Annotated in this window: 47 protein-coding genes and 1 tRNA gene; 27 read left to right on the top strand and 21 right to left on the bottom strand. The window is 38.3% G+C overall.

Features of this window, described 5'->3' with window-relative positions:
* From HMPREF0766_RS21370 to HMPREF0766_RS21340, 6 genes are all read left to right on the top strand, one after another.
* Positions 1–242, top strand: a 242-nt coding sequence (locus tag HMPREF0766_RS21370) for a GreA/GreB family elongation factor (RefSeq protein WP_003002184.1), incomplete at its 5' end; no start/stop codon positions are given.
* A gap of 457 nt (positions 243–699) precedes the next feature.
* Positions 700–1113: an HIT family protein gene (locus HMPREF0766_RS21360; protein ID WP_003002180.1), complete on the top strand. Its 414-nt coding sequence runs from the start codon at positions 700–702 to the stop codon at positions 1111–1113.
* Between the two features lie 135 nt (positions 1114–1248).
* The gene (locus HMPREF0766_RS21355; protein ID WP_003002178.1) at positions 1249–1902 is read left to right on the top strand and encodes a DedA family protein; all 654 of its coding nucleotides are present in this window, start codon (positions 1249–1251) and stop codon (positions 1900–1902) included.
* 7 nt (positions 1903–1909) lie between these two features.
* On the top strand, positions 1910–2452 hold the full coding sequence (locus HMPREF0766_RS21350; protein ID WP_003002176.1) for an inorganic diphosphatase: 543 nt from the start codon (positions 1910–1912) through the stop codon (positions 2450–2452).
* 8 nt (positions 2453–2460) lie between these two features.
* Entirely contained in the window at positions 2461–3774 is a 1314-nt protein-coding gene (locus HMPREF0766_RS21345; protein ID WP_003002173.1) for a hemolysin family protein, read from the top strand.
* Between the two features lie 20 nt (positions 3775–3794).
* A complete protein-coding gene (locus tag HMPREF0766_RS21340) occupies positions 3795–4508 on the top strand; it encodes a 16S rRNA (uracil(1498)-N(3))-methyltransferase (protein ID WP_003002171.1) in 714 nt (237 codons plus the stop codon).
* Positions 4509–4513: 5 nt separating this feature from the next.
* Here HMPREF0766_RS21340 and HMPREF0766_RS21335 read toward each other — a convergent pair whose 3' ends face one another.
* The 3 genes from HMPREF0766_RS21335 to HMPREF0766_RS21325 are packed head-to-tail and all read right to left on the bottom strand — an operon-like array spanning position 4514 to position 7004.
* A complete protein-coding gene (locus HMPREF0766_RS21335) occupies positions 4514–4993 on the bottom strand; it encodes a hypothetical protein (protein ID WP_003002170.1) in 480 nt (159 codons plus the stop codon).
* Between the two features lies 1 nt (position 4994).
* The gene (locus HMPREF0766_RS21330) at positions 4995–6317 is read right to left on the bottom strand and encodes an ABC transporter permease (RefSeq protein WP_003002168.1); all 1323 of its coding nucleotides are present in this window, start codon (positions 6315–6317) and stop codon (positions 4995–4997) included.
* A gap of 48 nt (positions 6318–6365) precedes the next feature.
* On the bottom strand, positions 6366–7004 hold the full coding sequence (locus tag HMPREF0766_RS21325; RefSeq protein ID WP_236590417.1) for an ABC transporter ATP-binding protein: 639 nt from the start codon (positions 7002–7004) through the stop codon (positions 6366–6368).
* A 291-nt stretch (positions 7005–7295) separates the two neighbouring features.
* Here HMPREF0766_RS21325 and HMPREF0766_RS21320 point away from each other — a divergent pair, with 291 nt between their 5' ends.
* Positions 7296–10070, top strand: coding sequence for a TonB-dependent receptor (locus tag HMPREF0766_RS21320; protein WP_236590418.1), 2775 nt, complete (start codon positions 7296–7298; stop codon positions 10068–10070).
* A gap of 84 nt (positions 10071–10154) precedes the next feature.
* Positions 10155–11609: a hypothetical protein gene (locus HMPREF0766_RS21315; RefSeq protein WP_003002160.1), complete on the top strand. Its 1455-nt coding sequence runs from the start codon at positions 10155–10157 to the stop codon at positions 11607–11609.
* Between the two features lie 70 nt (positions 11610–11679).
* Here HMPREF0766_RS21315 and HMPREF0766_RS21310 read toward each other — a convergent pair whose 3' ends face one another.
* From HMPREF0766_RS21310 to HMPREF0766_RS21300, 3 genes are all read right to left on the bottom strand, one after another.
* On the bottom strand, positions 11680–12846 hold the full coding sequence (locus HMPREF0766_RS21310) for a hypothetical protein (RefSeq protein WP_052646472.1): 1167 nt from the start codon (positions 12844–12846) through the stop codon (positions 11680–11682).
* 196 nt (positions 12847–13042) lie between these two features.
* Positions 13043–13546 (bottom strand): DinB family protein, encoded by a 504-nt coding sequence (locus HMPREF0766_RS21305; protein ID WP_003002155.1) that lies wholly within the window; start codon positions 13544–13546, stop codon positions 13043–13045.
* Positions 13547–13702: 156 nt separating this feature from the next.
* Positions 13703–14131, bottom strand: coding sequence for a nuclear transport factor 2 family protein (locus HMPREF0766_RS21300; protein WP_037461133.1), 429 nt, complete (start codon positions 14129–14131; stop codon positions 13703–13705).
* Between the two features lie 272 nt (positions 14132–14403).
* Here HMPREF0766_RS21300 and HMPREF0766_RS21295 point away from each other — a divergent pair, with 272 nt between their 5' ends.
* The 5 genes from HMPREF0766_RS21295 (at position 14404) to HMPREF0766_RS21275 (ending at position 20704) form a co-directional block, all read left to right on the top strand.
* The gene (locus HMPREF0766_RS21295) at positions 14404–15123 is read left to right on the top strand and encodes an MIP family channel protein (RefSeq protein ID WP_003002152.1); all 720 of its coding nucleotides are present in this window, start codon (positions 14404–14406) and stop codon (positions 15121–15123) included.
* Between the two features lie 112 nt (positions 15124–15235).
* A complete protein-coding gene (locus tag HMPREF0766_RS21290) occupies positions 15236–15682 on the top strand; it encodes a hypothetical protein (protein WP_003002150.1) in 447 nt (148 codons plus the stop codon).
* A 67-nt stretch (positions 15683–15749) separates the two neighbouring features.
* Complete coding sequence (locus HMPREF0766_RS21285) at positions 15750–17540, top strand: DNA polymerase III subunit gamma/tau (RefSeq protein WP_003002148.1); 1791 nt, start codon at positions 15750–15752, stop codon at positions 17538–17540.
* A 49-nt stretch (positions 17541–17589) separates the two neighbouring features.
* Complete coding sequence (gene rlmB, locus HMPREF0766_RS21280; RefSeq protein WP_003002146.1) at positions 17590–18369, top strand: 23S rRNA (guanosine(2251)-2'-O)-methyltransferase RlmB; 780 nt, start codon at positions 17590–17592, stop codon at positions 18367–18369.
* A 379-nt stretch (positions 18370–18748) separates the two neighbouring features.
* On the top strand, positions 18749–20704 hold the full coding sequence (locus tag HMPREF0766_RS21275; protein WP_037461124.1) for a beta-N-acetylhexosaminidase: 1956 nt from the start codon (positions 18749–18751) through the stop codon (positions 20702–20704).
* 145 nt (positions 20705–20849) lie between these two features.
* Here HMPREF0766_RS21275 and HMPREF0766_RS21270 read toward each other — a convergent pair whose 3' ends face one another.
* From HMPREF0766_RS21270 to HMPREF0766_RS21245, 6 genes are all read right to left on the bottom strand, one after another.
* Positions 20850–21551: a class I SAM-dependent methyltransferase gene (locus HMPREF0766_RS21270; RefSeq protein WP_003002142.1), complete on the bottom strand. Its 702-nt coding sequence runs from the start codon at positions 21549–21551 to the stop codon at positions 20850–20852.
* A 165-nt stretch (positions 21552–21716) separates the two neighbouring features.
* Positions 21717–23528 (bottom strand): DEAD/DEAH box helicase, encoded by a 1812-nt coding sequence (locus HMPREF0766_RS21265; protein WP_003002140.1) that lies wholly within the window; start codon positions 23526–23528, stop codon positions 21717–21719.
* Between the two features lie 179 nt (positions 23529–23707).
* Positions 23708–25024, bottom strand: coding sequence for an OmpA family protein (locus tag HMPREF0766_RS21260; RefSeq protein WP_003002138.1), 1317 nt, complete (start codon positions 25022–25024; stop codon positions 23708–23710).
* 150 nt (positions 25025–25174) lie between these two features.
* Positions 25175–26497 (bottom strand): OmpA family protein, encoded by a 1323-nt coding sequence (locus tag HMPREF0766_RS21255; protein WP_003002136.1) that lies wholly within the window; start codon positions 26495–26497, stop codon positions 25175–25177.
* A gap of 252 nt (positions 26498–26749) precedes the next feature.
* A complete protein-coding gene (locus HMPREF0766_RS21250; RefSeq protein WP_003002134.1) occupies positions 26750–27601 on the bottom strand; it encodes a universal stress protein in 852 nt (283 codons plus the stop codon).
* A complete protein-coding gene (locus HMPREF0766_RS21245; protein WP_003002132.1) occupies positions 27598–28455 on the bottom strand; it encodes a universal stress protein in 858 nt (285 codons plus the stop codon). The genes HMPREF0766_RS21250 and HMPREF0766_RS21245 overlap by 4 nt, the downstream gene beginning before the upstream one ends.
* A gap of 360 nt (positions 28456–28815) precedes the next feature.
* Here HMPREF0766_RS21245 and alaS point away from each other — a divergent pair, with 360 nt between their 5' ends.
* The 3 genes from alaS (at position 28816) to HMPREF0766_RS21230 (ending at position 33337) form a co-directional block, all read left to right on the top strand.
* Entirely contained in the window at positions 28816–31431 is a 2616-nt protein-coding gene (gene alaS / locus HMPREF0766_RS21240) for an alanine--tRNA ligase (RefSeq protein ID WP_037461122.1), read from the top strand.
* Positions 31432–31448: 17 nt separating this feature from the next.
* Positions 31449–32543 (top strand): TlpA family protein disulfide reductase, encoded by a 1095-nt coding sequence (locus HMPREF0766_RS21235; RefSeq protein ID WP_003002125.1) that lies wholly within the window; start codon positions 31449–31451, stop codon positions 32541–32543.
* A gap of 101 nt (positions 32544–32644) precedes the next feature.
* The gene (locus HMPREF0766_RS21230; RefSeq protein WP_003002123.1) at positions 32645–33337 is read left to right on the top strand and encodes a response regulator transcription factor; all 693 of its coding nucleotides are present in this window, start codon (positions 32645–32647) and stop codon (positions 33335–33337) included.
* Between the two features lie 47 nt (positions 33338–33384).
* Here the strand turns inward: HMPREF0766_RS21230 and HMPREF0766_RS21225 are convergent, their stop codons facing one another.
* Positions 33385–35298 (bottom strand): DUF3857 domain-containing protein, encoded by a 1914-nt coding sequence (locus tag HMPREF0766_RS21225; protein ID WP_003002122.1) that lies wholly within the window; start codon positions 35296–35298, stop codon positions 33385–33387.
* On the bottom strand, positions 35298–37271 hold the full coding sequence (locus HMPREF0766_RS21220) for a hypothetical protein (protein WP_003002119.1): 1974 nt from the start codon (positions 37269–37271) through the stop codon (positions 35298–35300). The genes HMPREF0766_RS21225 and HMPREF0766_RS21220 overlap by 1 nt, the downstream gene beginning before the upstream one ends.
* 162 nt (positions 37272–37433) lie before the next feature.
* Between HMPREF0766_RS21220 and HMPREF0766_RS21215 the strand changes: the two genes are divergently transcribed.
* On the top strand, positions 37434–38006 hold the full coding sequence (locus tag HMPREF0766_RS21215) for a helix-turn-helix domain-containing protein (RefSeq protein ID WP_003002117.1): 573 nt from the start codon (positions 37434–37436) through the stop codon (positions 38004–38006).
* Between the two features lie 6 nt (positions 38007–38012).
* Here the strand turns inward: HMPREF0766_RS21215 and HMPREF0766_RS21210 are convergent, their stop codons facing one another.
* A complete protein-coding gene (locus tag HMPREF0766_RS21210) occupies positions 38013–38471 on the bottom strand; it encodes a DUF1801 domain-containing protein (RefSeq protein ID WP_003002115.1) in 459 nt (152 codons plus the stop codon).
* 17 nt (positions 38472–38488) lie between these two features.
* Entirely contained in the window at positions 38489–38959 is a 471-nt protein-coding gene (locus HMPREF0766_RS21205) for a hypothetical protein (RefSeq protein ID WP_003002113.1), read from the bottom strand.
* Positions 38960–39134: 175 nt separating this feature from the next.
* Between HMPREF0766_RS21205 and HMPREF0766_RS21200 the strand changes: the two genes are divergently transcribed.
* From HMPREF0766_RS21200 to HMPREF0766_RS21180, 5 genes are all read left to right on the top strand, one after another.
* A tRNA-Pro gene (locus tag HMPREF0766_RS21200) sits at positions 39135–39208 on the top strand.
* A gap of 296 nt (positions 39209–39504) precedes the next feature.
* Positions 39505–39978, top strand: a complete 474-nt coding sequence (locus HMPREF0766_RS21195) for a DinB family protein (RefSeq protein ID WP_003002111.1) — start codon at positions 39505–39507, stop codon at positions 39976–39978.
* 218 nt (positions 39979–40196) lie between these two features.
* Entirely contained in the window at positions 40197–41477 is a 1281-nt protein-coding gene (locus HMPREF0766_RS21190) for a sensor histidine kinase (protein ID WP_003002107.1), read from the top strand.
* Positions 41478–41552: 75 nt separating this feature from the next.
* Positions 41553–42395, top strand: a complete 843-nt coding sequence (locus HMPREF0766_RS21185; RefSeq protein ID WP_037461129.1) for a GNAT family N-acetyltransferase — start codon at positions 41553–41555, stop codon at positions 42393–42395.
* A 224-nt stretch (positions 42396–42619) separates the two neighbouring features.
* Positions 42620–43282 (top strand): hypothetical protein, encoded by a 663-nt coding sequence (locus tag HMPREF0766_RS21180; protein WP_003002103.1) that lies wholly within the window; start codon positions 42620–42622, stop codon positions 43280–43282.
* A gap of 255 nt (positions 43283–43537) precedes the next feature.
* Here HMPREF0766_RS21180 and HMPREF0766_RS21175 read toward each other — a convergent pair whose 3' ends face one another.
* From HMPREF0766_RS21175 to HMPREF0766_RS21165, 3 genes are all read right to left on the bottom strand, one after another.
* On the bottom strand, positions 43538–43867 hold the full coding sequence (locus HMPREF0766_RS21175) for a DUF4870 domain-containing protein (protein ID WP_236590419.1): 330 nt from the start codon (positions 43865–43867) through the stop codon (positions 43538–43540).
* A gap of 124 nt (positions 43868–43991) precedes the next feature.
* Positions 43992–44729 (bottom strand): LytR/AlgR family response regulator transcription factor, encoded by a 738-nt coding sequence (locus HMPREF0766_RS21170; protein WP_236590420.1) that lies wholly within the window; start codon positions 44727–44729, stop codon positions 43992–43994.
* 5 nt (positions 44730–44734) lie between these two features.
* Entirely contained in the window at positions 44735–46765 is a 2031-nt protein-coding gene (locus tag HMPREF0766_RS21165) for a sensor histidine kinase (RefSeq protein WP_201680362.1), read from the bottom strand.
* A 246-nt stretch (positions 46766–47011) separates the two neighbouring features.
* Here HMPREF0766_RS21165 and HMPREF0766_RS21160 point away from each other — a divergent pair, with 246 nt between their 5' ends.
* Genes HMPREF0766_RS21160 through HMPREF0766_RS21150 form a run of 3 tightly spaced genes read left to right on the top strand, consistent with a single transcriptional unit; the run spans position 47012 to position 49676 of the window.
* Positions 47012–47497, top strand: a complete 486-nt coding sequence (locus HMPREF0766_RS21160) for a hypothetical protein (RefSeq protein ID WP_003002094.1) — start codon at positions 47012–47014, stop codon at positions 47495–47497.
* 2 nt (positions 47498–47499) lie between these two features.
* Positions 47500–48033, top strand: a complete 534-nt coding sequence (locus HMPREF0766_RS21155; RefSeq protein WP_248676799.1) for a DMP19 family protein — start codon at positions 47500–47502, stop codon at positions 48031–48033.
* A 44-nt stretch (positions 48034–48077) separates the two neighbouring features.
* Positions 48078–49676 (top strand): hypothetical protein, encoded by a 1599-nt coding sequence (locus tag HMPREF0766_RS21150; protein WP_236590421.1) that lies wholly within the window; start codon positions 48078–48080, stop codon positions 49674–49676.
* A gap of 65 nt (positions 49677–49741) precedes the next feature.
* Here HMPREF0766_RS21150 and HMPREF0766_RS21145 read toward each other — a convergent pair whose 3' ends face one another.
* Complete coding sequence (locus tag HMPREF0766_RS21145) at positions 49742–50869, bottom strand: fatty acid desaturase (RefSeq protein ID WP_003002087.1); 1128 nt, start codon at positions 50867–50869, stop codon at positions 49742–49744.
* 364 nt (positions 50870–51233) lie between these two features.
* Positions 51234–51602: a winged helix-turn-helix transcriptional regulator gene (locus HMPREF0766_RS21140; RefSeq protein ID WP_003002085.1), complete on the bottom strand. Its 369-nt coding sequence runs from the start codon at positions 51600–51602 to the stop codon at positions 51234–51236.
* A 77-nt stretch (positions 51603–51679) separates the two neighbouring features.
* On the opposite strand from HMPREF0766_RS21140, the gene HMPREF0766_RS21135 reads away from it, so the two are divergent.
* Together HMPREF0766_RS21135 and HMPREF0766_RS21130 are read left to right on the top strand one after the other, a co-directional pair.
* Complete coding sequence (locus tag HMPREF0766_RS21135; RefSeq protein WP_003002083.1) at positions 51680–52558, top strand: NmrA family NAD(P)-binding protein; 879 nt, start codon at positions 51680–51682, stop codon at positions 52556–52558.
* Positions 52559–52783: 225 nt separating this feature from the next.
* On the top strand, positions 52784–53268 hold a 485-nt coding region (locus HMPREF0766_RS21130; RefSeq protein WP_003002081.1), incomplete at its 3' end, for a hypothetical protein.

Raw genomic sequence — 53268 nt, 5'->3', positions numbered from 1 at the left:
AGTCCAAATTGGATACGTCAAAAGTACTTGCTTTATCCATTGTTCGTATCAAAAATAAAAAAAACGGTTCAGAAATGACATATCAGCTTGTTTCTGAAACAGAAGCTGATCTTAAATCAGGTAAAATATCGGTTAAATCTCCAATTGCCCAGGGTTTGCTTGGTAAATCAAAGGGAGATACAGCAACAATTGAAGTGCCGGCTGGTAAAATCGAATTTGAGATCATGGAGATTTCTAGATAAATAGTATTGTAGGTTATAGGCGGTTTTGCCATAACCGCAAATAATTTCAAATAAACATATAAAAAAAGCGGTCACAAATATTTGCGACCGCTTTTTTTATATGTTAACTTCCAGCGATTTATCATATTTCTTCAGATTGCTGATAAAAGCAGGAATGTCTGTTATCACCTGAGTTATGAAAGAGTTTGATAAATATACCCTCTTCTCTTTTTGAAAGGTAAGAAGTATTTAAGAAAATTAATTGACCGGATTATCACGTGGAATGCAGAGCAAGTATAGCCAAGCATACCACATGTGAAATGATACCTGTAGCTAAAGAAGAGAATTCAGATATGTGGAAAAAAGCAGCCTGGGATTATGCTCTTTTCAGTCTTTTCAATCACATATTTTTGAGGGGTCTCCATACATTTGCGGTCGTTTTTCATATATTTGCTGTTGCACTTTAATAAATTAGAACATGTCAACTCTATTTTCGAAGATTGTTGCAGGTGAAATCCCCGCACACAAGGTTGCGGAGAGTATTGATTACCTGGCTTTTTTGGATATTCAACCTTTGACCCGAGGTCATGTATTGGTAATTCCAAAACGCGAAACCGATTACATCTTTGATATTTCTGATGATGAATATATGGGTCTGTGGATCTTTGCCAAGATTGTTGCACAGGGTATAAAAAAAGTTTTTCCTTGCCGTAAAGTTGGAATTGCTGTTGTAGGTCTGGAAGTAAACCATGCACACATTCACCTGATCCCGCTAAATGCTGTTCACGATATGAATTTTGAAAAACCAAAATTGAGTCTGCCTGATGAGGAACTGGCCAAAATAGCAGAGGACATTAGAGAAGCAATTGCGAGTGTTACAAACAGTAAGTAACGGTAATTTTTATTTCATCAAACATGTATACTTTATAACCATGGCATCATTTTCGTTTTTCGGAAATATTGAGTATGTCCGTATTTACCTGGATTGTTTTCAAGGTAACGGTTAACGGTATACTAAATTAGATATATGCAAGAGTTTTTGTTGTCATTTCAACAATTAATGGACGCTGAACATTTATTGAGTTCAGGAGGTTTCTATTTAGTTGTATTGATTGTTTTTGCCGAGACAGGATTGTTCTTTGGTTTCTTCCTTCCTGGAGATTATTTATTGTTTTTAGCCGGCCTTTTCTGTGCTTTGAATAAAGTTGATGTTAGTATTGAAACCATGTATTTTGGAATTTTGCTGGCTGGTATAGCCGGTAATTTTGCCGGATATTGGTTTGGCTATCGAACGGGGCCTATGCTCTTTAAACGCAAGGATTCGTGGATTTTCAAGCGCAAGTACATTATAATGGCGGAAGAGTTTTATCAAAAATATGGCGGAACCGCTCTAATTATTGGAAGGTTTGTTCCGATTATTCGTACATTTGCACCCATATTTGCGGGTGTAGTTAAGCTCGATTTTAAGAAATTTGTTATTTACAATGTGTTTGGAGCCTTTTTGTGGGTTACCTTATTGACATTATCCGGATATTTTCTGGGTGTCAAATTTCCGGGAATCATTAATTACGTCGAATATATTATCATAGGAATGATTGCTATTGCTTTCCTTCCTATTGTAATTGCAGTTCTGAAAAGAACGATAAAAAACAGAAAAATTAAAACAACAGATAAACAGTAATAATTAAATGAGTACACAAAACCCTTGGCATCAGGTCTCCCCTGGAAGTAATATGCCGGAATCAGTCAATGCAATTATTGAGATCTCTAACGGATCAAAAGGAAAATATGAGCTTGATAAAGAAAGTGGTCTGCTAATCCTGGATCGTGTAATGAGTTCAGCGGTTACTTATCCTGCTAATTATGGCTTTATTCCTCAGACCTATTGTGATGATAAAGATCCTTTGGATATCCTGGTCATTTGTTCAGTGGATATTATGCCAATGAGTCTTGTTGAAGCTAAGATCATTGGTGTGATGAATATGGTCGATGGAGGTGAACAGGATGACAAAATCATCGCTGTAGCCAAAAATGATCCTGTCATGAATTACATTAATAATATTGAAGAACTGCCTCCTCACACGATGAAGGAAATTGTACAGTTCTTTGAAACATACAAGGCTCTGGAAAATAAGCAAGTAGTGGTAGAGGGTGTACAGGGGCGTGAGAAAGCACAGGAAATCTTGTTGGAAAGTCTTGAATTGTACAAGCAAACATTTGTTAACAAATAACTTAAATAATGGCTCTCGATGTTTTTTGGACACTCTTGTTAGTACTTGCTAATGGTTTTTTTGTGGCTGCCGAATTTGCCATTGTAAAAGTTCGGGCTTCTCAAATAGAACTACAAGCCAAATCAGGAAGTAAAGTAGCAAAAGTTGCTAAAAATATTACAGAGCATTTAGATGGATACCTGGCTGCAACCCAGCTGGGTATTACACTTGCCTCTCTTGCATTAGGTTGGATCGGAGAACGTGTCATGACTGACATCGTGGGCAACTTCTTCCAGTTTGTAGGTGTAGATATCTCGGCCGGTTGGGCTAAAACGGGTGGGCACGTACTGGCATTTGCTATTATTACTATTCTCCATGTAGTACTTGGGGAATTGGCACCTAAGTCTATTGCCATTCAAAAACCGGTGGCTACAACGATGAGATTAGCCATTCCTCTTCGTGTTTTTTATTATCTGTTCATTCCTTTTATATGGGTGTTGAACGGTTTTGCTAATTTCTTGTTAAAGCTGATTGGTATACAGCCTCATTCAAGCGAATCTCACCACTCTTCTGAAGAACTTCAGTATTTGCTGGATAAGGGGAAGGAAAGTGGTGCATTGGATTTTTCTGAACATGAGCTTATCAAAAACGTGTTCGATTTTAATGAACGGATTGTCAAGAATATTATGGTACCCCGTACCAAGATCGTAGCGATAGATAAGGATGCAACAGCAGACGAATTTATTAATACAGTCACAGAAGAGGGATACTCCCGTATTCCGATTTATGATGATAATATTGATCAGATCGTAGGCATTGTGCATACAAAAGATATTCTTCCAATCATTGTGAAAGGAAAAGAAGTGGTATTGAAAAATATCATGCGTAAACCTTACTTCATTCCTGAAACGAAAAAAATCAACGACCTGATGGCTGAATTTCAGCTGAAGCGTATTCAGATTGCGATCGTACTTGACGAATTCGGTGGTACTGCTGGTATGGTTACACTTGAGGATATTGTAGAAGAGCTGGTCGGAGAGATTCAGGATGAGTATGATGAAGAAACTCCAGTTGTAGAACGCATTTCGGAAACGGAGTATATGATCGATGCCGGTGCAAGTGTGCATGATGTGAATGAGTATTTACCTCTGGAACTGCCGGAAAGCTCCGATTATGATACTATGGCTGGTCTGGTAAGTGATCTGTTCGATAAAATCCCTGAAGTAGGGGAGTACAAAGAATTGTACGGGTACACCTTTACCATTATGAAAAAGACACAGCAGAATATTGAATTCGTAAAACTGGAACTGATCGAGACGCCTCATGATGAGGATGAAGAGTAAACACCCCTTTTTTAGTTAATATGCATCTGTTTTATACACCGGAAATAGAATCCCATTTCGCTAATTTTATACTGACCGAAGAGGAAAGTAAGCATGCTATACGGGTCCTCAGACTGGCAAACAGAGATCAGATTCATCTTATAGATGGCAGAGGAGGATTCTATCGTGCGGAGATTATAGATGCCCATCCTAAACGAACTACTCTGCAGATCATAGAAATTCAGGAGGCCTTCCAAAAGCCTTCTTATCATCTGCATATGGCTGTAGCGCCAACAAAGAATATAGAACGGTTTGAGTGGTTTCTGGAAAAGGCTACGGAGGTAGGCGTGCAGGAAATCACACCTGTTATCAGTGAGCATTCGGAGCGAAAAGAGGTCAAACCGGATCGTCTGAATAAAGTAATCGTAGCTGCTATGAAACAGTCATACAAAGCTTATATGCCTAAGCTTAATCCCGCGATGACTTTAACTAATTTTCTGAAACAACAGGAGCAGGTGTCGGCACAAAAGGCAATTGCACATTGTGTAGATAGCGAAAAACAATATCTCAGTCAGGTTTTTACTCCTCAACAGGATTATGTAATACTGATCGGTCCGGAAGGAGATTTTTCTACAGAGGAGATCGGTAAGACTATTTCTTCGGGTTTTGTGCCCATCTCACTGGGAGAAGCACGTTTACGTACTGAAACAGCTGCATTGACCTCCTGTGTAGAAGTTGCATTATTAAACCGTTAAAGCTGTTACTTAATCAAAACAGCATCAATAATCTGAATTTCAGCATTACCCTTTAGCGGTTCAGGATTAAATTTCATTTTTCCTTTTATTTTGATAGGTTCATCTGTGAATTTGACCGACTCTCCCTTCATGAATATTTCTACCATCGGAGGAATTCCGTTGGATCCGCAAAACTGGCACTGCATAACAGGTAATACTGATAACATAAACGTTTTATGATTACGTCCGCTGTTCAATGGAACCAGATATCCCGGTAAGGTTACGATTTTATTCTCCAGCGCTTTCAGTGCCGGCGGATAGGTCGGTGTGTAGATCTTTTTACTTCCTTCATAAGTAACTTTATACATCATTTTGTCTATTGCTTCCCAGGTGCTGTTCATCATAGGGGTATGATCAGGAACATTCGGATCTCTGTTTCCAATCTGTGCAAGGGTATAGGTCGATAAAGTCAGTAAGAATATAAGGGATAAAAGCTGCTTTCTCATTTTAATTATTTGATAACGTATTTGAAATTGTTGTATTATAAGCTTTGACAGATGGTATAAGGGCGGACAGAACGCCGATAACACAGGCTATCAGCAAAATCCACCATTCATCCGGGTTGATGCTGAAGACTTCGATCAGACCGGCACTCTGACTTGTCTGTGTACTGATATAGAATAAAGCGATATGTCCTAATAGCATTCCCACCAATCCTCCAAGCAAGGTAATGATAAGTCCTTCTAATAAGACCATAGCGAATAAGCGAGCTTTAGAGGCTCCCAATGTCCGCATAACCGCCAGATCATACTTACGCTGTTTTAAAGCGTTATAAAGACTGAGAAATACACTGAGACCTGCCATTAGCATAATAATGTATGCCAGAATAGTTAGAGAATCTATTCCAACACCTAAAAGTGAAAATAAGCGGGCACTTTCTATTGCCGGTGATGCTGCCTGCATAGCTGTACTTTGATTGATCAGTTTGGGCAGCATTGCGATAGCTGCGGGCGACTGATACTGAATAAGCATGGCTGTGATTTCCTCACCCTGATCTTTGATCAGATCCTGACCGATATTTTTAACATATTCCTCATGGGGATGGTCGTGAGATTCTTCTTCTTCTGTCTCACCATGGTGATGAAGATGTGCTTCTACCTGTTCTTGCAGATCTTCTTCAGCATGATGATGATCATCCGACGCTTGTCCGTGTGCCAGACCATGTACATCCCATACACTTTCCAGACTGCACAGAATAAGGTTGTCTGTGATATTATCATTTTTCTTCAATATACCTACCACTACAAATGGGTGGTCGTGATGATCTTCTCCGGATGCGGACAGTCCATGTGAACTGTTTATCTTGCTCCCTATTTTTAACTGGTGCTTTTGGGCCACAGCATGACCGATCACTACTTCAAACGGTTTGTCAAAATATTTTCCTTCTTCAACGGTTGTCTCATACAACTTCAGAAAATCAGCATTTGTACCGACAATGCGATGTCCTTTATAATTGTCTCCGAGAGACAGGGGAACAGCAAGTTTGACGAATGGGTTTTCCTTCAACTGATTGGCTTCTGCCAGTGAAATATTACCTGTTGGGTTATCCACGTGATAGACTGCACTGAGTATTAGTTGCAGCGGACTGCCCTTTGCTCCTACAACCAGATCAATATTTTTACTGTTGCTGTCCAGTTGTTTTTCAAAACTGTCTCCTGTCACATAAAGTACGCATAGTATGGCTGCTCCGAAAGCAGTCAATATGATACTCAAAATGGTGGAGCCAAGTTGTTTACTGATATTTTTCCAAACTATTTTTAATGTATTCATGGGTGTCGTAGTCAAAGTTAATAAATCAAATACCAATCGTATAACTCATTAAAGATTATACGTGTGATGGAATCTGTCTTTTATACGTTTGTCATGCGTCGCGATCAGCAATGTTGATCCGTATTGGTCGGCAATACTTAACAGTAATTCCATTACACGGGCTGTATTTGTATCATCCAATGCTGCAGTCGGCTCATCCGCAATAAGCAGCGAAGGTGTATTTATCAACGCACGTGCTATGGCAGCCCGCTGAAGTTGTCCGCGGCTGAGCTGATTGGGGTAAGACTTTGTTCTGTCGCTTAGCTGCAATTGTTCGAGCATAGTGAGTATGGCATTTTCATTGACAGGTAATTTGGCCAGACTCTGTGCTATTTTGATATTTTCCAACAAAGTCAGGTTCTTGAGTAAATGGGCCTCCTGAAAAATAAACCCTATATGTTGAGCCCGGAAAGCATCCAGTTTAGAACCTTTAAGATCATATAAAGATTGTCCGTTAAGTAAAACAGATCCTGTAGAAGGAAGCGATAATCCACCTAATAACTGAAGTAATGTGGTTTTTCCGCTTCCGGAATCTCCCAGTAACAAGGTATGTTGACCTTTATTGATCTCTATCTCCGGAAATGTTAAGGCAGTACCATTTTTATACCGGAAAGATAAGTCTTTAGCTGTCAGAATTTGGTGAACCATAAGGCTAAGAAATTTAATAATGCAATTTAATTGCATAAAAATACCGTAAATCCATTAATAAAGCGAATTCTTCATTATATTATTACACTCTATGCTGGGGATATGTTAACGGAATGATGCTTAACATAATGCTTAAAATGATATTGTAATAGGATGTGATTTAGTGAATTATAAGGTTTTTATTGCAGGTATTAATAATTTTTTAACATCCAATTGATGTAATAGTAATCCGTTGTTAACACAATGCTAATACTACCATAATAGTTTTGCGGAAACAAAAAACTCAAAGAATTGAAATCGCAATTAAAACTCCAGGGCTTAACCATTACATTACTTCTGTTGATGTTTACAGCCAACGCTTTTGCTCAAAGTGGAAAAGTAACAGGGAAAGTCATCAACAGTAAAACAAGCGAAACCATTGTCGGTGTGACTGTAAAAGTATTAGGAACGTCCAGAGGTGGAAGTTCTGATGTTTCGGGTATTTACAATATCCCGGCATTGCCTGTTGGTAAGTATACATTAGAATTTTCTTATGTAGGATATGCTACTAAGCAAATTACAGAAGTAGAAATCAAAGATAAGGATGTTACGAATCTGGATGTGCTGATGGACAATTCGGAGGGAACTGTTCTGGACCAGGTCGTGATCACAGGGTCTTTTAAAAAGGAATCTGTCAGTGCCTTGTATGCACAACAAAAGAATAGTGCTCTTATATCGGATGGTATTTCCAGTGAACAGATTAAACGGTCTCCGGATAAAAATACGTCTGAAGCCTTACGTCGCGTGAGCGGTACGACTATACAGGACAACAAATTTGTTGTTATCCGTGGTTTGAGTGATCGTTACAATGTAGCGATGTTGGATGGTTCTGTCCTTCCGAGTACCGAAGCAAACAGAAGAGCTTTTTCATTTGATATCATTCCCTCAAACTTAATTGATAAGATTACAATTTCAAAAACAGCTACTCCTGACTTACCTGCAGATTTTGCGGGTGGAGCTGTTCAGGTAGCTACTATTGATATCCCTACAAAGGATTTTATATCATTCGGTCTTGGATACGGATACAATACGGCTTCTACATTCAAGGATTTCTTAGGAACAAAAAGAAATTTTGCGAATTATATGGGGTTTGATGACGGTTCCAGTAAACTGGCTACTAATTTTCCTTCAAGAGAGACGGTTAATGCAGGGCTTTCGGAGAAATGGAACAGATTAGTATTGAAGTCATTGCCAAATGATTTTGCGATCAATAATACATCTGCGCTTCCTTCTCAAAGCTATCAGTTTGGTATAGGAAAAGTAAAGCAATTCGAAAACAACAATAGATTCGGAGCTTTATTCTCCTTAAGTTACCGCAACTCACAGAATATATTTGCTGATATCAAGAGAGACTGGTATGAGTATGATTACAATGATAATCAGTACAGATTCAGTTCCAATCTGGGTGGTTTATTAAACCTGGGGTATTCATTCGGAAGAAGTAAAATTACATTTAAGAATCTTTACAACAGAGCTTATGATAATATTTACACCGAAAGAACAGGTATTAATAACAGTTCTTCTTCAGATAACCGTTTCTTCGCCTATGATCTTCTTCAGAAATCTTTGTTCAAGAGTACCCTTGAGGGGGAACACGCTTTAACAGAGCGTAATGACAAGTTAAAGTGGACACTTTCCTGGAGTAATATTCTGAATCAGCAACCTAATCAAATGAAGATCAACTATGGTAAAAATCTTAATGACCTGGATGATCCGACAGTACCTTATCTGGCGAATATTACTACGATCGGTAAAGAAAATACAAGACTTTTCTCTGATTTGAATGAAAACATTTATTCCGGAGAAGTAGGGTACTCCAGACCGATGAAATTTCTGGATGCGCCTTCAACATTGAAAGTCGGTGCCGGAACGCAATACAGAAAACGTAATTTTGACGCCCGTTTTATAGGTTTCGAGTTGAATGCAAATCAGATGGATGTGGAACTACAGAATCAAATCCGTCAGTTGTCTCCCGACAAAATATTCAATGAAGAATTTATTAACAAAAATTACTTCAAATACAGTGAGATTTCTGGAAGCGGTGACAAGTATGATGCAAATTCACTGACTGCTTTCGGATATGCAATGCTTGATCAGAAATTTGCGGATAAGTTCCGTTTTGTTTACGGACTTCGTGTAGAGAACTATAATGTACAGTTAAATACAGTTTCTAAAGTTGTTGATGATACACAGATCGACTTTTTACCTTCCCTTAACTTTACATACAATATTGACGACAGAACGAATCTTCGTGCTTCCTACTACCGTACAATAGCACGTCCTGAATTTCGTGAATTAGCGCCGTTCTCTTTCTATGATTATGAGCAGTTAGGTATGATCTCGGGTAATACAAACTTAAAGCGTAGCTCTATCAATAATGCTGATTTGCGATTTGAAATGTATCCTACTGCAGGTGAGATTTTCTCTTTCTCTGTTTTTTATAAACAATTTACGGATGCCATTGAGCCTTATCGTTATGATGTGAATTCAACTCCTGATATCACATTCTTCAATACGCCTAAAGCTGAATTGTATGGATTTGAACTGGAAGCCCGCAAGAAACTAAATTTTATCAGTGAAGAAAGATTTTTTGAGAATACAACAGGTTATATCAACTTCTCTTATGTACACTCAAAAGTAGAAAATCCTACAGATCAAAACTACATCGACAAAACCCGTCCTATGGTAGGACAGTCTCCATATGTTATCAATGCAGGTTTGCAACATTCCGCAATGGACAATAAACTAAACTTTAACATTCTGTATAACCGTATAGGGAAGAGAATCGCACAGGCGAGCGGAATTCGTTTTGCAAGTACCTGGGAAGCTCCGCGCGATGTACTGGATTTGCAGATAGGTTATAAGATCATTAACAATAAGGCTGAGATCAAGTTCAATGCAAGTGATATTATCAATAGTTCTGTACATGCATACTATGATAATAAAGCATTGGGTACGCCTAATGAGACGAACTATAAATATAAACCAGGTTCAAACTATTCGTTGTCATTTAATTATACTTTCTAAAGCATAATGATTTTTTAACACACTGTTAATGACAGTTTTATTTTAAAAGTATTACTTAGTAATCATAAATTAACAAACAAAATAATGAAAAAGAGATTCTTATTATTCTCCTTATCAGCTTTACTATTGGCTGGAGCGTGTAAAAAAACAACAATTTCAGACAATGGTCCTGATACTGAAAAACCAGGTACCAATAATGGTAATGTAGTAGAGATTTCAGGAGAAATCACTTCTAATACAACCTGGACTGCTGATAAGATTTATTTGTTAAAAGGCTTTGTGTATGTTTCTAACGGAGCAACATTAACTATCGAGCCGGGAACTATTATTAAAGGCGATAAAGCTACTAAAGCTACCCTAATTGTAACCAGAGGAAGTAAAATCAATGCGACAGGTACTGCTGATAAGCCTATTGTGTTTACTTCAGCATTAGGTGCCGGAGCCAGAAGTCATGGTGACTGGGGTGGTGTGATCCTGTTAGGTAAAGCTCCAGTAAATATGGGAACTGATGTGAAGATCGAAGGTGGTCTGGAAGCTCCAAAAGGAAAAGATGAGAAAAATTACATCTTCTACGGTGGTACAGATGCAGCCGATAATTCAGGTGTCCTGAAATATGTACGTATTGAATTTGGCGGAATTGCATATTCTGTAGATAATGAGATCAACGGTCTGACAATGGGAGGTGTTGGTAGTGGTACTACACTTGACTATATTCAGGTTTACAGATCAGGAGATGATGCTTTTGAGTGGTTTGGCGGTACAGTTAATGCGAAACACTTACTGGCAATCGGTACATGGGATGACGATTTCGACACAGATTTTGGTTATTCCGGAAATATTCAGTTTGCTTTGGCTCAACGTGTTGCTACTGTAGCGGATCAGTCAGGATCTAACGGATTTGAATCTGATAACAACGGTGACGGTACAGACGCTACTCCAAAAACATCAGCTGTATTTTCTAACGTGACTATTTTGGGACCACTTCAGACTGCGAGCGGATCTGCGAATGCAAGTTACCAACACGGTAATCAGGTTCGTAGAAATTCATCTATCAGCTTATTCAATTCAGTAGTTTCAGGTTTCCCGATCGGATTGTATGTGGATGATACGAAAGTGACCACAGCTAATTCAACATCTAATAATTTCCTGACAGGTGCGGCAGTATATAATAACAATCTGTTTATCGGATCTAAGACTGATGCTCTGAAAATTAGTTCTACTACTAACTCAGCTGCTTTAAGTACATTGCTGAAAAGTAATAATACATTTGATAATACGATCTTTGCAACTACAGCGATGTACAAAGCACCATATAACTACGGAACTGATTTTGGTAAAACTCCTGCAAATCCGGACTTTACATTGGCAACGGGTTCTGTCCTAGCTACAGGTGCATTATTTACACATGCTAAAGTTTCAGGAAGCTATTTCGAAAAAGTAGCTTACAAAGGTGCTTTCGGAACGGAAGACTGGACTAAAGGATGGGCACATTATGATCCTCAGACATTACCTTACACTACTCCGGGAGCAGTAAAATAATTTAGATTACAGTATACAATAAATAGCAAAGGGGATGTTTTTAGCATCCCCTTTCTTGTTTTATTTATGTTTATCGCTTGGGATCATAGTGGTAAACGATCTCAAATCGCTGATTCTTTAAATTATCAGCCAGTTGGCCGATCGCCAGATTTTGTTTTTGAGGCGTAGGCTCACATATAGAGTAATACTTGCCATTGTACAGGATAGCTTCGCCAATGGGTTTGTCAAATTGTACAGCCATTGTAATGTGAGTGGGATATAATAGCGTAATCATGGGCAGGTCATATATTTCTTTGACGAGATAGAAGAATAATGCGGCTCTGTCATCACAGTCACTATATTGATTTAACAACGTTTGTTCGGGAGATAATCTCTTTTCTTTTCCAAAGTTCTCTTCATCATTTTCATATAAAAATGCATAGCGGGTAAACTGCATAAGATAGTCTACTCCTTTTTTTTGGTTCATGCCTTTGAGATTCTCTTTCAGAACAGGTATCAGGGATTCATAAGTTTCCTTGCTCAATGGAATGTTAAAATAAGTTTCGAAATCCACCCCGGGATAGTTGGCGAAGATATCACTGACATCTGTATTGAGCTTTACTTTGAAGTGGTATGCTTTGCTTTTATATTTAAATGCCAACTGCTTTTCTACATAACGTTCAGGTCTGAAATCCGGCATACGTGTCACTTTATAACTGAAGTCTTTTCTGGCTTCCGGTATTGTGATTTCTACAGGCTTGTACGCGCCGTTACCATTAAACATCTTGCCATAGTCATGATAGTTTAGACACATATATTTCTTTTTGTCTATCATGAAAAACGGAATGTCTGAAATATCCTCATCATTACGGATATAAAATATAATCTGATCCTTGTAAATTGCCAGTCGGGCGTCATAACCCGATTTAGTCATTAAAAACCATTTATATAGCGTATACCTGGCATAATTATCCGATTTGGCACTCAGACTCTGAGCGGTCTTACGTACTAACTGATAATATAGCCAGTCATTCAGATCATATTGTTCCTTGTATTTTAATAGGTCGCTTATTAAAGGTTGATAATTACCGGAAGCCAAGCTGTCATAGAAGGCCTTAATCGTAGTATTAGATAAACTGTCGGAAAAAGGAATGATAATCGTAGGATCAGCATTGTAACTAAAGGTGCTTTCATAGAAATCAAAACTTCTGTTCTGTGCAAAGGCGAATTGAACACTAAAAGAAATACATAGTGCCATGCTGAGCAAAAATCTGATATGTTTGAAAATAGCCCTCATCTTATTAACACTTTGGTAACAATGTGTTAATATAAATTTAATACTAAATTTTAGAATAAAGATGATTTTTATGTCATAATTACAAAATCTGGGATAAATACGCTTTTTGATAATAATGCGCTTTTATCGGATTGACAAACAGTGTATTAGAAAGGAACTAATTAGTGAGTTTGTATTTTATGTTTTCGATCTGTATAAGATGTCTTTGCGTGTGAAAGCCTATAAAACTGAGCCACTCATAGCGTGTTAAATAATCTATCTGCGGGAATGCCATGTCCGTACATATTAAAGTGAGGTCCATAGACTCTATGTTTTTCAATAAGTTTGATTTATTGATCTCCATTTGCTCTAAAAGTTCGTCTTTAGTATAGCTGTTTTTACGGGGAAGAAGGGAGGGATCTGCTTTAAATTTGAGTTCCATATTCAGAAACATCTCTTTTAATACAGATACATGCCGATCAAATGGTCGTTCCGATACCTGAGTATGTTCATCCGGGATACCGCTGCTACATATAATAATATGGTCTGCCGTCTGTCCGATAGTCCAGCTGTCTTCAAAAGGAATGGTGTTTATCTGATTCTCATCTGTTGTCAGCAGCGAGTGGTTGAATTGTTCAAAAATATGAACGATATTTTTGGTAACCTGATCATTTAAGTTCATATTACTTGATTTATAGTGCAGACTAAAGTTCGGGAATAGTCTTAAGATATGACTTGTCATAAGACAATAAATAAGGAGGAAAATTTTCAAACAAAAAAGCCTGCGCATTTCACGCAGGCCCTATAGTAAAAAATCTAAAAAGTAGTCTTATTGTATTTATGGAAAGGTAGATACCACTTTGCTGACTTTCCAGCTTTCTGTGCTCCGGTTTAGAGTGATGTAATCTACTCTTGTGAAATTCTCAAATTTCATAGTGACCTTTGCTACACAATGGCTACCTCTTTCATCCAGAATCTGATAGGATGTTTTGCAATTGTATTTTAGTCCTTTTGTGGATTTCAGAAATTCACTGTATTGTTTTTTATTGTATGTAAGATCAGGAGAGGAAGCATTATAATACTGAAAATCTTTGGCTAACAGTTCTTCGTTCAGTGTTGCCTGTCCCAGAGCAGAGGCTTCCAGAAATGTCCTGACAATGGCCATTGAATTCATGTTTTTTAACGGATCCGGATTTTCGTTAGCAAAAGAGCTGAATGATGTGATCAGGAGCAATGCTGTTGCGATGGTTTTGATAATTGTTTTCATATGATTAATATTTTTAGTTGTCATTGTTAATTGTTTGATTCAAAGGTAGGTTCCATTACTGCTCTGTAAAACAGACATTAGATCAGTGTGGTAAATAACTCGGTGAAGCTGGTGGTTTTGTCGGCGAAAAAAGGTAGAGGATTTAGAGAAATTATCTCTATTCAGAAGCGGACTTGTGGACAAAAGATTACAAGGCCTGAAAATCATAACTAATCGTGTGTTTTAGGATTGATTTTTGCTGTGAACCAGTGTGTTAACCAATATTAAAATTTATGGAAATTAAAACCTCAACAAAATTTGTGGCTGAATTAATAGGTACATTCGGCTTAGTGCTATTTGGATGTGGGGCAGCAGCAGTAGCAGGCGCCAGTACCATAGCGGGATTGTCAGGACTGGGACTTTTGGGCATTGCATTTGCATTTGGCCTTTCTGTAGTCGTATTTGCATATGCAATCGGGGGAATAAGCGGTTGTCATATCAATCCGGCAGTCACAATAGGCGTCTTAGTCGCGGGTAAGATTTCTGCAAAGGATGCTGTAGTCTATATCATTGCTCAGTTAATCGGCGCATTATTAGGAGCGTTTGTCCTGCAGCAAATCTTAAACGGACAGCTGGCCGGATTCTCTGCCGGAGAATGGGCTTATGGTTCTAATGGATGGGGAAAAGGCTATCAGAATGAGTATGGAACAACAGCGGCATTTCTAACAGAAGCTGTATTGACCTTTTTATTTTTATTTGTTATTCTGGCTACAACTTCTAAAGTTGGAAACAGTACTATGGCCGGACTGGCAATAGGTCTTACTCTGGTATTAATCCATTTGGTGGCTATTCCGATCACCGGTACATCTGTCAATCCTGCGAGAAGTTTCGGGCCAGCTATTTTAGCTGGTGGAGCAGCTTTACAGCAACTCTGGTTATTTATTCTGGCACCTGTAGCAGGGGCAATAGTAGCAGCTGTAGTCTGGAGAGCATTATATAGCGAGCCTAAATAAGATATTATTTGATTTAGGAGTAGCCCTGTCCCATAAGACAGGGCTATTTTTTTGAATATGCTGTAGCTTTCTTTTCATTATTACGTTATCAGTTAAGATAATCTACTGAATTATGAAAACAGTGAAATTTGCTTTTTTTACCATGATCTGTCTGATATTGATCGCCTGTAAAAAAGATTCAACACAGGGTTCAGATAATAATGGCATTGCAGGCCGTTGGAAGTTAGTCGAAGTGTATGCCGATCCTGGTGACGGATCTGGAAAATACAGATCGGTAGACAGTAAAAAGCAACTTATTTTTAAAGCTAATGGTACGATAGAAGTACAGAATGGTGATCTTTGCACGGTCTCTATAGATTCAGATAATAATGCAACCTCCACTTATAAGATATTGGATAAATCGGAGCCTTCGGGAAACAAAAACCGACTTGTAATCTTTTCATGTGCTGTTATGGAAAATGCACCCGGTGAATTTTCATTTGAAATAAAAGGAGATGTACTCACTATTTCTTATCTGTGCTTTGAAGGCTGCGGAGAACGCTATAAACGTGTAGAATAAGGAAGAGATCCTTTGGGATTACTTTTTTAGTATTGCGGTAAACTTGCAAAATGCGTATCTTCGTGCAATGGATAATTTTATTGTTTCTGCTCGTAAATATCGCCCGGTCACCTTTGATTCGGTAGTCGGTCAGCAACACATCACAGGTACCTTAAAAAATGCTATTCACAACAATCAGTTGGCGCAGGCATTTTTGTTTTGTGGGCCCCGGGGTGTAGGAAAGACGACTTGTGCACGTATTTTGGCAAAGACAATAAACTGTGAGCATATTACCAGTGAAGTAGAAGCCTGTGGTGTATGTGATAGCTGTAAATCTTTCCAGAACGGAAATTCTTTCAGTATCCATGAACTGGATGCAGCATCCAACAATTCAGTAGATGACATCCGTAATCTGATTGATCAGGTTCGGATCCCGCCTCAGTCCGGAAAATATAAAATCTATATTATTGATGAGGTGCACATGTTGTCTCAACAGGCGTTCAATGCTTTTCTGAAAACATTAGAAGAACCACCTTCTTATGCAATTTTTATTCTTGCAACTACTGAGAAGCATAAGATTCTTCCGACTATCCTGTCCAGGTGTCAGATTTTTGATTTCAACAGGATACGTGTAGAAGATATGGCCCGGCATCTGGCAGGTATTGCCGAGAAGGAAGTGGTGACATATGATCTGGATGGTCTTCATATTATTGCTCAAAAGGCAGATGGAGGACTTAGAGATGCACTTTCTATGTTTGATCAGATCGTAAGTTTTTCGAATAAGCAGATTTCTTATCAATCTGTAATCGACAATCTGAATATATTAGACTACGATTATTATTTTAAGCTGACGGACGCTATCCTGCAGGAAGAAGCTGCGGAGTCTTTGCTTATTTTTGATCAGGTACTCAACAGAGGATTTGACGGAAACCACTTTATCGGCGGATTATCTTCGCATTTGCGTAATCTGCTGGTCACAAAAGAACCGGCTACATTAAAACTGCTTGATGTAAGTGATAATATCAAAAAGAGATACCTTGAACAGTCGCAGAAAGTTTCTTCAGGATTATTATTATCAGCCTTAAATATCTCCAATCAGTGTGAGATAAATTATAAAACCAGTAAGAATCAACGTTTACAGGTCGAACTGGCTCTGCTCAAAATGTGCCATATAGCGACTGCTATTCAAATGAGCCAAAACGGTGTGCTTTCAGGATCTGCTGAAGTAAAAAAAAAACGACCTGATTCAGCGGTAGCTGCTCCGGTTTCACAACCGGTAAGTGTCCCTGCTCCCGTTGTTACTCCTGTATCCATACCCACCTCTGCAGAAATAAAAGCTCCCCCCTCACTTGCAAAACCTGTAGAAAATCATCCGCCAAAACTTGCGGATTCCGGAAAAAAGGGATGGGGAGCTGTTAAGGTCGGGGTCTCGATTCCTAATCTGAATACTATCTTTGAAGAAAAACAGGTAGAAGAAAGTGAAGGACCTTCTTTGGTCAAAGGTGAAGCATACAGGGAGGTTAACCTAAATGAATTTTTACAAAAATGGAATGAATTTGCCGAACGTTTAAAGGCAGAAAATAAAATTAATCTGTACACACTGATGACATCAGCTCCTCCAAAACTTCAACCTGATAATCTGATCGAAGTAGAGGTAGAGAATGCAATCCAGATGGATGTACTGACCTCAGCTAAAATCGATATACTTAACTTTTTACGTGTGGAACTGCAGAATTTTTCACTCGATGTAAAAGGAGTTATGATTGAGCATCAGGTTTCCCGTAAACCTTATACTTCACAAGAAAAATACCAGGCTATGGTTGCCAAAAACCCGAATCTGGAAACACTGCGTCAAACGTTTAATCTCGGATTGAGTTAGGTCGCAGTATCTACATACATTATTTAAAACAGAAATATTACTTCATCATATGCAAAATTTTCAAAGACACGACAGAAGTGAAAAGCGGGAATCCAATCAAATGGTTTTCGGTATTCGTGCAGTTATAGAAGCCATTGATAGCGGCAAAGAGATCGAGTCTTTGTTTGTTCAGCGGGGTCTGGGTGGAAGTTTATTTTTAGAATTAAAATCTCTGATCAAAGAACATGAGATTGGTTTCCAACAGGTACCGATTGAAAAACTGAACCGTATCACCCGTAAAAATCATCAGGGTGTAATCGCTGTTATTTCACCGATCACCTACCAAAAAATAGAAGACCTTATTCCCGAAATATATGAAAAAGGGGAAACTCCGCTTATACTTATGCTGGACGGGGTAACGGATGTGCGCAATCTGGGTGCTATCGCACGGACTGCAGAATGTTCGGGAGTACATGCGATCATTGTGCCCAAAAAAGGATCTGCAGAGATCAATCCGGATGCTATCAAGACTTCAGCAGGTGCTTTATACAAAATTCCGGTCTGTCGTCATGATAATCTGGGTAAAGTTGGTAAATTTTTGATTGACTCCGGTATACAATTGGTTGTCAGTACCGAAAAAACAGAAGAAAGTATTTATAGTGTGGATTACACTGCTCCGACCTGCATCATTATGGGAGCCGAAGATATAGGCGTTTCAGATGATCTGATACGTATTTCAGATCATTTGGCAAAGATTCCGATGTTTGGTGAAATAGGGTCATTAAATGTGTCTGTATCTGCAGGAGTGGTTCTGTATGAAGCTATCCGTCAGCGTCAGATAACGAAATAAATAAAAATGGGGTCTTTATAGCGAAGACCCTGTTCTTGTTGATATTCACTATAGTAAAGTAATTTGGAAGTTTCTGTCTACTTCCTGCAATAGTTCCGGCTCTCTATTTTATATGTGTGAGTCCGTTAATATCCTCTCTCTTCCATAAATTCATCCTGTTTATATTAACTGGTGCCTAATTTAATCTCGAAAACTTATTGTTTTTATTGCCGCCTTCTTTTTTGTAAATGTTGTGCAAAAGGATGTTGTAATTTGACGATTGGTACATATTAGTTGACTTAATATCTTTAGAATGTTACTGCGGCTATTTTTTTTAAAACTGATTGTTCAATTCTATATTTTTTTTAATAAATTGCCTCTTCACACTAATCAAATAAATATGAAATTATTACTAGCATTAATTATGCTAGCTGTTTCATCGGGAGCAATTGCACAACATGCAAACATGGATACCCGTAATGCGACAGCTAGCGGGGTTAGTGGCAATGAACCCAATGATATTGCCATTATTCCCGAACCAGTCACGCTTGTCAGGAAGAACGGATATTTTCATCTTCCCCCGAAAATTATCATTGAAGCACTTGAATCAGCAGAATTAAAACAATCTGTTTCATTTCTGAAAGATCGTCTAAGTATACCAACCGGTTATACCGTTACTACGACCTCCTCCTCAGCAAAAGCTAATATCAAACTGGTTTTAACCAAGAAAACTGATGCTAAAATAGGATCAGAAGGTTACCAGCTACAGATTACTCCCAGGCTGATTACTATTACTGCTAATAAACCGGCAGGTATTTTCTATGGGGCCCAGACGCTCATACAATTACTTCCAAAAGAAATAGAGAGTAAACAAAAAATCAAATCAGTAGAATGGAAGTTGCCATGTGCAGATATTACTGACTATCCCCGCTTTGGATGGAGAGGATTACTACTTGACGTAGCCAGACATTTCTTTACTAAAGAAGAGGTGAAACAGTACATTGACGGGATGGTACGTTATAAATATAATATTTTGCATCTTCACCTTACAGATGATGAGGGTTGGAGGATAGAAATAAAGGGTTATCCTAAACTGACCGAAGTAGGTGCATGGAATGTAAAAAGAGAAGGGGATTTTGGAACTTTTAAACCTATTGAGGACCATGAGCCACGCGATTATGGGGGATTTTATACACAGGAAGATTTGAAAGAGCTGGTCGCTTATGCAAAAGATCGCTTTGTGAATATTGTTCCGGAAATAGATGCTCCGGGACATAGTATGGCAGCTGTTGCTTCTTATCCGGAGCTTTCGTGTACAGCGGATGCTGTAAATTATAAAGTAAGTAGTGGTGCGAAGATGATAAATTGGGTTGGAGCTACACCGATAGCTCTAGTTGATAATACACTTTGTCCGGCAAATGAGAACGTATACGAGTTCTTAGATACTGTGGTAGCACAGGTTGCACGAATATTCCCGTTTGAATATATACATATGGGAGGTGATGAAGCACCCTATAATTTTTGGGAGAAAAGTCCGAAAGTCGCCGAATTAATGAAACGTGAAAATCTTAAAACGATGGCAGAAGTTCAGGGGTATTTTGAACGGAGAGTTGAAAAAATTGTTTCAAAGCATGGTAAACGTTTTATGGCATGGGATGAGGTCTTAGAAGGTGGTGTAACTCCAAGTGCAGCTGTTATGAGTTGGCGGAATATAAAATACGGAATAGAAGCTTCAAAAAATAAACATAAAGTAGTAATGGCACCGACTGAATATACCTATTTAGATTATATGCAGGGAGATGAAGTTATTGAACCTAAAGTTTTTAGAGCCTTACGATTAAATGACGTTTATAAATATGATCCTCTTCCTGAAGGTGCTGATCCTAACTATATCATGGGAGCCCAAGGAAACGTGTGGACGGCCCAGATTTATAATATACGAACTGTACAATATATGACCTGGCCCCGGGGATTTGCGATTGCCGAAAGTCTCTGGAGCCCGAAGGGCAGAAAGAACTGGAAAAACTTTTTTTCCCGGACGGAGCAACACTTTGGAAGATTGGATATGGCTGAAATTAAATATGCGCCGAGCGTTTACGACCCTATATTTAATGTGCAGCGAACCAATGAAGACAGATTGTTGGTTACATTAAACACCGAGATAGAAGGCCTTGATATTTATTACAGTTTTGATAATTCTTTTCCTGATCGTTTTTACCCCAAATACAAACAGCCGTTAATTGTTCCAATAGATGCCAGCGTGCTGAGAGTGATCACTTATAGAGGAAATAAACCCATCGGCAGGATGGTAAATATGCCGGTTGAGGAATTAAACAAAAGAGCACCAAAAGAGTAAAATGTAATTATATAAGTTATTAACAGATAAAAAGCTGAACAGTATGATGGATACTGTTCAGCTTTCTTAAAAAATTATAATGAATGCAAATCTGTTTTAGAGAATGGTGGATTACGGATAATATCTTATCTCATTGAATTTCTTTCTACAGATTAAAAAAATCAAAAAAGTATTTTGGATTTTTCAGATTGATCAGCTGTTCTCTGTTTTGATCAAAGAAATCAAAATCTCCCTTCTCAATATCTGTTATAGTAAAGGAATGTGAAACTTCTTGTTTACCTCTTGTCACAATCCCCAGTCCATAATCCATGTCTAATGTGAATACATTCAGATCAGGTCGGGTCACGATCAGATCAGCTACAGTTTTCCATACATCTCCGTTCCATTGTCCCTGCCAGCCAGGCAAGTCCCAGTTTTTGACTTTATCTGTTACTTCACTGAAGTGTTCACGGATGGCATATCCTGCAGCAGCATTGAGCGGATTACAATCGTGCATGATGATGACACCGCCCTCATTCAGGTAGTTCAGGCTATTCTCCACATCTTTTTTTGCTTGCTGATAGGTGTGTAGGCCGTCTACCAGAACGACATCTACACCATGTTTCAATACATTCTGGGCTTTAGTCTCAAAGAACTGATCACTCGGCATTTCATATGTTTCAAATTTATAAATGCCCAATAAGCGTTTGGCTTTCATTGATCTTCGAAATAGAAACTCAGGATCAACACCTATTTTACGGGTACAATTTACCTTTGAGATAACGGCTCCGGTCTGTACGCCAATTTCTAAATATGTCTTTGCATTATGTTTTTGAATGATCTTGTTGATTACATCAAGTCTATACATGGTTGTGGTTCTAATTCGAATTCAATTTATAAAATAAACCTGAAAAAGTACCTGCTTGGTATATTTTTTCTGCTGATTGGTAAAATAATTTTCCGGGAGAGCTGAGGGTAAATAAAAAAGGCTGAGTAACATACTCAGCCTTAGAAAATGGAATAACTATTCTAGTTAATATTTGCTTTTAGATTCTTTGCGTTTTCCGGAAAAATCACGGAAGCCACCGCCATTTCCTCCATCACGACGATCACGTCTTTCACCACCGCTTCTGCGTTCGCCACCACGATATCCGCCTTCACGTCTTCCACCGCGGTCTCCACCACGACTTCTTCCGCCACCACGGCTTTCGCTTCTGCCTTCACCAGAAACTTCGATGCGTACATTACGTCCGTTGAAATCTACATTCTGGAATCCGGAGAATACTTTCTCTACTTCTTCGTCCTGTACTTCAAAGAATGTGAACACTCCTTTAAGATCGATTTTACCGATCGATTTACCGGAGATCTTAGCGTTGTTGCAGATAAATCCTAACATGTCTCCACGTGTAAATTCGTCTACTGAACCTAAGTTCATGAAAAGGCGTGTATATCCTTTAGAACCACCGCGTGAGCGATCTTCACGTCTGTCTCCGCGTTCACCGCGTTCGTTGTCACGTGCTTCAATATTCAGATCCGGAGCATTTTTATAATAATCCAGGAATCTGTTGAATTCTAATGATGCAAATCTTTTGATGATATCTTCTTTTGACAGTGCCTCCAGATTTTCCATAATAGCAGGAAGGAAAGGAGTAATCTGATCATCATTGACTTCTACATTCTCAATTTTGCTTACGATCGAGAATAATTGTTTTTCACAAACTTCTGCACCCTGAGGTACTTGTTTTCTTTCGAAAGGTTTACCAATAATTTTCTCAATGTGACGAATTTTGCTTAATTCTTTCACATTTACCAATGAAAGCGAGATACCTGTCTTACCTGCACGGGCTGTACGGCCTGAACGGTGTGTGTAATTCTCTACTTCATCCGGAAGGGAGAAGTTGATTACGTGTGTTACATCATTTACGTCAATACCACGTGCGGCTACGTCTGTTGCGATCAACAATTGTAAGCTACGGTCACGGTAACGTTTCATGACTTTATCACGTTGTTGTTGTGAAAGGTCACCATGCAACGAATCTGCATTATAACCATCTTTGATCAAGGCTTCAGCAATTTCTTGCGTTTCGATCTTGGTACGGCAGAATACAATACCGAAGATTTCAGGATTGGAATCGACGATACGTTTGAAAGCAGCATACTTATCTTTTGCTCTGATCAGGTAATAGTGGTGTTCGATATTGGCATTACCTGTATTTTTGGTGCCAACAGTCAATTCTACTGGGTCTGTCATATAATTTTGAGCTATACGACGTACCTCCCTAGGCATTGTTGCAGAAAACAACCAGGTTTTTTTCTCTTCCGGAGTTTCTGACAATATATTGTTGATGTCTTCCTGAAAGCCCATGTTAAGCATTTCATCCGCTTCATCTAATACAACATATTTTACATTGGAGAAATCAATGGCATTACGGCCAATGATATCAAGCATACGACCAGGAGTCGCTACTACGATTTGTACACCACGACGGATCTGACGTAGTTGGTCAGAGATATTTGCACCTCCGTATACCGCTACGACATGTACACCATCGATGTATTTCGCAAATTTTTCTAAATCTTTCGCAATTTGCAAACAAAGTTCACGTGTTGGACATAATACCAACGCCTGAGGATGTTTTTGAGAAAAGTCTAATTGTTCTAATAATGGAAGACCAAATGCCGCGGTCTTTCCTGTGCCAGTTTGGGCTAATCCGACAAAATCGTCGTTACCAGTCAGTAAAACAGGAATGGCTTTTTCCTGAATAGGAGAAGGTTTTTCAAAACCTAACTCAGAGATGGCATTAACAACTTCATGACGGATTCCCAGTTCTAAAAATGGGTTCATGAAATAATTTATACAATAGGCTCAATTGCCTAAGGCGGTGCAAAGATAGAAATAATAATTGACAAAAACAATTATTATTAATATGTTAATTGTTTTAAAATGAAGTACTTAAAAACTAAATAGGCCCTATGCAGCTGCATAGGGCCTATAATGTGTATTATATGAACTTAAATCGTCTATTAATATAATGTAAATTCTACGCGACGGTTTTGCTGACGACCTTCTGCTGTCGCATTAGAAGCGATTGGTTGGTTTGGACCGTAACCTGTTGCTTCGATACGGGAAGGATTAGCACCTTTACCTGATAAATATGCTTTTACAGCTTCTGCACGTTCTTTAGATAATCTAAGATTTGTTTTCATAGAACCTGTGTTATCTGTGTGACCGGCTAATTTCAGGCTGAAGTTTTTCTCGATTAATAAAGAAGCTACACGGTCAAGACTTGGGTATGAAGTAGAACGGATAGTCGATTTGCCAAGATCGAACTCCAGATTCTTGATCGCTTCGTCTACTACTTTTCTATCTTCTTCTGTAACTACAATTTTCTCTACTACTTTGGTTTCAGCAACAGGAAGCGGACATCCTGCACCATCTACTTTAGTTCCTGAAGGTGTATTAGGACATTTGTCATATTTGTTAGCTACACCATCACCGTCATCATCTTTAAGATCTGCATTTAACTGATCTACCTGAGATTTAAGTGCATTGTTAGCGGCTACTAATGCTTCACGTTCTGCTTTCAGCTGATCGTATTTAGCAGTATAGTCATTTACCAGCGTTGCTACCGGGTTGCTATTGCTCAATGCTGGTTTTGAAGAATTTCCTAATGCAAATTCAACACCTGCATGTGCATATGAGAACAGATCGTGTTTGATGGTTCCTACACGTGCTCCATCGAAATCCTGGTTAGCCCAGTTTAGTTGGTAACCCAGATCCAGATTCACACCTTTAGAGATAGCGAATTTAAATCCGAAGTCTGCAGGAACAAATAATTTTGTTTTAGAATCATGTGTAGTTTCTGTATTGCCAGCTTTTGTAGTTGGCTCAAAATTCAATGCCCCTAGACCAATTGCAAAATAAGGCTTAATGATGCTGTTGAAAAATCTGAAGTTAGTATTAGCGAGTGTGAATTCTCCTGATAATGCTGCCGACCATGGAGTCTTGGTTTCATAAGAACGGGATCCGTCTTCGGTTTTTCCGGCAACTTTTCCACCTAAATACTGAGCCTTTAATCCAAAGGAAGGAGAAATTTGCTTTTTGATATAAGCACTGTAACCAATGTTGTTTTCTAATGAATTGTATCCTCTGCGATTCACGCCGAATACATTGCTCAGATTTAATACACCTGCATTGACACCAAATGACCATGTACGGTATTCAGATGATGATCCGAAAGGCGTTGTTCCTTCGACAGTAGCTGTGCTCTGTGCAAATGAAGTGCTTGTTAATAATCCGGCAATAGTGAATACTGCTGCTGATTTTAAATTTAATTTCATAAAACGAGTATTAAAATTTTCTGCAAATGTAAGGAAATAAACTTAATTTTTCTTTTGACATTGTAGTATTTTGTTTACATTTTAAATTTAAATAAGAAAGGCTAGCGAATTTCCGCTAGCCTTAACTTTTTTTAAAGAGTAGTTTATCTACTAATATAATGTGAACTCTACACGACGGTTTTGCTGACGACCTTCTGCTGTCGCATTAGAAGCGATTGGTTGGTTTGGACCGTAACCTGTTGCTTCGATACGGGAAGGATTAGCACCTTTACCTGATAAATATGCTTTTACAGCTTCTGCACGTTCTTTAGATAATCTAAGATTTGTTTTCATAGAACCTGTGTTATCTGTGTGACCAGCTAATTTCAGGCTGAAGTTTTTCTCGATTAATAAAGAAGCTACACGGTCAAGACTTGGGTATGAAGTAGAACGGATAGTCGATTTACCAAGATCGAACTCCAGATTCTTGATCGCTTCGTCTACTACTTTTCTATCTTCTTCTGTAACTACAATTTTCTCTACCACTTTGGTTTCAGCAACCGGAAGCGGACATCCTGATCCATCTACTTTAGTTCCTGAAGGTGTATTAGGACATTTGTCATATTTGTTAGCTACACCGTCACCGTCATCATCTTTAAGATCTGAATTTAACTGATCTACCTGAGATTTAAGTGCATTGTTAGCGGCTACTAATGCTTCACGTTCTGCTTTCAGCTGATCGTATTTAGCAGTATAGTCATTTACCAGTGTTGCCACAGGGTTACTGTTGCTTAATGCTGGTTTTGATGGGCTACCCAATGAGAACTCTAAACCTGCGTGAGCATAAGAGAACAGATCATTTTTATACGTACCTGCTGTTCCGCCATCGAAATCCTGATTAGCCCAGTTTAGTTGGTAACCTAAATCCAGGTTCACACCTTTAGCAATTGCGAATTTCAATCCGAAATCTGCAGGAACAAAAAGTTTAGTTTGTGAATCCTGAGTTGTTGCTGTTCCACCTACAGTTGTAGTAGGCTCAAAATTTAATGCACCTAAACCAATCGCAAAGTAAGGTTTGATGATACTGTTGAAAAATCTGAAGTTTGTGTTCGCTAATGTGAACTCTCCGGATAAAGCTGCTGACCAGGGAGTTTTTGTTTCGAATGACTGCGAACCATCTTTGTACGCACCACCTACTTTACCTCCCATGTATTGTGCTTTTAAACCGAAAGAAGGAGAGATTTGTTTCTTGATGTAAGCGCTGTATCCTACATTATGATCTAAATCATCATACCCTTTACGGTTGAAACCAAAGATGTTACCCTGGTTCAGGACACCTGCATTCACACCAATCGACCATGTACGGTATTGAGAAGAAGAACCAAACGGGGTAGTACCTTCAATAGTCTTTGTGTTGTGTTCCTGAGCGAATGATGCTGTAGTTAACAATCCTGCTGCAGCGAACATTGCTGCTTTTTTGTAATTAATTTTCATATAGTGCGTTTTAAATGAATTTGTAATAATGTTATTTATTAGAATGTAATGTGCAATTCATCTGCCAAACTATATTTGGATAATTCTTTTTTATATTTTTAAATCATTTGTATACAGTGTTTTATGTATTCAATTGTAGAAGAATATCTACACTTTTTTCCTATACATAAAATGTCCCGATTTCGGGACATTTTATGTATAGGGTTGTATATTTTATTGTAATTCTGAACAGGTTGTTCAAATATATAAAACTCAGATCCGGGCAAAAAGATTGGGAATTTTACTTTGGAATGCGAGTTCTTTGGCAATGTTTTCAGAAAAAATATAACGGAAAAAGTTTTTTCTTCCTTTTGTTACCAACAACATATCTACTGATTCGTCAATCAGAATCTGCTGGATAGCATGGGCAATGGTTTCCTTATTCCTGTAAAAGTATGCTGGTGATTTTACGATATAAGAGATATCATCTATCTGTGTTTCCTTAATAATTCGGTCAATCCACATCTTTAATTTCTGATCTACAGTCTCCACATCTTCGTCTGCGCGATTAATATGTATAAGCTGCAGATGAAATTTGTTACCAAAGAGACTGACGGCTTGTTTCAGCACTTCGAGTTCCCCTTCTTTGAAATTACAGAGCAGACCAATATTATTGAGTTGTAATGCTTCAATATGTTTTGGTACGATTAACACTGGTGTTTCTGTTGTTTTGATTACATCATAAGCATTACTTCCTATAAATACAGAATCTAATCCTGATGATCCTTTTGTGCCCATTACTATTGCAGCGTATTTTTCTCCTTTGGCTTCATCCAGTAACTGATCTGTCAGTACGCCGTCACGGATAGCTGTAGTGAATACAATATCCGGATATCTGGCTTTTACAGGCAGCAGAAATGTATCAAGCTGTGATAATGCTTCTTTGATAAGCGGTTCCATAAGATCCTTGTTCCATGTGGCATTCGCAAATCTGTTTGTGTGTTCTGTCATGATGTGTATCACATGCACATCACGTTTGGATATATCCGCTATCTGAGCGGCATAAGAAACTGCTGTCTGTGCATTTTCTGAAAAATCTACAGGGACTAAAAGTGGTTTATTCATAATGATACTTTTGAGAAATACGAGGGTTTGTTAATATCCAGAACGACTGCTTTAGACACGGATGGATAAAACAGGCGTTTGAAAAATGATTTTCTTGATTTGGTGATCAATACTATATCCGGTGCGTGTTGTTCTACCAGTTTATGGATGACTTCCGGTACAGTATCGAGATCCTCTTTATCTTTTTGTTCTTTATCAATATAATAATTAATGTTTTCTAGAGAGAGTTGCTGAAAGATTCTGGATTTCCAGGCTTCGATCTTTTGTATAACAGTTGCTTCCTGTTCGCTTTCCTGATATACGTGAATCAGGTCCAGTGCATTGATTTCACCAAAAGTGTCAATAAATTCATTTAATGTATGAAGTTCATCTTCTTTAAAATTGGTAAGCAACGCAATTCTGCCTGTTTTGAATACATTATAATATCCCGGAATGGCTAACACGGGAATAGGGGATTTGGAGGCTATTGAAGATGTATTGCTTCCCCAAAGCTCACTTTTGCTGTCTCCCAGTCCTTTTGTCCCCATTACAATGGCTTCATAGCCTTCTTTTTTGGCTTCCAGCGGAAGATTTTCTTTGAGTAATCCTCTGGAAGTGCGGTGTGTGTAATATACGGAAGGGAACTCTTCCTGTAGTTTTTTTTCAAATTCCAGAATAGTCAGATCGGCTTTCAATATAGCACTATTTTCAAATTCTTTACTCAATTCCTCGGAGGGAAAGGAGGAAGATGCTGTCGTGTAGTAATGAATAAGGTGTATGGAATAATCCCGTTCAATAGCCAGTTTTGACGCGTATTTCGCGGCGGCCATGGAATTGTTCGAGAAATCTGTCGGAACTAAAAGCGTTTTTTTCATTTCACAGTTTTTAATGTTTCTTACGATAAACTAATCCTTATCTGAGATATTTTTGCCAGGAATATAGTTTCTGTTATATGGACTAATAACAGCTCTCAGACCAAATCGTTTCAGAAAGCTGAAGTAAGTATAACTAAGTTTTCTGTATCTCAAAATGATTAGCATCATTATTTCATGCAGTTAACGTTTAAAGGGTAAAATCTTTGTTTTTAAAGGTGGCTATTTACATTTGATCGAACAATAAGCTTTGTTTTACTTGACGAAAATATGACCGGATAATATCTTGCCTTCCAATTGCATAAAGCAGCAATTTTGAGTAAGTTTGTACCCAAATTTACAGATATAATTATTGAAATTTCCATGACTAATAGAGAAATTCGCGAAGCATTTTTGAATTTTTTCAAAAGTAAAAACCACCAGATTGTCCCTTCAGCTCCTGTTGTTGTTAAAAATGACCCTACATTAATGTTTACAAATGCGGGAATGAATCAGTTTAAAGATTTTTTTCTGGGGGAAGCACAACCTAAATATTCGCGTATAGCAGATACACAACGTTGTCTGCGTGTGTCGGGTAAGCATAATGATCTGGAAGAAGTAGGGATTGACACGTATCACCATACTTTATTCGAGATGTTAGGTAACTGGAGTTTTGGTGATTATTTCAAAAAAGAAGCTATCGAATGGGCCTGGGAATTGCTGACAGTAGTCTATAAACTGGATAAGGATCGTTTGTATGTTACCATTTTTGAAGGAGATGATTCTGAGGGATTGGTGAAAGATACGGAAGCTTATGATTTTTGGAAATCATGGATTTCAGAAGATCGTATTTTGTTAGGAAATAAAAAAGATAATTTCTGGGAAATGGGCGAGACTGGGCCTTGTGGTCCTTGTTCGGAGATTCATTATGATATGCGTACAGAAGAGGAGCGCAGGACGACTCCCGGACAAAGTCTGGTGAATGCAGATCATCCTCAGGTTATCGAAATCTGGAATCTGGTATTCATGCAGTTTAACCGTCTGAAAAACGGTAGTCTGGAATCTCTTCCGGCCAAGCATGTGGATACAGGGATGGGATTTGAGCGTCTGGTAAGAGCTATTCAGGGAAAATCATCAAACTATGATACGGATGTTTTTCAGCCTATGATTGCCTTTATTGCTCAAAAGGCCGGGATTCAATATGGTGCAGATGAAAGGACAGATATCGCTATGCGAGTATTATCTGACCATATACGTGCTGTTAGTTTTGCTATAGCAGACGGGCAGTTGCCATCTAATAATAAAGCGGGATACGTTATCCGCCGGATTTTACGTCGTGCTGTGCGCTATGCGTATACCTTCCTCAATTTCAAAACCCCGTTTATCAACGAACTGGTTCCTTTGTTAGCTAAAGAATTTGAAGGGGTGTTTGACGAACTGATTCAGCAGCAGGATTTCGTACAAAAAGTTGTTTTGGAAGAAGAGGTTTCTTTCTTAAGGACTTTAGTGACGGGAGTGCAACGCTTTGAATCATATGCTGAATCCAATACGGCTGTAGGAGGAGAATTTGCATTTGAGCTGTTTGATACTTACGGGTTTCCGATAGATCTGACTGAATTGCTGGCGAGAGAGAAGGGGATGGAGGTAGATATGGCAGGTTTTCAGGAAGCTCTTCAAATCCAGAAAGACAGATCCCGGGCTGCTACGGCAATTGATACGGGAGACTGGGTTGCTGTAAGTGAAGATGATCAGGTTGAATTTGTAGGGTATGATAACCTGAAAGCTACTACAGAAATTGTTAAATACAGAAAAGTAACCGCTAAAGGGAAGGAACAATATCAGCTTGTACTGAGTGTGACTCCTTTTTATGCGGAAGGTGGTGGTCAGGTCGGAGATTCGGGAGTATTGCTATCAGAGTCTACCGGAGAAAAGATTTATATAACGGATACAAAAAAAGAAAATGGACTGATTGTTCATTTCACAAATACCCTTCCTGTGCAGATGGAAGGTACTTTTGAAGCAAAAGTCGATGTTCAGAAAAGATTGGATACCGAAAATAACCATTCTGCCACTCACTTATTGCATGCTGCACTGAAAGAAGTACTGGGTACGCATGTAAATCAAAAGGGATCCCTGGTAAATGCGGATATTCTCCGGTTTGATATTTCCCATTTTGCAAAAGTGACTGAAGAGGAACTGAAGCAGGTGGAAGATATTGTGAATGCTAAGATTCGGGAGAATATTCCGTTGAAAGAGCAGCGTCATGTACCATTCCAGCAGGCGCTGGATTCAGGTGTTACTGCTTTATTCGGAGAGAAGTATGGTGACTATGTACGTGTCATCACTTTTGATGATCAGTTTTCAAAAGAATTATGCGGAGGTACGCATGTGAAAGCGACAGGACAAATCGGATTTTTTAAAATTATTTCCGAATCAGCTGTTGCCGCCGGTGTGCGTCGTATAGAAGCTATTACAGGAACTAAGTGTGCGGCTGTGATCCGTGAGCATTTTGATCTTGTACACAGATTAGGTGAACTGTTACATAATCCTAAAGATTTTGTATCCACACTTTCTAAAGTAATTGATGAGAATTCTGCACTGAAGAAAGAGATTGAAAAAAGCATAATTGAAAAGTCTTTAGCCTTAAAATCAGATCTGGAACAAAAGATTCAACAGATTGATGGCGTTAATTTTCTGGCAACACAGGTCGAATTACCGAATGCTGAAGCCCTAAAAACGTTGGCTTATGCACTCAAAGGTGCTGTTGATAATTTATTTCTGGTACTGGGAGCTGATTTTGATGGAAAACCTAATCTGACTGTAGTCGTGTCGGATCAGCTGTCAAAAGAAAGAGGATTGAATGCAGGTACTATTGTCAGAGAACTGGCGAAAGAGATTAATGGTGGTGGGGGTGGTCAACCGTTTTTTGCTACAGCAGGGGGTAAGAATCCGGAAGGATTACCTGCAGCAATTGCAAAAGCTAAGAATTACATACAATAATAAGGAGATAAGATATCATGAAAAGATCACTGTTTGCAGCCGTATTAAGCCTGATTATGATGGCATGTTCTAATAAAGAAGAATACACTGTTTCCGGACAAATTGAAAATCCCGGAAATATAAAGGTTGTTTCACTTTATGAAGGTGATCGGAAACTGGATTCTGTATATCTGAATGAGAGTCATAAGTTTTCTTTTGTGAGACCTTCCACACAGGCAAGGTTGCTTTCGCTGGAGGTCGGTAAAAAACGATATTATATTATTGCTCAGCCCGGTGAAGAAGTGATACTCAAAGCTGATCTTCAAAAGGAACCTTACGAATATGAAGTAAGTGGGTCTGATCTTTCAGCAGCAATTAAGGAATTTGCACCGGTCAGAATAAGAAGAGATGTTATTCAGGACTCCCTCCAGAATGAATTTGCAAAACGTACAGATAATCTCAATGCCGAACAGATTGAAAGTTTGCGTGGAGAATACATGACTAAGTTTAAGGCTGCATTACATTATTATAATGATCAGGCAATCGCATTTAAGAATAAACATCGCGATCTGGCTGGCTTCTATGCAATGAGTACACTGGATCCGGAGGTGGCTGAAGCTGAAATTATTGCTTATGCTGACGAGATTAAGGATGATTTCAAGGACAACGGATATGTGGATCAGTTTAAACAGGAGACCGCAAAACTAAAAGTGTTGGCAGTTGGTCAGCCTGCCCCTTTGTTTGAAGCGTACACGCCGCAAAATAAGTTAGTCAAATTAAGCGATTACAAAGGGAAGTATACTTTGGTGGATTTCTGGGCTTCATGGTGTGCTCCGTGCAGACAGGAAAATCCGAATATTGTGAAACAATATCATGCTTTTAAAGGCAAAGGATTTGATGTATTAGGTGTTTCTCTGGATAATAACCCAGGCCCGTGGATGCGTGCTATTGCTGATGACAAATTGGAATGGACAAATATTTCTGATCTCCAGGCATGGGGATCGGAGGTAGTAGGACTCTATCGTATCAAGGCTATACCTACTTCCTATATTGTCGATCCCGAAGGAAAGATTGCTGCTAAGAACCTGAGAGGCAAAGATCTTGAAGAATTTTTGAAGAAAACATTAAATTAGATTTGGTGTTATGTTAATTAATATTGTGTTGCTTAACAATTTAATAACACTGTATTAATGTTATATTGCCATTTAGTACATAATTTAGCAAAAAAACACGTATGAGCAGTGCAAAGCAAAAAATACTGGTGGTGGACGATGAACAAGACATTGTCGAATTAATCGCATACAATCTTAAACGGGAAGGCTATCAGGTGTTTACAGCTTCAAACGGTAAAGAGGCTATCGCGCAGGCTAAGGAAGTGAATCCGGATCTTATTATCCTGGATGTTATGATGCCACAGATGGATGGTATAGAAGCATGTCGTCTGATGCGTGCTATGCCTGAATTTAAGCATACTTTTATGGTTTTCCTGACTGCCAGAAGTGAAGAATATTCCGAAATTGCCGGATTTCATGTCGGAGCAGATGATTATATCGCAAAACCGATCAAACCTCGCGCTTTGATGAGCCGAATCAATGCTATTCTGAGAAGAAATACTGCAGAAGATGAAATTCATGAAGGCAATCGTCTTGAAGTATCGGATCTTGTGATTGACCGTGACTCATTTCTGGCTTACAGAGGCGCAGATAAAATTACACTTGCTAAGAAGGAATTTGAATTGTTGTATCTCCTGGCATCTAAACCTAATAAGGTGTTCACAAGAGAGCAGATTCTTAAAAGTATTTGGGAAGATTCAGTAGTTGTAACGAACAGGACTATTGATGTTCACATCCGTAAGTTAAGAGAAAAAATTGGTGAGAATTATGTAGCTACCGTCAAAGGAGTAGGTTATAAATTCGAACTTGCATAACAAAACAAAGAAACCATCTGATTCAGATGGTTTCTTTGTTTTAGCCTCTATTTAGCTACTAAAGATTTTTTGGAGATCGTATATCTTCCTTTGTCGGCCTGATTGACTTCTTTTATAAAATTGCTGAATTCGGCATATTTCTCAGCAGGATAAAGTCCTTCCTTGAGTTGTAGCTTTCTGTAGAAGTAAAGTTTGTCATCCTTGACAGAGGTTTCAAATTCAAAGGTACCCATATCACAGGTTATCTTTTTGATTTCAGGTTTTAGGTTTCTGCTATATTCCTCCGGTAGCTCAAATGTAATCTCATCGATATCTGTATATCCTCTGTTTATATACAAAGGGTTAACTCTGTTTTTTATATCAGGTACGTTATTTTTTACATTAAACATATTCGGGTGCAGGATCATCTTGTCTCCGGAGTGAACTGCATAATTCTTTACAAAGATGGATAGATTCTCCTCAAGAGCCGGTGTATCCAGTTCGAGTTTATTGTATTTGATTTGTTGAAAATAGATGTTGTCGATATCATAGTACTCACTTAATTCTTTGAGTTGCTCATTGCCTGTGAGGAACATGGCTCCAAAGTGATTGGAATATTGTGTTCCCGAAAATTGTGTTGACACGTTACCGGTAATAGATCCGTCTTTGTCTATTGTAAGTTGTGCTGTTCTTTTCTGCAGGTTATCGTTGTAAGGATATGTTGGAGTGCGCAGCACTTTACCTCCCTCGGGTGTGACAGCCAATACCAGTCTGTCATCTGTAAAATCACCTAAGTAACCGAAGGGTAATTTCTGACTGGTACATTCCAGCCATGTTGTGTCATTAGCAAAAGGAAGAGCCAGAATTATATGGTTTCCGTCAGATACATTCGCAAAATCGATATCTACATCACTCTTGGTATTGCCCGCTTCCACTATACAATAATAAGAGGGAATATTGACAACATTCAACAGGCTTTGCATGTAGTTGACCAATGCTTTGCAATCACCATATCCAGTCTTATCTACTTCCTGTGCTGAGAAGGGTTGCAGTCCGCCTATACCGACCTGAATACTGATATAACGGGTTTTGTTTTGCATGTACTGATAGAGGATTCTGGCTTTTTCCTGATCCGTTTTTGCATCCGCTGTCATACTTTTTACCTTTTGGATGGTTGCTTCACTCAACTGCTGTTTACCTGCCAGAAGATCTGATGATACCCATTCCCCGAATTCTTTCCAGTTCGTGAATGTTCCTTTTTTGTCATAGTAATTGAATCTCTCGGGAACTACCTTTACATTCGAAGTGGTCAGATATTTTGGCGGTGAGTAGATTTCTTTTTTACGTGCAGCAATATCAGCAACTTCCCAGGTCCATTTCTTTATCCCCTTAATTTCTTCTTCATTGGATTTACCATTGAAATGCTGGGTTTTGATTCTTATCTTTTCTGTTGCAGGGCATGAGAATGTAAACCTGCTTTTTTCTACAGAGACATCATCCGAATAGTTGTAATTCCAGGTTGGAATAGAAAGATTCTGTTTGTTCTTCAGTTCATAGGATATAACGACAGTGTACGGATAGTCTTGTACTGCGGGCAGGTAATGCTTGACACGGCTATCATTGTACATGCTTACGTTGTCACTGGCGCTTTCATCTGCGAAATTTTTCTGATTAAATTCAGAAACGGGCAATCCAAATGCATTATAGACCTTGCCTTTTATAGATTTGATTTCCGAACTTTTATCATAAAAGAGTACCGTACGTGCATATTCATCACCGGCTTTATTATATATGGTGATAGCTTTATTGACATTCACTATAACATTGTTGTCCGCTTTCATCTCTACATTCAGGTCATACTGACGTATGGTCGCAGAAGCTCTGCTTTTGAGTGCATCCGGAATGAGATCTACGGCGTAGTTTTGTGCGAATGACAGTGATGAAAGTACACTGCATATGGATATCAGTATATATTTTTTCATTAGTTTTTAGCGAAGTTGTAGTCAATTTTTTGTTGCTGAATAATGCGGGACATAAATTCCTTGAGGTGAAAATATTCTTCTACATTATATACAGGTTTAGTAAGATTTATGATTTGCTCGAAATTAAATTCGTTTGCCTGATATGTCCCCTTATAAACGAATTTGGCTGCAGCATCAGGTAAGGTTAAAGCTATATTCTTAGGTCCGTCCTGAAGTTTGTATCCTTCCGGAAATTTAATACGGTACGTAAAGGTATCATAACGCGCAAAACCAAGGTCTACCGGATAGTTACGGTCAGAGAGATTAAAAGGATTTTTGGTCAGTCTGTTTAAAAAATTGGGGTTGAAGGTGATCTTTTTGTCATCATTTGCGCTGTTCATTTTATATTCAATATCATATTCTTCCCACAATGGATCTTCTATAGCCTCCAATCCTTCTATTTTGGAATTGAGAATGGTAAGATTTGGAGTTTTTTCTTCAAATTTTTCAACATATTCTTCTACTGTGTTGACGGCCTTTATTTCCATTCTTTTGTTGTATGCTTCTGTTTCGAAACTGGAAATGATCAGTTTTCCTTTGAGTACTCCATTGGGCTGAAGTTCCCCTTCAAAATTGTAGTTTTTGCTGATACGCTGTACCGATTTGATCGGAATCCAATCGGATGATTTCTTGGATAGAATGATCCGACCTTCCTCATTCATACATCTCAGTGGCAGATGTCCGAATGGCATCATCTGTTCAGAAGCATCCAACAGATAATCCACTCCGTCAATCGTTGTCTTCGCGATCACATAATCAAAATAGGAAACGACGGGAAAGAGCTTGTTGGGAACACCGTTATTACGGGTGGAAAGAATCACCGGATATGTCTCGATCTGAGCTGCATTTAATGCTGCAATAAGCCCCAGATTAATATCTCCGATATTGCCTGAGTGCGTTTCCAGAGCTTTTTTTATACCTTCCTCACTGTATTTTCCATAGTATTTGTTCCATTTAATCTGCTTCTTTATATATTCATAAATATTGCGGGCTTTCTCATACGTACTGAGGTTGGCAGGAGCGATTTCCGGTAATATATCCGTAAATAATTCATCTTTTTTGAGCTGACCTCCGAATTTTTTGTCTGATAACAACTCCCTGTCGACATCATTCCATTTTTTTGTAAAACTTTGTTTAGAGCCGTTCATATAGATGATGTCCGACAATTCAAAATAAATCGCCGATCTGAAGTTGGAAGCGGCAGTCATAAAGTCTTCTTCTATAAAAGCCGGTATATTCTTCATGATAAAGGTCAACTTGGAACAATCAAGTCGCTGTCCGCTGAGTACAATACACTCTTTCATGATTTCTGCTTTGCGATCGGTAAGCTGGAAAGGGCCGCGTAAGAGGATATTATAGGTATAATTGGCCGGAATATAGCCTATGTATATGCTGCTAACTTTTGGAATGTCATCCTGAAAATCCCAGTTTCTGAAATTGAAAGTGTGAGGAGACTTGAGAATATAAGTGACATCAATAATAGAACCTTCCTTAATATTGGGTAGGGTGAATTTGGTTAGGGTGGTATACTTTGAATAATCTTCTTTGAAAACCTTCTTATTGTCCATTTCGGTAGACGTGATGAGGCCGTTTTCAATATTATATGTAATACCTTTTATATCCGTAATACGTTCTGAATTGGATCCGTCTTTATATCCGCGAATGGTGAAGTTGGCTTTCCGGAATCCTTCCTGATTCAGAATAAGAATCCTTACTTTATACTCATGGTGGACATATAGCCTTCCTTCAGTTTCATCCAGGACGAGATTGGTTTTGCCGATTTCTTCCAGTACGACAGCATTTGCTGTAGAATCCAGTTTTCTGATGTCAAAATTAAAGTCCTGAGCTTTAGGTCTGTCAAAAATATATTCTTGAGCAGCAGCATCTGAAAATACATAAAATGCCAGCAAAAATAGTAAAAGTAAGCGGCGCATGACTAATTATAAGAGTTAATATGGTTTTTGTTTGCTAAGATAATGTTTTAATATATGCATAACTAATAATCATTAATGAATAATTTGAAAAGAAAGTCCTTTTCTTGAAATATATTAGATATGGATAATTTATTATATTTGTTTAAACCAAAGGAAGAATAAATGACTGAACTCAACATTAAGAACATGGTGTGTGACCGGTGCATACATGTAGTCAAAGGAGAACTAAAGAAAATCGGTTACGAAACTGCAGATGTTAGTTTGGGGTATGTAAAAATAGATCAGAACCTGAATAAGGAAAGCAGGGAGAAGATTGGAAATCTTTTGAGTAGTTTCGGGTTTGAGTTATTGGATTCAGATAAAGCCAAGATGATTGAGCGCATTAAGAATCTGGTGATAATGCGTATTCATCATACAGACGAACTGGATCTGAAAGTTAACTGGTCTACTTTATTATCTGCAGAGCTGAATCACGATTATTCTTTTATCAGTTCACTATTCTCTTCTGTAGAAGGTGTTACTCTGGAGCAATACATCATCAGACAGAAAATTGAACGTGTAAAAGAGTTGTTGTTCTATGATGAACTTTCACTTAAAGAGATTGCTTATAAATTGGATTACAGCAGTGTACAACATCTTTCTACGCAGTTTAAAAAAATTACTGGACAAACACCCACAGATTTTAAAATGAAAAGGGCAGAGCGTCTGCCCCGCCAGGCTATTGATCAGATATAAATGCTCTTATTTTCGAACGAAGGATCTTTCATAGATATCGATCCAATCCTGTACACTGATTTTTCCGGCAAGTTCACCTATTAGTTCAAAAGGTATTTTATCCATTTTTTTGAATCGGACACAACCTTTTCCCATATCCGGTTTTGTGTTGTATAGAGATGTATATGCCAGTCTGAACCATTCATTGATTTCTGAATCCGCATAAAGTCCCATATGATATATCGCAATGAAATTCTTTTGTGAAGCAATATTCATAAAGGGAAGAGGCAGCTTGGGAGTGCAATGATAACCGGCCGGATACAGCGAATGGGGAACTACATATCCTATCATATTGTAACTTATGGTCTCTTCGAATCCTTCAGGTATGTTCTTAAGAATATTCTCCCGAAGTGTGATTACAGGAGTTTTCCGGTCTGGGGGTACATTTTCAATATACTCTTCCACATTGTCTGCTTTGATAATCATATATCCTTAAATTTAAGTTAGTCAGTCTGCAAAGATTTAATTCCCGAAAGCTTGAATATATTTCGCTCTCGTTTCAGCAATAGCTGATAAATGGGTTTGCTGTTGTTGGTAAGTGAGCTTTTGGAATAAAGGGTTACATAAAGATCGGCCTCATAATTGCGATCTTTCTTAATGGAAATCCGGTTTTCCTCGGTCTCATCAAGAGGGATGATCCGATGTTGCATGAGATTATTTAGAAATATCTTTCGTTTGACACGGGTAGGATCGTAAATATTCCTTTTCTCCGGTGTGCATGATGGACATTTTATCGCTGCGGTAGTAAGTTTTTTTAATGTATTGCGGTCATTCGCTTGAATAGCCATCTGAATATTTTTGATTGCCAGTACCACTTCGGTATGTTCAAATCTAAATCCGTCATCTTTTACCTGGGCAAAAGAGCAGGATAGTACTGAAATACAGAAAACGATTAATAAGATGACTTTACTCATATGTGATACTTTATACCAAAAGTAGAATTTAAGATTGATAATCTGGTCTTAAAATGAGTTTTTGAAATATATTAACCAATTATTCAGTCACTTAGCTTTCAGGTGTGAAATAATGTTTGACAAACAATAAAATCGCCGTATATTTGTGCCACACAAAACAAAGGTGATACCTTTTCGGGGTGTAGCGTAGCCCGGTATCGCGCCACATTTGGGATGTGGAGGTCGTAGGTTCGAATCCTGCCACCCCGACTGAAAAGCTCTGACGAAAGTCAGGGCTTTTTTTGTTTTGCGCAGGATGAGAACCGTTGGTTCGATGCGCAGGAGGCTCAGGGATTGTGTCATTTTCGATTTTATTGATCCCACCCTATACAGGATCTTACGGAATTCTTGGGAGATACTCGTTAAGTATATAATAAGGCAGTTTAGTTAGTATAATATTGCAGTTAGATTTCTGAATGAAATATAACTTTTGAGCTTTAGTGTGAAAAAGTTAATTTGTGCAGTCTTTAAGTATTTCTCATTTTTAAAGAATTAAATCAACTTGTATGATTAATGAACTTTACGAATGTAAAATTTTAAGAGCCAGCAGGACTCGGTTATTGCAATTGATAGAAACAGTTGATTACGAGATACTCTTCAAAATTCCGGAAGGTTTTAACAATAATATAATCTGGCAAATTGGTCATTGTATTACTTCTCAACAGAGGCATATGTATATGCGTAGCGGATTACCAATGCATATTTCTGAAGAATTTATGGAATCTTTCAAAATCGGATCGTCTCCAGGTTCCTGGCAAACTATTCCAGATATTAATGAGGTTAAGCATTTATTGATTGGTACAGTTAACCTCCTTGAATCGGATCTGAAGTCCGGATTATTTGTAAATTATGAACCCTTTAATTTACCGATCGGAATTCACGTGAAAAATTATGTCGAGGCATTACAAGCTGCTAACTATCACGAAGCGGAGCATAGTGGAAAGATTTTTATGTACTTGAAGTTACTTGTCAAGGAGTGATGTAGATAAATGAAGAGCCATATTCAATTATTAGATAGACCAGTGTCAGGAGGAGGATTAGCAGATAAGTCATGCTCACTAAAGCGCTTTATCATTTCTAAAAATATCTGTCGTAAAGTCTATTTTGATTTCCAGGCTTACTATGGTTTGAAGAACTATATTATTGCATATTGTTAAAGAGCATTCAAGTATTTATAACTTTGCCTAATTACCAATTAATGACCCATACTTTTTTCACGCCATTAAAGCAATTTTTACATAAGTTGATTCATGTAGGAATTTATCCTGATATGCCTTATGTAGAGTCCCGATATACCAAGCTGCTGAATGTATTGAACTGGTTAGGATTATGTTTTATGCTGGGGTATGCTATTCTCAACTTAACTAATGGACGTTATTTTCTGACAGCTTTGAATATGTTCAATATGTTAGATGCTACTGCTGTATTGATATTGCACAGGTTGAGAATGTATCTGAGTGCCCGGCTGGTAATGGTAGGTTGCAGGATTGTAATCTATACAATCTCAGGGCTTTATTTCCATAATGGTGCAGAATACTTTTTATTAACGCTGTTGATCACTACTATTATAATTTTTGACAGCAGGTGGATCCGAACATTTCTGTGTTCGCTGATAATATTGGCTTGTATAAGTGTGGTTCTGTTTCCTCAGCCTCCGTTACTGGGGGTACCCGTTATGGAAGAACAGATTATTGTAAATATCGTGGTGGCTATTGGTTTGATTATTGGCACAGTAACCTTTTTCAAAAGTATTCAATATGGTTATCAAAGGGAAGTGGAAAAACAGAGGCAGGCACTAATTGAGTTAAACCGGGATAAACAACGTATGTTCTCCATACTTGCTCATGATATCCGAAGTCCGATGGCAACGCTCGAAAACTTGTTGCAGATATTTTATGAGAACCTATTGACACGTACCGAACAGATGAAAACCACTCAATTGCTGAAAGATCAGGTTATACAATTGGGCACTACAATGGATGATCTTCTGAACTGGAGTGCCAGGGGTATGCAGGGCATGGAGACAGTCAAAACATCGTTTCTTCTTTATCCTCTCATAAAGGAATTATTTCAATTTTTTGATCTGATTATTAAACAAAAGCAGCTTGAAGTGGAGATGTATATCGATAAAGAGTTGATATTGTCTGCGGATCGGGATCAGATTGCAGTTGTCATGAGAAACCTGTTGAGTAATGCCTGCAAGTTTAGCCATAGGGGAGGGCGTATACGAATAGTTGCCATAGAAAAAAACAATAGTATAGAAGTATGCATTGAGGATGAAGGTGTGGGTATGGATGAGAACAGGATTAACAGGCTTTTTACTTCTTCAAATTCCTCCGTTCGGGGAACTGCAGGTGAAAAAGGGTATGGATTGGGTTTGATGTTATGTGCGGAATTTGTACGTTTGAATGAAGGGAATATTGTGGTGAAAAGCAGATTAGGTGAAGGTTCAATCTTTACGGTTATTCTGCCTAAATAGGGGAAGTGGTTTTATTCCGTTTTCTCATTTATGGAAATTGCTTTTTATAATGAATTATTTATCGTGTATCAAAAAATGAATGTAGAAAGTTTAGAGAATACAGATCTTGATGAACTGCTGGAGGTCATTAATGTAGCCTTTTCGGATTATATTGTACCCTTTCATCTTGATCCGGATCAGCTGAAATTTAAGATTCTCACAGAAGGAATACGTCTTGATTTATCTTTTGGCGTTTACTCGTCAGGCCGGTTAGTTGCTTTTGTGCTGCATGGGCTTAACAAGATCGGAGATGATCTTGTCGCTTATAATGCTGCAACAGGAGTGGTGCCGGATTACAGAGGCAGAAAACTCGTTGGTGCGATGTATGATAAATTGTTGCCGAAATTAAATGAGCTTGGTGTCAAGCAAATGATCTTAGAGGTGATTGAAGGAAATCTGCCTGCTATACGAACATATGAAAAATTAGGTTATACAGTTCATAGAAAACTGGACTGCTTTAGTGGTCAGGTAGAGACTGCCCGAAAAAATACGGATATCGAGATAAGAGAAATCAAAGAATTTCAATGGCCGATTTTTACTTCATTCTGGGATATACAGCCTTCCTGGCAAAATAGCGTGAAGACTATAGCAAATAGTGCCGGTCATTGTCGCATTGTTGGAGCATATGAGGGAGGTATGTTGGCAGGTTATGCTGTGTTTAATCCTGTAACCCGACGAATCCAGCAAATAGCAGTAGCTCAGGATTATCGCAGAAAAGGAATTGCGACGAATATCATGAACTATATATCCGAGACTCTTGAGCAGCAGGAGCTCGTTATTAATAATGTAGATCATACTTCAGACAGAACTTTGTCCTTTATAAAAAAACTTGGACTTTCCTTTAAACTCGCTCAATTTGAAATGAAGAGACTGGTGTAAAGAAGTTGCAGATATAAAATAGCTAAAGTCAATATTGGTTTTTGCGAAAAGATATTGTAAATTATATTGAAATTCTTGAACATTATAAAATTGATCGCATCAACAAAGCTGAAACAATAATAAATAAATGTGATAGTAGTAAATTGAAATATAGAATTGTTGTGCATTCAAAATGTCATTCCGAATGCAAGCCATAGTCGTTTTGATACATTTCTAAATCCTGCATGAAAATATTGATACCCATACTGACAACACTATTTTTGCTTATTTTCTGTAAGTATGATTCGATCTCTATGAGCACTCTTGTGAACATAGAGAATAACCGGAATTATGATAAAAAACAAAGCATTGAGGATTCGGTTGAAATTTATCATGACTCTTTATATTTTGAACTGGAACTAAACTTTACAGAAATATCGGAAGAAGAGTTTCACGTTTACAAAGATAAATACAACACAAGCTGTGTTATAGATTCAAGCCATTTTATACAAGGATCAAACCTGTATATAGCACAGGACTGTAAAGAAATCTGTGAGACATATCTTTGTGAAAAAAATACGAACAGGAAGTTGCGGCTACCATCCGGTTTTGATTCAGGAATATCGACAATTTTACTTTCTCCTTCCTGTACTCAAATGATTATATGCTCTTCTTATGATGGTCCTGATTATAGTGATTATTATGAAAATAGAGCGGAAATGTTTGTTTTCAATGTAACTAATGGGATGGGTATAAGAGGGATAAAACCTGCTTTTAAATATTATTCCAGAAAATGGTCAATTGAAGAATTGACTTGGGTAAACGAACATACAATAGCTTTAAAAGTCTATGAAGCAAACCAAAATACTGCTCAGTATAAATATCTGAAAACCGAACTTTCTAAGTAAAAAAATGTTCTTATAGTAACGTCTTCGACTTAACCTTCATCAAAAAAACTAAAATGGTTGTATAACAAAGATGCCCCGGCAATTGCTGAGGCATCTCGGTATCTGCGATTTACCTGTCTTATAAAATATCGCTTTTTCAACGATAGAAAAGTGCAACATTTTATCTGGCAAAAATCGAAAACGCAAATCCACTATTTAAAACGCACCACTGAATTACTTTTCTTAATACCTACCGAAAACGGAAAAGATAGTAGTTTAATCAATAAAATCGAATTTGCCTTCAAACATTTTTCCTACAATGGGAATAGGCTTCTTTTGCTCATTGACTGCATTGATCAGGCCGAATATCCAAAGGATAAACAGGATAATACCGATATAGCTCAAAAAGGTTAAGGCCGGTACTATAAACACAATCACAGAAAGTGCCACATTGATAATTACTGATAAAATAAAAAATCCAAATCCCTGTTTGAGATGATAGTTTACTAAATCACTCTTTGGTTGTAAATCCTTGTTTTTTACATAAGCAACAATCCATCCGATGATTGTCACGTAACTTAAGATAGAAAGTGTTTTTTTGTCCATAACTATTTTATTTATATAACCAAAAGTATAAACCATTCGGTTGATCTCCTATGTCCGATTTGTCTTCGGTCACTTTGACTTGGTATTTGTATGCTTTGGCTATATATGTGTATGGCGAAGATGATTAATCTGACTTCATTAATCTGAAAAAAGCATCCTTTTTAGCCCTGGACACAGGCACTATAGTCTTATCATCCATATAAATCAGACCTTCTCTGGAAAAACTTTTGATATAATTGGTGTTGATCAAATGCGACTGGTGTACCCGGAAGAACAGCGGGGGCAAGAGAATATCTTCATAATTCTTAAGGGGTTTTGAAACTATAATGTTTTTGGAACCGGTTAGAAAGAACGTAGTATAAGATCCTGATGTCTCACAACGGATGATCTGATCTATTTTTACAACATGCATTGCTTCCTGTGTCGGCAGGACAATTTTGTCAGGATTTTTTCTGAGGTTATGGGTTAGCTCCACCACCTGGCTCTCTTCCAAAAATTTTCCCCTAAACTGTTCTATACGTTCTATAGCAGTTTTCAGATCCTCCGGATCTATTGGTTTTAGCAGGTAATCTATTGCACTGAATTTGAAAGCACGGATGGCATGTTCTTCATAAGCAGTGGTGAAAATAAGATGAAATGACCGGTATGTTACCTGTTGTAGAACATCAAATCCGCTTCCGTTCTTTAACATAATATCCATAAAGATCAGGTCCGGTGTGAGTCTGTCTATTAACTTTACAGCTTCCTCAGCACTTTCGGCATAGCCTATAACCTGCACTTTTGCCGGAGCGGCAATCTCCAACATGATGGAAAGAGCTTCTCTCAAATGGTATTCATCTTCGATGATAATAGTTCTGTACATTCGCATTAATTTATAGGGATATGTAAAATTACCACACAACCCCGACTGCTATCTGTTTCATCCGACTCCTCTACACGGAATTCCGTATGGGGGTTGTCTTTAAGCATATGACGGAGGCGTTCGTCTGTGATTTGGGAAGAAAGCGAACGATGTGCATCTTTTGGTCTCCGCTTTCGGGATTCTTTCAGGCCAATTCCGTTATCCGTAATTGTACAGACAAGAATGTTGTCCTCTTCATTCACAGAGAATGATAGTGTTAATAATCCTCTTCGATCAAGTAAAGGTTTCAGGCCATGTTCTACCGCATTCTCTATAAACGGCTGGATCAATAGGGGAGGTAAAAGAATATCGGTGTCTAAGTCATCATTACAATGGATCTCATAGTCAAAGCTATTGTTGAGCCTAAGCTGTTGCAATTCCATATAATTGCGTAATGTCTGGATTTCATCTTCCAGTGTAATGGTTTCCATACGAGACTGCTCCAAAACCTGCCGGGTTAACTTCGCAAATTTACCCAGATAGCTAACGGCCATTGTAGGATCATGCTGCAGGATCATACTTTGTATATTGCCTAATGCATTGAAAATGAAATGCGGGTCCATCTGCGAGCGGAGCAACCGGCGTTCTAAAGATAATTTCTCAGCAAGATTTTCCAGTGTCTCCTTTTCCATAAGTTGCACTTTGAGCTCATTATTAGCTTGTTGTTGTTGCAGATTGTCCTCCCGGTTCTGGTAATAGCGCTGTCTGTAGTAATAGGAACGATACATAAAGATGAGTCCGATGAGTAATACAGCGGCAATAGCATAGCCCAGCAACTTATTTTTCTCCTGTAATCTGTTCTCCTGCTCCAATTGTTGTATACGGGATATTTTCTTTTCAGATTCATACCGGGCATCGGCATTTTGCAACATCTGCTGTGTTGTATGATCGTGTTTCAGCCGATTATATCTTGCAAAGAGCTTATCATATTCATAATAGGCTTTATAATTATTTTGTAATATAGACACATCTTTTAGACAACTGTAGAAAGTCGCCAATACATCATTGTCTTTATAGGGAAGTGTCAGTTGGTAATCAATACCTTCTTTGAAAAGGTTTTCCGCATATTGATATTCTCCTTTTTGCATAAAATATTGACCCTTAAGACCTATTGAGCTGCGGTATATGTTTTTAAGATCATACTGCTTAGCTATATATGTAGCTTTTTCCAGATAGGAAAGAAAGGCTTCTTCATCTACAGGCTGAGGACCATTCATATACAATACAGCAAGATTGATATAAGCAATTCCTATATTACTTTTACTTACAATCTTCCCTTCATCTTTCTCAGCCAGACGTATAGTCTCATTGAAAAATGAAACGACTTCCGACCATTGAGGCAAATTTCCGGATACTATAGCGTCCGAAAGGTAACTGCCCACAGCGAGACGGGCATGTAATATGCTTTCGGGATTTCCGGATTTGATCGCATATCGCAGAGCTTCATCCGCGTATTTTTTTACTTTGATCTGGGAGCCAGAAGAAAAGAGGTAAGATAAATCTGCTCCGATACGTGCAGACATGTCATAATCCTGAACTTTTATAAAGAGATCGTAAGCCTGCAAAAAATAATCTATTGCATTAGACTTGTCATCAATATAGGAACGGAGACTTGCCATCGCCATGGCTGCATACGCTTTAGCCCTTTTGTCTGAGATTGTGGCGGCGACATCATAGGAAAGCTCAGCATAGTGTGCAAACTCCCTGAGATGTAAAAGACGACGGTGCGTCAACGCCAGATAAGCATAACATATCGCTTCATCTTCTTTGTTATTATTTTTTTTGGCTAGTTCTAGCGCTTTCATCTGGATATTCAGACTGGATATTGAATCGGTAAACCGGAGGGCATAACCTTCACGTGCTGTTTTTTCGACGGAGGATGGTTTTTGTGCTTCGACAGACAGACTAAGCAAGAGTATAATTGCTGTAAAACAAGATGCAATAACCGGATAAATCCAGTTTTGAAAAGATTGAAAAATATTCAAATAAGTCTTCATCAACATAGTAAAAGGATGACTAAAGTACCAATTATAGAATGACGCGCAAAATATGTCAAATAAGTTTTTGGATAAAAGAAGAAGTTTGTTGTAAGCCTTTTAAGCGTATTGAATGAAGCTGATTTTCGCATGTAGGAGATAAGCTCCCGAATAAAAATCAAAAGCCACCATTTACCAATTGGAGCTTGCTGATTAATTCAGCAATTTTTAATCTTGTTCCACATACTTAATTTAATATTAGATCTTATGGAAAGAAAAAAAGTATTTGGACTGATGATAATTCTTTGTTTATGTCTCGGTATAGCACAGGCACAACAGATAGACGAAAGACGTATGAAGATTGAAATGACGGTCAGGCAGGGTAATGAAGAGATCATTGCAGCTCTGACTTCTGCAACAATTTCTTTTAACAGGGGGCTCAATGAGAATCTTGTTTCAGATTCTCTTTCCAGGCAGGGAACCAACAAAGAAAATGTAAGACTTTATGATATAGGGATAGCGCTTGACAGACAAAACATTAAATTATTAAGTGCTTTTGTAAAAAATAAAAAAGGGCTTAACGGACACATAATACTTACAGATACCTATAAGAAATTACCATCCCGTAAGATTGAGTTTACATCTGCCGTTCTGGATGCTTTGAATGACCAGTTTACAAATGATTACAGTTCTGCATATATGAGTATCAGGTGCGGTACACTGATGATTGATGGTCTGGATATTGAGCCTTAAGTTTGAATAAAATAAGAAGACCGTTTAAAATGGAGTTTTTACCGATTATAGAGAAAGACAAGTTCGAAGGCCAGTCAGATAAAGATTGGGATTTTATATATACGATTCTCGAGCCCTATCAGCATGCAATTGATGAAGTCGAAGATGAAAATGTAATTCTTGATCAATTATGTGATGATCAGCATACTTTGCTGATATATGATGCGCTGTATGGACAGGTGACAAATGGTGGTTTCCTACAGCTGATACATAATGGTTACGGACCATTTGTTTTTGACCCGGTGTTTATCGAAGATCTGGAAAGATGGAGTTTGAATGCCACTGCCGAATTATTGAAAGAGGCTAATGTGATCTATCTGAATCATAAAGATTATCTGGAGGAAGAGAGGGATCTGCGAGAATTTTCTGCTCTTTGTAAGCATTTTAAAGAATTTGAACCCTTTGATGATTTGTTCTATGAGATGATGGAAGATGAGGTCAGTCGATTTCGTAAATACATAGAAGATCATATAGCAGAATTTGCCAAAATAGTATAGGAACTCTGGTTAATAGTACATACTCTACAGAAATGAATATCACAATGAAATTTTTAAAATTTAAGGAAGTCAAACATAAAATGCCCAAAGACAGCGGGATGTATAGTCGTGGTGAAAAAAACAACGGCGAATTTGACGAATACGGGGTATTATTTTTGGAAGGGGATTGTGAAGTCGAAAATCTGGATCTTGATGATCCGCTGCGTTCTCTTAACTTTTTGTCCGAATCCGGGTCAGATGAGGAAGTCTGTATTGCTATTTTGGTGGACGGCAATCTGCGAGCCGGCAATATTTATAATTATGAGACTGACGGCTCTGCAGGATTGTATGTGCTGGGAAATGTGGATGCAGAAAATATTCTGATCGGCGGGCAGGAATTTTATGTGTCGGGAAACCTGAATATCAAAGACTGTTTTTGGGGACATTATAATCACGGAGATCTCCTTGTGAACGGTAATACCTGTGCACGAGTATTTGTGGCTACAGAAGAATATCATTATGATTATAATAAGCTTCGGATCAGGGCAGACTTCTTTTTGTGCGATCACGATCGTGAAGATGATGTATTTGATCCTTCTGTTCCTTACGCCATCTTTGAAAAAGCAATGTTATATACAGAAAATGATGTGGAAACAGATGATCTCTTCACCTGGAAAGACTGGATGTCGCGTTCCACAGCTATTCGTTTACTGGAAAAGAAACAACCTATTCTGTTAAAAGATATACATATTGTCTCTGAGGCGGAACAACAGGCACTTATCTTAAAGGAGATTCCTCATAAATTCAGCGAAAGCCATTTTAATGGTGAGGAATCATTCCGGTCGCAACTGCAGAACTTTGAAAAACTGCTGGAGATTAGCAAAATGCATAGTGAAGATGATTATCAGTATTATGAATGGAAGGGTTATGAGGTTCAAGTACATGGTGATACCTCCGAAGAGCAGGGACATGTCATGTTTACACATGATTCGGGTCTGACCTTTTTTATCTGTATCGAAGAGGACGAAACTCCTGCCTTGTCAATAAAGACCTTATTCCGTAAAAATGAAAATAAGATTTCTTTAAGTGCTGTTTATCGTAAAGATTCCAATGATTCTTTTTCGAATGTTTTTGATCAGACTACGAACTCATTCTATTCGGAAGAATTACAGTTACTTTGGAAAGAATTATTAGTAAGAGCGGAGCGTGGAGCATATTTTTACAATAAATTCAGCGAAACAGTCAGGGTTGAAAATTTGCTTCAATATTTGAATCTGCCTGTTGTACAGCATAAATATAATGATTACTGGGATCTGGAAAGGAGCTATTTCTGGTATAATTATTACTGCTTCACAATGAGACAGCATGCTGCTCGCGGACTTGTCGGCAGTATAGATGTGGCACAGGAAATAAAAGGAGAGGTATTTGATCTGCGTACATTTTATTTTCGTCCTGATGCTGTTGTGAATCCGCAATATTGTGAACTATACTATGCCTCCAGTCAGGAAGGGAGGACTTCAGACCGTTACTCAGCCGTGGATAAACGTGTCAAAGTATTTCTTTATGACTGGCAGCTTTATCAGGAGGCATTGCAATGGTATCCTAAAATCGAAACCGCATTATCATATGAAAACCAGAGCTATCTGGAGGATCAGGAATTGTAAAATACTGTAATTTCCATATCCTATCACTTGAGCCTGCTCCATATTAACCTTTTAATATTGTTCGTTTATTTTGTAAGATCTTGTTTAACTGTTGAGTCCAGTTTGATGACAGGTGCTGCTACAAGTTGTTCTTTCTTTATTCTGGAAAGATTCGCCTTTTGTTCCGCCTTAATTTTCAGATAAGGATTGTGATACTGATCGTAAAATCTTTTTTTATCATCCCGGTATGAACTTACCGCCCCAACCTGATGTAATAATTTAATATAGTACCAGGCCAGATCCACCTGATGCGGTTGAAATCCGCTTCTTGCACTTTTAGGAAACAGGTGGTGGTTATTGTGCCATTCACCGGCAACTATTCCGGGCCAGAGTTGATTGATAGATTTATCATGCTCACTAAAGTCCGTTCCTTCACGTTGTTTGTCTTCTCCCTTAGCGTGTCCTTCATAGTTAAATGTTCGTACACCGACCGCCCAGAAACCGGCAGCACCAAAAAGGCTACACGCCAGAGCATGTCCTCCCATCAGGTAAAAAGCAAGATACCAGAATGACCAGTTCAGTACCCATGATAGAACAGCATATCCGGGATTGACATATGATCCCCATTTTTGGTATTGGGTGTAAATATTGGCCGGCACGCCGGTATGTTTCATTAGTAATTTAACACGGTTATAGTCCGATTCGCTGAGGTCTTTAGCAATCGGCTGATGATTCACATCTGCCAGGAAGCAGAATAAAAATCCGGCCTGTGCATTATAAGGATCACCCGGCTGATCTGACTTGGCATGATGAACATGATGAGATATAACATAGATTTCTTCCGGAATAACATTTATGGTAAGATTCTGAGTAAAGAATCTCCAAAATCCATTCTTGAATTTGTAAGCACCATGTGTACAATATCGGTGGTGCCATATTGTACCGTGAGTCCCCATTATGATCATGCTATATACAAAGGCAGCGATAAGAGTTCCCCAGCTTAAATAGTTCGTCAGAAAAATAAAGAAAAACGGAATAAGACAAAATACTTTTAGCCAACTGAAAAAAGGTAACCAGTTATGCTTATCTTTTATAATATTGAGTCTGCTGAAAAATTCTTTGAAAATCTGACCTTTAGTTGGTTTGATAAGGTTTCCATTATCGTCTTTCCATCCATAAGAAGGACGCTGTAGTACATGATCTAAAAATGACATGGTGTTGTAGATTTAGCTTTAGTTTGATATCAATCACTATGTATTTCGGATCGAGTTACAATGATAACATAAAAAAAGGACTAAGTAGTAACAAATTTTCATGAACATGGGGCAAACCTGTATAGTGTATGCCCAAATGATAGACCTGAAACAGGAGTTTCTTTCATCCAGAATGTATGTAATACAAGTGTGAATACCTTAAATAGGCAGACAATTTATAAACAGGTGTATTCCAACTGCTGGATCGCCTGCATCAGATCGGAAGGTGATCCGTCAGATATGCTATATGAAAAATACTTCTATTGTAACAACATCAACATATAGCAACAGCTTATTTTTCCTTCCGGACGGATTGATCCGGATGTTATTTCCTGTCAAATACTTTTTCCATATCCTGAAAAGCCCAGTTTGCCATCGCATCAATTACCGGAAACAGCCCCTTGCCTGCAGCACTCAATTTATAGGTAACAAAGGGAGGTACTACAGGTTTCGCTTCTCTGATGATGAGTTGATCCGCTTCCAGTTGTTTAAGATGTTGAATCAGTACCTTTTCCGTTATAGCAGGAATAGCTCTTTTAAGTTCACTGTATCGTTTGTCTCCTGTATGTAAATGGTAGATAATGATTGGTTTCCAGTAACCGCCTATTTTTTCCATTACATAGGTTACAGGACACTGAGATAAAGCATATCGCTTATTTTCTTGTATAGTTGAGCTTTCTTTAATTGCTGTCATAGATACATACTTAAGGGTGAGTACTTGTATATAAGTAAGTACAAATATAACTTTGTTTAATTTAAAAAACGAAATATATGAAAATTACGATTACAGGTTCTTTGGGGAACATAGGGAGATTTTTAACGGAGAAACTTCTTCAATCCGGACATCATGTAACTGTGGTAAGCCATAGTGAAGACCGTAAGCCAGAAATAGAAAGGCTGGGTGCTGACGCTGCTATAGGATCAATAAGTGATGTTGTTTTTCTCCGAAACGCTTTTAAAGATGCAGATGCTGTTTTTGCAATGACACCACCAAATATGGGAGGTATAGATATTATCAGCAATACGGTAGAGGCCGGTAAAGCAATGGCAAAGGCTATAAAGGAGTCCGCTGTGTCTCGTGTAGTCATGTTAAGCAGCATTGGTGCTGATCTGCCGGACGGAAACGGACCGATAGCAGCCTTGCATCATATTGAAAAAGCTTATGCAGAACTGGAAGGTGTAGCAGTTACTTTTCTGAGAGCAGGTTATTTCTTTACCAATTTTTATAATGATATCCTTTTAATAAAGACGGCGGGTATTACAGGATCAAATTATCCTTCCAGCACAAGTATACCTTTAGTTCATCCCTTTGATATTGCAATGGCTGCTGCGGAAAGACTGGAACAGCCTTTTACAGGAAAGAATATACAATATGTTATCAGCGATTTTCGTACCGCCAGAGATGTAGCTGATGTATTAGGGAATGAAATTGGTCAACCTGAATTGCCTTGGATAGAGTTTACAGATGAAGAAGCTTTTCAAGGCATGATGCAGGCAGGTGTACCGGGAGAGATTGCCGGATTATATGTAGAAATGGGAGCAGGGATTCGTGCAGGAAAAATTCAGACAGATTTTAAGAATGTGGGGGCACCTGTAACCGGGCAGGTTAAATTAGAAGATTTTGCGAAAGAATTTGCAGATAGATTTTAAAGCCATCATTATTTCTGCAGAAAATACTATATATAAGGAGTCAGGCAATTTACCTGACTCCTTATATATAAGACCTGTCGATACACCATTCTAATGGTTTTTGTTGATTATGTATGTTCTGGTGGCTTTCTATCGCATTAAAGTGTCGCTAAAGTTGTATTTACAATATGTATTTCCTAAATTCATTTTTCCTGTTTTAATTCAGTTACTTAATTACAATAATTTATGAGCGATTTTTTAAGCATTAATGGTGTATCTGTCGAAAGAGATGACATCAGAAATGTTCTTTTGGGAGAGGGTAAGGTGGCGGCCATTAAATATGTAGCAGATCGTACACAATGTAGCCTGAAAGATGCTCATATGGTAGTTACGGAAATTGAGGAAGGTGTAGCGACTGTAAAAGTTCCTGTTGTGGAGCAGACTGTCCGGGAGAAAGCTGTTGTAAAATATGTGGATGGCAAGATTCAGGTTACCTATCAGGATAATGATGGCGTAGTCTATGAGAATGTAAATCCTGCTCATCCGGTATGGATGGCTGTAAAGAGGCTGATGCCGGACAATCAGACGCTGATGGATATGGAAGAATTCTATGCTCAGGATGAGCCTGTGATCAAAGCGTCTCCCTTTCATAGTTATAATGAAGAAGTGCTAGGACACCGTAAACCGAACTTCCTGTTGATTGGTGTGATTGTTCTTCTGTTAGTTCTGCT

It is taken from the genome of Sphingobacterium spiritivorum ATCC 33861 (assembly GCF_000143765.1).
GTDB classification, from domain to species: domain Bacteria; phylum Bacteroidota; class Bacteroidia; order Sphingobacteriales; family Sphingobacteriaceae; genus Sphingobacterium; species Sphingobacterium spiritivorum.
Note: the sequence above shows the minus strand (reverse complement) of the source record. Positions and strands in the feature narration are given on the sequence as shown.

Coding starts and splice junctions, on each gene's coding strand:
- HMPREF0766_RS21360 (WP_003002180.1), top strand. CDS start 700: ATGTCAACTCTATTTTCGAAGATTGTTGCAGGTGAAATCCCCGCACAC.
- HMPREF0766_RS21355 (WP_003002178.1), top strand. CDS start 1,249: ATGCAAGAGTTTTTGTTGTCATTTCAACAATTAATGGACGCTGAACAT.
- HMPREF0766_RS21350 (WP_003002176.1), top strand. CDS start 1,910: ATGAGTACACAAAACCCTTGGCATCAGGTCTCCCCTGGAAGTAATATG.
- HMPREF0766_RS21345 (WP_003002173.1), top strand. CDS start 2,461: ATGGCTCTCGATGTTTTTTGGACACTCTTGTTAGTACTTGCTAATGGT.
- HMPREF0766_RS21340 (WP_003002171.1), top strand. CDS start 3,795: ATGCATCTGTTTTATACACCGGAAATAGAATCCCATTTCGCTAATTTT.
- HMPREF0766_RS21335 (WP_003002170.1), bottom strand. CDS start 4,993: ATGAGAAAGCAGCTTTTATCCCTTATATTCTTACTGACTTTATCGACC.
- HMPREF0766_RS21330 (WP_003002168.1), bottom strand. CDS start 6,317: ATGAATACATTAAAAATAGTTTGGAAAAATATCAGTAAACAACTTGGC.
- HMPREF0766_RS21325 (WP_236590417.1), bottom strand. CDS start 7,004: ATGGTTCACCAAATTCTGACAGCTAAAGACTTATCTTTCCGGTATAAA.
- HMPREF0766_RS21315 (WP_003002160.1), top strand. CDS start 10,155: ATGAAAAAGAGATTCTTATTATTCTCCTTATCAGCTTTACTATTGGCT.
- HMPREF0766_RS21310 (WP_052646472.1), bottom strand. CDS start 12,846: ATGGCACTATGTATTTCTTTTAGTGTTCAATTCGCCTTTGCACAGAAC.
- HMPREF0766_RS21305 (WP_003002155.1), bottom strand. CDS start 13,546: ATGAACTTAAATGATCAGGTTACCAAAAATATCGTTCATATTTTTGAA.
- HMPREF0766_RS21300 (WP_037461133.1), bottom strand. CDS start 14,131: ATGAAAACAATTATCAAAACCATCGCAACAGCATTGCTCCTGATCACA.
- HMPREF0766_RS21295 (WP_003002152.1), top strand. CDS start 14,404: ATGGAAATTAAAACCTCAACAAAATTTGTGGCTGAATTAATAGGTACA.
- HMPREF0766_RS21290 (WP_003002150.1), top strand. CDS start 15,236: ATGAAAACAGTGAAATTTGCTTTTTTTACCATGATCTGTCTGATATTG.
- HMPREF0766_RS21285 (WP_003002148.1), top strand. CDS start 15,750: ATGGATAATTTTATTGTTTCTGCTCGTAAATATCGCCCGGTCACCTTT.
- rlmB (WP_003002146.1), top strand. CDS start 17,590: ATGCAAAATTTTCAAAGACACGACAGAAGTGAAAAGCGGGAATCCAAT.
- HMPREF0766_RS21275 (WP_037461124.1), top strand. CDS start 18,749: ATGAAATTATTACTAGCATTAATTATGCTAGCTGTTTCATCGGGAGCA.
- HMPREF0766_RS21270 (WP_003002142.1), bottom strand. CDS start 21,551: ATGTATAGACTTGATGTAATCAACAAGATCATTCAAAAACATAATGCA.
- HMPREF0766_RS21265 (WP_003002140.1), bottom strand. CDS start 23,528: ATGAACCCATTTTTAGAACTGGGAATCCGTCATGAAGTTGTTAATGCC.
- HMPREF0766_RS21260 (WP_003002138.1), bottom strand. CDS start 25,024: ATGAAATTAAATTTAAAATCAGCAGCAGTATTCACTATTGCCGGATTA.
- HMPREF0766_RS21255 (WP_003002136.1), bottom strand. CDS start 26,497: ATGAAAATTAATTACAAAAAAGCAGCAATGTTCGCTGCAGCAGGATTG.
- HMPREF0766_RS21250 (WP_003002134.1), bottom strand. CDS start 27,601: ATGAATAAACCACTTTTAGTCCCTGTAGATTTTTCAGAAAATGCACAG.
- HMPREF0766_RS21245 (WP_003002132.1), bottom strand. CDS start 28,455: ATGAAAAAAACGCTTTTAGTTCCGACAGATTTCTCGAACAATTCCATG.
- alaS (WP_037461122.1), top strand. CDS start 28,816: ATGACTAATAGAGAAATTCGCGAAGCATTTTTGAATTTTTTCAAAAGT.
- HMPREF0766_RS21235 (WP_003002125.1), top strand. CDS start 31,449: ATGAAAAGATCACTGTTTGCAGCCGTATTAAGCCTGATTATGATGGCA.
- HMPREF0766_RS21230 (WP_003002123.1), top strand. CDS start 32,645: ATGAGCAGTGCAAAGCAAAAAATACTGGTGGTGGACGATGAACAAGAC.
- HMPREF0766_RS21225 (WP_003002122.1), bottom strand. CDS start 35,298: ATGAAAAAATATATACTGATATCCATATGCAGTGTACTTTCATCACTG.
- HMPREF0766_RS21220 (WP_003002119.1), bottom strand. CDS start 37,271: ATGCGCCGCTTACTTTTACTATTTTTGCTGGCATTTTATGTATTTTCA.
- HMPREF0766_RS21215 (WP_003002117.1), top strand. CDS start 37,434: ATGACTGAACTCAACATTAAGAACATGGTGTGTGACCGGTGCATACAT.
- HMPREF0766_RS21210 (WP_003002115.1), bottom strand. CDS start 38,471: ATGATTATCAAAGCAGACAATGTGGAAGAGTATATTGAAAATGTACCC.
- HMPREF0766_RS21205 (WP_003002113.1), bottom strand. CDS start 38,959: ATGAGTAAAGTCATCTTATTAATCGTTTTCTGTATTTCAGTACTATCC.
- HMPREF0766_RS21195 (WP_003002111.1), top strand. CDS start 39,505: ATGATTAATGAACTTTACGAATGTAAAATTTTAAGAGCCAGCAGGACT.
- HMPREF0766_RS21190 (WP_003002107.1), top strand. CDS start 40,197: ATGACCCATACTTTTTTCACGCCATTAAAGCAATTTTTACATAAGTTG.
- HMPREF0766_RS21185 (WP_037461129.1), top strand. CDS start 41,553: ATGAATGTAGAAAGTTTAGAGAATACAGATCTTGATGAACTGCTGGAG.
- HMPREF0766_RS21180 (WP_003002103.1), top strand. CDS start 42,620: ATGAAAATATTGATACCCATACTGACAACACTATTTTTGCTTATTTTC.
- HMPREF0766_RS21175 (WP_236590419.1), bottom strand. CDS start 43,867: ATGGACAAAAAAACACTTTCTATCTTAAGTTACGTGACAATCATCGGA.
- HMPREF0766_RS21170 (WP_236590420.1), bottom strand. CDS start 44,729: ATGTACAGAACTATTATCATCGAAGATGAATACCATTTGAGAGAAGCT.
- HMPREF0766_RS21165 (WP_201680362.1), bottom strand. CDS start 46,765: ATGAAGACTTATTTGAATATTTTTCAATCTTTTCAAAACTGGATTTAT.
- HMPREF0766_RS21160 (WP_003002094.1), top strand. CDS start 47,012: ATGGAAAGAAAAAAAGTATTTGGACTGATGATAATTCTTTGTTTATGT.
- HMPREF0766_RS21150 (WP_236590421.1), top strand. CDS start 48,078: ATGAAATTTTTAAAATTTAAGGAAGTCAAACATAAAATGCCCAAAGAC.
- HMPREF0766_RS21145 (WP_003002087.1), bottom strand. CDS start 50,869: ATGTCATTTTTAGATCATGTACTACAGCGTCCTTCTTATGGATGGAAA.
- HMPREF0766_RS21140 (WP_003002085.1), bottom strand. CDS start 51,602: ATGACAGCAATTAAAGAAAGCTCAACTATACAAGAAAATAAGCGATAT.
- HMPREF0766_RS21135 (WP_003002083.1), top strand. CDS start 51,680: ATGAAAATTACGATTACAGGTTCTTTGGGGAACATAGGGAGATTTTTA.